The organism is Desulfocicer niacini (assembly GCF_054657595.1).
Genome location: NZ_BAAHYK010000033.1, coordinates 1 through 57,671, shown reverse-complemented (window position 1 = coordinate 57,671; position 57,671 = coordinate 1). Strand labels below are relative to the sequence as shown.

The following is a 57,671-nucleotide window of genomic DNA, read 5'->3' as shown; positions in this document are numbered from 1 at the left end:
TTGGCGGGTGTTGATGTGATCATGCTGGACAATATGGATATTCCCACCATGACCCGGGCTGTGGAGTTGATCAATGGCCGGGTTGAAACAGAGGCCTCTGGAAACATGGACCTTTCTCGCATGGAGGCAGTCTCCGGCACCGGTGTGGATTATATTTCCGTGGGTGCCTTGACCCATTCTGTAACCGTGTTTGATTTTTCTATTAAAAAGATGTCTGCCTGATACGCGATGCGCCGGTCTTGTTTCGCCCGATTTTGTTGGGCTGGGGGCAGTTGTTGGGGTGGGGTCATGAACCAGATATGTATTGGCAGGTAAACGTAAGGATGCGAAGATAAAAAAATGAACGATGATGCAGCAACGATAAAACACCGACTGGGAAGCAGTGTGGTCATTCCGGCCCATCATTATGAGCTGGATGAAATTGTGGAATTGGCTGATTTTCTGGGCGATTCATATAAGCTGGCCGTGGATTGTTCCCGGACCCAGGCGGAATATATTGTTTTTGGTGGGGTGAGTTTCATGGCCGAGGGGGCCGCCCTTTTGGCAGGTTCCGACCAGAAGGTACTGATACCAGATCCCCAGGCCGGATGCCCCATGGCCCAGATGATTACAGGAGAGCGGGCCAAAGCCGTGCATGAGACGCTTGCTGCCTGTTGTGATCGCCAGGTCATTCCCATTGTATATATGAATTCCCATGCAGACATGAAGGCCTTCTGCGGTGCCCATGACGGCACGGTATGCACAAGTTCCAATGCCTCAAAAATTGTTAAACGCTTTCTGGACGAAGATAAAGCCGTGTTTTTCTCTCCGGATTTCAATTTGGGCATTAACACGGCCAATGATCTTGGCATTCCCCGCCGCGAAGTTGTAACCGTGCGAAGGGATGGTACCCTTGAAGGAGCGAACCCCTCATCGGCAAGGCTGTTTCTGTGGGATGGTTTCTGTCATGTCCATAAAACCTTTACCCTGGACGATATCAACGGTTTGCGCTCAAGCCACCCCGATATCCAGATTATTGTACATCCCGAGTGTGAAGAAGAGGTGGTCACGGCTTCGGATTATGCCGGTTCCACTGCCATGATTTATAACACCGTAAGAGACGCCGCCCCCGGAACCACCTGGGGGATCGGCACGGAGTACCGTTTTGTGGCACGTATGGCGGTCACTTTTTCCGATAAGACCATCATTCCCTTAAGGGAGTCCATCTGCCATGACATGAGCCGGATCACCCTGGAAAAACTTACAGCATCTCTTAAATCCATTGAGAGCTTTACCAGGGGAGAAGGCCCTTTGATTCACCCGGTCACCGTTTCTGAGAAACTGAAAAAGGATGCCAGAACGGCACTGCAGCGAATGATCGATATTGTTGAGGAAGCCTGATGGAGCATGTTTATGATGCTGTTGTGGTGGGTACGGGGATAGCCGGACTTTCAGCAGCCATAATGCTTAAAGAGCATGGACACGACGTGGTGGTACTGAGCAAGGCGGACAAGGCCAAAGATACGGCAACCAATCTTGCCCAGGGTGGCATTATTGCCTGGCATGAAACCGATACCTCCAGATTGCTGGAAGCCGATATCCTCCGGGCCGGATGTGGATATAATCAACGATCGGCAGCCCATCTCATTGCGGAAAAAGGCCCTGAACTGGTGTTTGATTTTCTCATTGACAAGGTGGGCATCGAATTTTCAAAAACAGAAGCGGGAAAGCTCGATTACACCGAAGAGGCGGCCCACTCCCGGCGACGTATTCTTCATTTTTCAGATCACACCGGAGAAGAGATTCAACGGGCACTCATTGCCTATGCCGAAAAAATCGGTTTGACCATTTTAACTGGGTATATGGCCATTGATCTGATCACCAATAATCACCATTCCCGGGATACACAGGAATTGTACCGACCCTGTGAGGTGATGGGGGTCTATGTGCTCAACAGTGAAGAAGACCGGGTGGAGACTTTTTTTGCCCATAAAACAGTGCTGGCCACGGGGGGGGTGGGCAATGTTTACCAGCATACCACCAATCCCATGTCCGCCACAGGCGATGGGCTGAGCATGGCCTACCGGGCCGGTGCAGACATTATCAATGCTGAATTCATGCAGTTTCATCCCACTTCGCTGTATCACCGGGACATCAAACGTTTTCTCATCTCAGAATCCCTCCGGGGAGAGGGTGCCCAGATTGTGGATCACCAGGGAAAACGGTTCATGGAGAGTTATTCGGACCTGGGGGATCTTGCGCCCCGTGATGTGGTGGCCCGGGCCATCTACGAGGAAATGGCCCGAGCGGGAAAGGAGTTTATGCTTCTGGACATTGCCTCCCACTATAAAGGCGACGTGCCCATTCCCGAAAGGTTCTCCAAAATTTATAACACCTGCCTCAAGGGGGGCATAGATATCACAAAAGAACCCATACCCGTGGTGCCGGCGGCCCACTATTTTTGCGGGGGTATCAAAGTGGACCGCTTTGGTAAATCAACCCTTTCCCATCTTTATGCCATCGGCGAAACCAGCTGCACCGGCGTGCACGGGGCCAATCGCCTGGCATCCACCTCCCTTCTGGAGGGCCTGCAGTGGGCAAGGCAGGCGGCAGATCATATTCACCAGACATTTACTGAAATTGATGTAAGACGGCTTGCTCAAATTCCGGCATGGCAATCTCCCTGCCAGGTGGAAGATTTTGATCCGCTTCTTTTTCACCAGGACTGGAAGGTGATCCAGCTGACCATGTGGAATTATGCCGGGATTGTAAGGAGCAGACGGGGGTTGGAACGGGCCCGGTCGGATTTGAACTACCACGCCCATCGTATCATAAAATTTTACCGATCAGCGCGGTTGAACCGTCAGATCATAGAGTTGAGAAACGGCGTGGAAACTGCTTTTATTATTGTCAAGGCTGCCATGCGTAATAAACAATCCATTGGCTGTCATTATGTTACCGGCCTTTAATTTTAAATAAATTTTCCTCCTCTGAGCAATATCAGGCGTGCTTGGGACAATGCTCAATCTTTACCTTATTTCATCGGGGGGCCTTCTTTAGCCATGGCCAGCATACCGGCTCCGTTGCCCAGGTCAAGGCCGTTTCCCTGGCAAATTCCGGTAACGGCAATTGTATTTTTTGCAATCACCGGATAGATGGGGCTGAACAGTGTTTTGGCAATTTGGTCCATTATCAGGGCGAATAATAATATCTCTTTACTGTCCTGCCCCCACTTCACGTAAAATCGACCAGAGAAACTTGAACATTGATTCTTACATGTGCAGGGTGATGCCTGCCAAAACGTTCAGGCCGGGTTCAGCCCCGTTGGTTTCATAATAGTCCTCATCCAGAAGATTTCTGGCATGGATAAAGAGTTCGGAATCAACGATGCCGACTTTCTTTAATTTTTGCGTTAATTTGGCATTGATCAGAAAATAGTTGGGAAGTTTTTCCCACTCATAATCGTCGTTTTCCCAATACTGTCGGGCGTTGTAGGTGGCCTGGAGATCCGCCTTGAGCCCGAAGGGGAAACGGTATCCCAATGAGAGATTGACCCGATGTCGGGGACGGCCTTCAAGCTCCCGGTCATCGTTGGATTCGTCTTCGGTGGACATAAAGGTATAGTTCAGGCTGGTGTCCAGATCGGGGGTAAGCTTCAGATCAAAATTGGCCTCAACACCATAGATGGTTGATTTGTTGATATTTACATACACCTTCTCACCATCAACTTTGATGGTGTCGATGAGATCGTCGATATCATTGTGAAAAAAGGCCAGCTTGCCAGCCGCTTTTGGGGAGAATCTGTGGTCAACCCCCAATTCGTAGGCCACGGTCTTTTCTGAATTCAGGTCTGGGTTGCCTCCGACAAGGGTACTGTAAAGTTCTTTTAAACTGGGGAACCGGGTTTTTCGACCCAGAGATCCATGGAGACTTGTGCGCTCCGTCATCTCAAAGACAACCCCGATCTGGGGATTGATGGTGTCCGTCTTGCCCGGCTCGGGCTGATCAGATGTTTCGGTGGGTTCAAACACATCGTAGCTTACGCCCACCACCAAAGAAAGTCGGTCAAAGGGATTAATCTCATCCTCCACAGCAAGGGTGTAGGTATGGGCGGTGTACTCCTCCTCCGGTTCCCACCCCACTGGGGAGATACCTTTGAGCACATTGAAGCAGTCATCACTTAAATAGTTGCCCTCTTTATGGATATCCTTCATAAAGTTCAAACCCAGTCGAAGCTCGTTGTTTGGTGCCAATTTCATTGATGTCTGTATCTCTCCGCCAATGGAGGCATCATCATAATAGCTTTTTTCAAACCATTTTTTCCCACCCGTGGTATGATTCGCATCCCAGCTGACATCGGTGATTCCGTCATCATGCTTGACGTAAAACAGCCTTGATTTAACCTTGATGGCATCGGAGAACCGATGCTCTCCCGTCAGATTCACTTGCCATTGCTTCCATTTATTGTATGCCCAGTAACGGTTGTAAAAGGTGGGAATCCCCCGCTCATTGTCCACATAATCAAAGGAGAGATAAAGGCTTGAATCTGTGCCGGGATCATACCCCACTTTCATGTCCAAGCTTTTTTTGCGATAATCACTCAAATCTCTTTTGCCCCCGTCTTCATTGAAGGGGGTGCCAAGTCCCACATTGGGATCGTCGGGATCAAAATCACTGGAGAACCTGAACCCGTTGGATTTCTGATACCCCCCTGCTAACCAATAATTCAAATTACCGGAACTGCCGCCATGGCTCAGGGAATAATTGGCTGTATCATAGTCTCCAAAGGAGGAGGTGAATGTTGTCCGGGGGGTTTTACTCCCTTTTTTCGTAATAATATTGATTACGCCTCCCATGGTATTGGATCCATAAAGAACTGAGCTTGCCCCCTTGGTGATGGTGATCTTGGATATGGCATTTGCGGGCAGCATGGACAGATCCACGGTTCCGAAATAGTTTTCCCTTGCAGGAACACCGTCGATGAGAATCTTTACCTGGCGCTGCTCAAACCCTCTTATACTTACATGGACATCTCCTTTGCCACCACTTTGAACAAAGACACCCGGGAGAAATTCAAGTGCCTGGCCAACGGTTGTTGCGCCTTTGGCTACAATCTCTTCCATGGAGACTTCGGTTACTGTGGTGGCAAGGTTAACGGTCGTTTTTTCGCCTGTGACCACTACTTCACCCAGACTAAAAACCTGGGAGTTTTCTGATTGGGTGTCTGCAGCAAAGGCCACTGTTGTGGTTAAGTATAAGACCAGCAAGTAGCTTATTTTACAAAACAATTTCTTTCCTTTCATCTTTTTCTCCTGTCCTGAATTAATGTTTATTTTTGGGAAGATGTTAATGGTGGTAGGTGTTTTAAAATACGTTCCGCCTCAACCGGTGTGAGCGCATAGTGGTAAAATTTGGCATAGTAATCCTGTAATTCTTGGCTCACATCTAAATCCCTGAATTTTTGGGGATGGAAAAGTTTGGCCAGAAACAAAATACACAAAAAGGATTCACTGCTGAAGTGGCTCCAGTAGAATTGACCTTCCGGGCTCATGAACACCTGTTTTCCCTGTACTGCTTTGAGTTTTTGCCAATGGGGATTTGCCAGGACCGGATCAATGGAGGGCAGGGTGCTTACCACAATAATATCCGGATTCCACAGCAGCATCTGTTCTGTGCTTACGGAAACAAAATAAGAGGGATCGTCATGGGTCAGCATGGTGCCGCCGGCAGCCGTAACCAGCCAATAAGCTGTGGAGTTAAGGGTCTGGGTTCCAGCAGGCCCGTTAACCTGTCCGCAAAAATAAAAAACCCTGGGACGATTTGCATGGGGAATCTTTGAGGTGACGGCGATGACCTTTTGAATCTTCTCATCCACATAGGCGCAGTACTCTTCGGTCAGACTTCTTGCAGGACCGCCAAGTATCTCACCGTAAAACCGAATTTGTCCGTAATAATCCTGGATAAAGTTTTCAAGTGTTAATTGCCGCTGTCCGCCGTCGTATGGAACCACCACGGGGAGTCCGGTTGCCTCCAGATGCTCAATCTGTTTTGCAAAGGGATGATAGATGACAAGATCTGTTTTAAGTCGGAGCAACTCCTCAACATCCGGTGAAACAAAATTTCCCATCACGGGTATGTTCTTTAAATCCGGATTCAGTTGATAATTCCAGGGAAGAATCACATTGGCGACGATGGAGATACGGTTGGCCCCGCCAAAGGCAAAGATTTTTTCATAACTTGGGCCGAAAATGCAGGCTATTTTTTGGGGATTCTGGGGGATGCTCACCGTTCTTCCTGCCCTATCAATGATGCTGCGTGTGGGTTGTTTGGATTCAGATGCTTTTGGGCCCTGGGGGAGTATTCCCATAAAAAAGGACAGGATCAGAAAAAGGACAAAGGGGTTTTGTTGGTTTTTAAATTGGGTCATTTGTCTTTTTCTCCGGGTTTTTGATTCATGGCAGATTTTTTATAACCTGAATGGCAGATTTTCTCGCCACAACAAAAAATGAATCAGTAATAATTTAAGAGTGTTGTGTGGATTTTTATATGAAAGATTAGAGATGCTGGCCGTTTCAATCGCTCCAGACATTTCCTTTGTTGTGGATTAAAAGATAGCCAAAGCAGGGGGCACCGATGATGGCCGTAAGGATTCCCACGGGGATCTCTCCTCCGGGCAGGGTTCTTGCGATGGTATCCATGAAGAGCATGAAGACCCCTCCCAGAAGGGCTGAAAAGGGCACAAGCACTTGGTGGTCAGCCCCCACAATCATCCTTGCCATATGGGGGATCACCAGTCCCACCCATCCGATGCTGCCGCAGGGGGCGGTGGCTGCAGAGACCATCAAGGTTGCCAACAGGATGAAGCCAGCTCGCCTGCCGGATACGTCTATTCCCAGAGAAAGGGCTTCCTCTTCTCCCAGAGCCATGGGGTTGAGACTCCAGCTGGAAAAAAGACATGCCAGAAGTCCCAGGAAAATAAGGCCCCCGCCCATGAGTGCATCCCTCCAGGAGATATCGTTAAAACTGCCCATGGTCCAGAAGACAATGGCGGGAAGCTGGCCAAAGGGATCTGCCTTGCATTTTATATAGGAGAGTCCTGCCACAAAAAGGGAGGATACAATGACGCCGGCCAGTACCAAGGTGGTCACTGAGCGGTCACCGCGTTTTCCGATCTGATAGGTAATCCCCACGGCGATAAGACCCCAGACAAAGGCCGATGCCTCAAGCACCATGACAGACCCTCCCCAAAAAAGCATGGCCAGGGCCGCACCAAAATTAGCTCCTGAGGTGACCCCCAGGATGGCCGGAGAGACCAGGGGATTTTTAAACAGGCCCTGGAAAATGACGCCTGCAACGGACAGAGCAGCTCCTGTCATTACGGTCATGAGAACCCGGGGCAGCCGAACGGACCAGAGCACCATGATAGGTTGTGTCAGCGCCGTGTTGCTATTTTCTTCCCCGATCAGAGAGAGGCATATTCTGCCAAGCGTTGGAAAATCAATGGGGTATCTTCCAATGCACAAGGCGGTTAAACTGCTCCCCCCCAGCATAAAGGCTACCAGAAAAAACAGAATTCTATTTTTTGATATTGTTTTTTGCATGCATCGTCTGGATCAGTGCAGAATTGATCGAGCTCCTTGGGGGATGAAAGCGTATTTCCCGTGGCAATTATCAGCTATGGTAACATTTATACCGTACATGGATTCAAGGGCATCTGCTTTAAACACATTTGCCGCCATTCCCTTACGATGCACCTGGCCCTGTTTGAGCATCACCATTTGGCTGCAATAGCGTGAAGCCAGGTTCGGATCATGGAGGGTAATGATGGCAGTGAGCTTTTTGGCCTTGGCGATGGTGTGGATGGTTTCCATGATGATGTGCTGGTTCTTAAAATCCAGATGGGCGGTTGGTTCATCCAACAACAGAACGGATGGGGACTGAAAAAGAGCCCTGGCAATCAGGACGATTTGTTTTTCCCCTCCGCTTAATGCATTAAATGAACGATATCCCAGGTGAGCAGCTCCCAGTTCGTCCAGTATGGCTTCAGCCTTCTGGTAATCCCCTGGAGAGGGCCTTCCTAACAGCCCCAATCTGGCTGCCTGCGCCATGACTACCATTTGAATGGCTGTGAAAGAGAAGGCTGCTGCAGCATGCTGGGGAACCACTGCCATGAGATTGGCAATGACCTTCCGGGAAAGGAGAGCGATGTTTCTGCCAGCAAGCATCACCTGACCTCTTTGGGGAGATAATATACCGTTCATGCACTTGAACAAGGTGGTCTTACCCGATGCATTGGGACCGAGGAGACCGCAGATGGTTCCTGCCTGCACAGAAAAATTAATATTCTGTAGTATTGGTCTGGTATCATAGGTGAAACTGAGGTTGCGGATTCCAATTATATTCATCGTTTTTGTCCTTTGCCATTTAGTTGATATTTTAACCGAATTTACCTCAGCCTGTAGTTTGAATATATCATTTGACGTCTATAAACGTCGTTAATAGAGATGTGCTCTACTATATGTATGTTTGTATTGTCAATAGTTGTTTTTAAAATACATTTTTTAAAACTTTGGCTCTGCTTATAATTTCATCTGGCCTGGACAGTTCATGGGTGGGATGCCCTGGAGATTGAAACCGGTACCACTATCGGACAAAACCCGAAAATCCATAGATTATACATTGCCAATGCATGGGTATAAGTGGTAATTTTTAAGGGCATAAATTGATGGGACCACGGAACTTAAGCTGACATGCCACGTGCACAAGGAGACGAACATGCACCAGAAAAGCAGAATTCTTCCAGAATCGTTAATCATGGGATACACCCCGGAGCAGATGCCCTTTAATGACACTTCAGAACTATCCCCACTGGATCAGGTGATTGGTCAGCGACGGGCCGTGGAAGCCATAGCCTTTGGCCTGAACATGAAGGGGTGTGAGTACAATATTTTTGTAACCGGTCTTGAAGGAACTGGAAAAACAACCATTCTCCAGCGCATTTTAAATGATCATGCCGCACAGTTTACCACCCCGCCGGACCTTTGCATGGTCAATAATTTTGAGGACCCCTATTGCCCCATTGTAATGGAAATACCGCCGGGCACGGCCCTGCAGTTCCGAAGAGACATGAAGCGGTTTATCCAAGTGCTGAGGGTGAAAATACCGTTTCTTTTTGAAAGCGATGCCTTTCAGGAGAAACAAGGAGTGATTGAGCAGGAGCATCTTAAGGCCCAGGACCAGGTATTTGAAAAAGTGGATGCCCTTGCCACCTCTTTATCCCTTGACATTGTCAAAATTGAAAATGGGTATGAGATCGTACCTGTGGAAGAGGGGAAACGGATTTCAGATGAAACCTATGAAGGATTTGATCCGGAAAAAATAAAACAGATAGAAGAAAACACCCGTCAGGTGAGCATGGCTTTGAATGAGGCACTCCATGAGGTCAGCAAAAACAACGAGCAGATAAAACTCTCCGTTAAAAAAATAATATCAGAGGAACTGGAACGTCTCATCTCAGAACAAATTGACCCGATTCGGAATCATTTCAAGGAATGCAAGGAGGTTTTGACCTATCTTGAAAAGGTCAAGGAAGATATTATAGAACATATTGCCATGTTTCCGGGCATCAAAAATTCTGGAACTGATCCTGAAACCGGCTCTAACTTCAAGGAAATGGCCGAAGCCATTGTTAAAAAATACGAAGTGAATGTGCTGGTGGATCGCAGGCGCGAAAAAGGGGCACCCGTGGTATTTGAGTCCCACCCCACGTTTAAAAACCTGTTTGGCTCCATTGAAAAAAAACCGGTTATGGGGTCCATTGTCGCGGATTTTACCATGGTTCAGGCCGGATCTGTCCTGCACGCCAACGGGGGATACCTGGTTATCCAGATTGAGCCCTTGCTGACATCCCCCTATATCTGGGAAACTCTGAAAACAACCCTCCGAAATAGTTCATTGAGGATTGAAGATGGCCCGGAACAATCAGCCCAAGGTATGCCGTCACTGAAACCCGAGCCCGTTAAAATTGATCTCAAGGTGATCCTGGTGGGTGGTTATGCCCCCTTCCAGCTGCTCCAGAGTGCCGACTCACGGTTTAACAAGATTTTCAAGGTACGAGCGGATTTTGATCACGAAGCCTGGTGTACGGATGAGACAATTCTGCTCTATGCCCGGTTCATCGCTGGGGCCTGCCGGAAGAATAATTTAAATCCGTTTACCCGGGACGGGGTGTGGGCAGCCATTGAGTATGCCAAACGCCTCGTGGCGGACCGACGCAAACTGTCCCTTCGGTTCGGTATGATTCTTGGCATGTTGAAAGAAGCTGATTACTGGGCCAGGAAGGACAAGGCGGAAAACATATCTGCAGAGCATGTTCACAAGGCCGTTTCCCAGCATCGTTTCCGCTACAACCTCTATGAAGATAAAATGCTGGAACAGTTTGATGATCAATCCGTTTTGATGGATGTGGTGGGCAAGGAGATCGGACAGGTTAATGCTCTGGCCGTTTATGACATGGGAGACATTGCCTTTGGTAGACCCACCAGGATCACGGCGGAATCTTACATGGGCACCCCCGGTATCATCAATGTGGAGCGAGAGGCCAGCCTTTCCGGTGAGACACATGACAAGGGCATGATGATTGTTTCCGGCTATCTGGGACGCATGTTTGCCAGAAAATATCCCTTGAGTGTGAGTATATCCATCACCTTTGAACAAAGCTATGACGGCATTGACGGCGACAGCGCGTCTTCTACGGAATTGTATGCTGTGTTGTCAAGCCTGTCCGGTATTCCCATCCGCCAGGACATTGCCGTCACAGGGTCGGTGAACCAGAAGGGCGAGATTCAGGCCATCGGCGGGGTCAATGAAAAAATTGAAGGGTTCTTCGATGTCTGTTCAAAAAAGGGCAGGCAGGATACCCAGGGGGTCATGATTCCGGCGGCCAATGTTAATAATCTGGTGTTAAGACAGGATGTGCTCCGGGCCATAAAGGAAGAGCGGTTTCACATTTACAAGATCAGCCGTATTGAAGAGGGCATAGAGCTGCTCACCGGTATGCCGGCAGGACTGGCAGACAAGTATTGCCAATATCCAAAAGATACGGTGTTTGGAAAGGTTCAGGAACGCCTTGAAGCCTATCATCAGCTTTCATTATCCTATGGCAGCGTTTGATGATCAGAAAAAGGGGTTTGGTCACAAAGTGGGCACCAGTAACAGTTGGCGGGCCAATGGGGTCAGACTTGTGAGCAGGCCCTAACCTGGACAAGTCAGAATCCAAAAAAAATCTGATTCTCTTGCCCAAACAACAGGAAAATCAGAGATAAGAATCTAAAAAAAACTGACACAGTCATACCCAATTGTTCACGGGCATTATGCCTTTTGCCCGTGCCGACAATGTTTGAAACCTCTGCATGATATCCCTTACATTTTCTGTCTTTGTCATTTTTTTTTACACTTTGTAAAAAGAGGATTGGTCATCACTTGCTCCACTCGTCATTGTTGGCTAAGCAATTGTGCCTTTTGCCCCCCATACGCCATCTGTGAATCCCTTATTTCCCCTGACTCTGATCATCTGGCATCCGTTTTGCTTAATGAATGGTAAATTAAACTGTAAATATTCAGCTTGCTCATGTAAAAGTTTGTTTGCTGTAAACTTGAACATCGAGTGTAAAGCATATCAGATCCATTCTATATCCATTTGAAAGGACGGAACATGGCAAACAGTTTGTACATAACCCCCACAGAAACTCGATGTGGAAAATCCCTGATCGTGCTTGGTATCATGCAGCTTCTGTTAAAAGACATTCGTAAGGTTGGCTTTTTTCGACCCATCATTAATCCCCCTGTCAGCAATGGTAAAGACTACGACATAGATCTTGTGTTGTCCTATTTTTATCTCGGGCTTCGCTATGAAGAGACCTATGCCTATACCATGGAAGAGGCAAAAAAAATGATCAACGCCGGACGACAGTCGGAAATGATGGAGACGATATTAAATAAGTACAAGCAACTTGAAGAAAAATCCCGGTTTGTGCTGTGCGAGGGGACGGATTTTGCAGCTGGCAATGAAGCCTTTGAATTTGACATCAACGCAGATATCATGGCCGACCTTGGCACCCCTGCCATCGTAATTTCCAATGGGTATCAAAAATCCATGGAAGAGGTGATCAGCTCCAACCAGTTGTCCATTGAGAGCCTTCAAGCAAAAGGGGTGGACGTGCTGAGCCTTGTTGTGAACCGGGTGGACCCCAATTGTTTGACATCTTTAAAGGAAGGTTTCAAAAGCGTTTCCCATTTGTCTGACTGCCTTGTTTATGCCATTCCGGAACTCGATACCCTGAGCCGACCAAGCATGTGGGATGTACAGAAATATTTTGATGCAGAAATTCTTTATGGCAAAGAGGCCATGGACAACCAGATTTCAGATTACGTCATTGCCGCAATGCTGGCCCCCAACTTTCTTAACCATATTAAGAAGGACAGTCTGGTGGTAAGTTCCGGTGATCGTTCCAGCATTGTTTTGACAAGCCTTGCCTCCAGATATTCTTCCTCCTATCCCGATATTTCCGGTATTATGATCACCGGAGGGATACCCATGCCTGATACCATCGTACGCTTGATAGATGGATGGAAAGGCGTTCCCATGCCCATTATTCAGACCCGGGGTACCAGTTATTGTACGGCCATGGCGCTTAATCATCTCTATGGAAGGATCTCTCCGGAAGACCCCAGAAAGATTGCCCTGGCTCTGGGAACTTTTGAGGCCCATGTGGATGCGGAGGCTTTGAGACATAAGCTGTCTGCCAGAAAATCCATCCGGATTACTCCCCAGATGTTTGAATACAGTCTCATTGAAAAGGCAAAGAAGAAGCGACAGCACATCGTGTTGCCGGAGGGTATTGGAGAGAGAATTCTGCGAGCTGCTGATATTCTTCTGCGACGTTCATTCTGCGATATCACTTTGCTTGGAAAAGAGGATGCCGTACATCAAAAAATCAAGGATCTGGGGTTGAACCTTTCCAGGGCCAACATTGTGCAGCCGGATAAAAGCGTCTTTCTGGAAGACTATGTCAATACATTCTACGAGTTGAGAAAGGCAAAGGGGGTAACCCTGGACATGGCAAGGGATACGATGGTGGACCCCACCTATTTTGGTACCATGATGGTCCATAAGGGACATGCCGACGGCATGGTGTCCGGATCCATGAATACCACGGCTCACACCATTCTGCCTGGGTTTCAAATTATCAAAACCTGCCCCGGCATTTCCATTGTATCGTCGGTGTTTCTCATGTGCCTAAAAGATCGGGTGCTGGTGTTCGGCGATTGTGCCATAAATCCAAACCCAACAGCCGAACAGCTGGCTGAAATAGCCGTTATTTCTGCAAAAACAGCAGCCGTGTTCGGCATTGAGCCCAGGGTTGCCATGCTCTCTTATTCCACCGGTTCTTCGGGGACCGGCGTGGATGTGGACAAGGTGCTCAAGGCCACCCGCATCGCCAGGGAGATGGAGCCTTCATTGCTGCTTGAAGGCCCCCTGCAGTACGATGCTGCCATTGATCCCGAAGTGGCAAAAACAAAGTTACCCGATTCCAATGTGGCGGGCAGGGCCACGGTGTTGATTTTTCCGGATCTGAATGCGGGAAATAACACATATAAAGCGGTTCAGCGGACCTCGGAAAAGGTGGTGGCCATCGGACCCATACTCCAGGGTTTGAACAAACCCATTAATGATCTCAGCCGGGGATGTACCATCCCGGATATTGTCAACACCGTTGCCATAACCGCCATACAGGCCCAGGCAGATAAAAGACTTTAATAGCCGCAACCGACAATTTTATCCCCATGTTTTTTTACAAAGGTATTTTTTTCCTTCCCTTTCCACTGGTACTGAACCCATAGCCCATCGGAGGTGGCTTTAATCAGTTCATCATAAATTACTTTGTATTCCGGGGTACTCAAATCCTTAATGGCATCCTTGCTGGGATGTACCAGCAGTTTGCCATCCGTTTGCATCACAAATATGTACAGCCCTTCAGGTGCTTTTGCTTTGCATGCCGTATCATTGTAGATCCCTGCAAGCACCACCGAAGAAACTGCTTTTTCGATTTCCTGTTTATCTGCTGCAAAACAGGAAGTAGCCAGGCAAAATCCAACAAGCAATACAAAAGAGAGCAAAATTGATCTTTTCATTTAAATCTCCTTAAATAATGTGGTGTTTGGTATGGTGTTGAACAGGATAGTTCAGCACCTGTTATGGAATCCGACACTTGTCAACATGACATTTGTTCATCTGCGCAGGGAGAAGGCGGTTGTACATCAGGGTGATGCCAGGCGACAACGCTGGAGACCGAAAGTAGAGTTACGTTAATGAAGCACTCCATCGGGAAAATGGGATGTGCTCGCATTTGTGTGAAAAATTTCGTTCACAATTTGAAGTGATTGAATATTATAAATATTGAATATATTGTCAATACCGGATTGATATTAAAATATCAAGGATTTTTTCAGGCGGGTTCATTTCATCGGCCGATTTATGCAGAGGATCCATCTTTTGGGGTGGGGGATGGATCAAGCCGTCGTTTTCGCAGGGCTTGATCAGGTTTTGGTTGCATCATCGCCCATCTGGAGAAAGGACAGATGGGGATGCAGATGGCCCTGGTAGTTTTTATTTCCCGGGTCTGACAAACAGCCAGAGCCAGAGCACAATGGCACAGGCAATGGCACCCATCCCAAACAGAGACACACCGAAAATCTGGGGAGATGCCTTAAAACTCAAAAGAAGGGCAGAGGCGATGATAAGGGAAGAAATAATCGTGGATACCGAGCGTTTATGGCTCTCCCGGGAATAAGCCCCCAGGATTTTTTCCAGTTTCTGGATGTCAAACCCCAGGACAAATTTGCCTTTTCTTGCCTGACGGATGATGGCGATGCTGTCCCGGGGAATTTCCTGGAGCAACTGAAGCGATTCAACGGAAAGACTGGAAAGGTCTTCGGTGATACGCGACAGGGACATCCGTTCCATCTTTTTCTTTTTGATAAAGGGCGCCGCATACCCCACCATATCAAAATCCGGATCAAGTTTCTGGGCAACCCCTTCAACAGCAGCAAAGGACTTCATCATCAAAAACGTATCTGGATAGAGCCGGAGCTTGTGTCTGGCGGTAATCTTTAAAAGATCCTGCAGCAACCGCCCCATATTGATATGTTTTAATGCCTTGGTCAGATACTGAGCGATGAATGTGGATATATCCCGTTCCAGAAAACGCATGTCCGGTTCATCATCATATTCGGTGAGTTCCAGCAGGTAGTGGCAGGTTGCCGATGGTTTTTCCGTAACAACACTTGCAATCAGGTCAATAAAGACTTCCCGGGCCCGGCGGTCCATGAACCCCATCATCCCGAAATCAACAGGTCCCAGCACATTGTCGGGCAGCACAAAGAGATTGCCCGGGTGAAGATCGGCATGGAAAAAACCGTATTCAAACACCTGCTTAAGGATTAAGTCTGCCCCCCGCCGGGTCAGTATTTTTCGATCCATGCCATGTTCATCAAGGATGTCTATTTCTGAAATTTTGATTCCCTGGATATATTCCATGGTCAACACGGTATCCGTGGTTTTATCCAGATAGACCTTGGGAATATGGATGGTAGAGTCAAATATAAACTGCCGGGCCACTCTTTCCATATTGGATGCTTCCAGGGTGTAAGTCATCTCTTTATCAAGGGTTTCGGCAAATTCCTCAACGATTTTTACAGGGCGGAAAAAAGACAGATCTTCAATATGACGTTCCATCAAGGTGGCCAGATGGTTCATTATTTCCAGATCCACCGTGATGTTTTTTCTGATATCCGGGCGCTGGATTTTTACGGCAACCCGTTCACCGGTTTTTAATTTTGCCAGATGGACCTGGCCGATGGATGCAGAGGCGATGGGCTCTTTTTCCATGGAAATAAAGGGATTGTTTTTATCTCCAAAGGCTTTGATCACTGTTTTTTCAACATCTGAAAAGGGAAATTCCGGTACATTGTCCTGGAGTTTTTCAAGTTCAAAAATATACTCCATGGGAATCAGGTCGGGGCGGGTGGAAAGAATCTGCCCGAATTTAATAAATGTGGGGCCAAGCTCTTCAAAGAGAAGCCTTGTACGCTGGGGCGGAGTCAAAGGTTCAAGTTGGGGCGGTTTATCCCTTGAAATCATTTTCAGACCAATCTCAAGATACTGGTCAATGTTCAGGGCTTCAATAATATGGCCGAATCCATACTTGAACAGAATGGTTAATATCTGACGGTAACGGGTGATGTTTCGGTATGTTCTGCCTACAACATCAAAATCTCTCAGGGTCAGCATAAAAGATAAGGTTTCCCATGAGAAAATAGAATTTCGTTGGATTTATTTTTCCCCAGGCTGTGATACGTATTCTGCCGCATTGGGATTGACGCTCCCATGGCATCCATATAACCAGCCCGACCACACCTTTTTAATGATCTTTTCAAACAGCGGATAGACAGGTTCCTGGTTTTTTTTTTAATAAGGCAAATCAAGATAGTTAGCTCCGTCAATAATAAAATTAATCAGCTGACTTTATTCCGGCAAAAACGCTACTTTTTTCAACTCCTCCACCCGGTACACTGTTTTTTTGTGTGTGAGGATTAAATTGACTATAGCGTATATTTTTAAGTGGGGCAAGGCAGTCCTGTGCGCATTCCTATTTTCTCGGTTCGACTATTAATCAGAGAGGGGGGAGGCTTTCTTTATGCTTGACATCTATGACGCATTGCATCATATTAGTAGTTATGACACAATGCGTTATTTGGAATTTATTTTATTTTAAATATAATTTTATGGGAGATGGGAAAAATGACCATAGAAAAAACAGCAGAAGCAACTAAAGGCGAATCCAGATTTTACATTGCGAAAACCATGAATAAAGCAAGGGCAGACATTGAGAAAAAACTAAAAATGTACAACGAAAAGTATGTGAAAAAACAACTTGAAAAAGGCCGTGAGTTTATCGCGGAGCTTAAAGCAGACCCTGTTAAGAGAATTGATGACCTCATTGATGACAGCAGAGAAGTCATTAAAAAAGTAAAATTTCATGGCTTGGAAACCATAGATAAAAAAATGGATGTCGCAAAAAAAGATGTTCTTCAAAAGATTGAAAAAATTAATCAAGAAACCCGGACGATATATAAAGGGATTGGACACGATGCAAAGTTGATCATTGAGGACATGGTGATCCTGGGTAAAGAGAAACTGAACAAAATGCCCCTGAAAAAAAACATTGAAAAGAAAATTTTTGATGGTATCGATGCCATTCCGGCAAAACTCAACCTTCCATCAAAAGAAGAAATAGAGCGTCTGATTACGGAAATTGAAGATGTAGATAAGAAAATAAGTGCACTTAACAAACAAGATGTGAATGCGTAAGCGGGCTTTCTCAACATGGGGCATACGTCCTTGTTGGAAGGACTCACTACGCTTGACTTCCAACCAAAAGGTTGCAACAGACACGCTTCGCCTGCTGATGAACTTTTGGTTTGCCTTTAAAAACAATGGAAAAATCAGGAGAAGACAATGTTAAATATAAAAAAATACTCAAATGGGAGATTTTTTGACACTGCCGCAAAAGAATACATTAAACCGGAAAAGCTGGCAGAATTGATTAAAAAGGGTGAAAAAATTCAAGTCACCCTGACCAAAACAGGGAAAGATATTACAGACGTCGTTATTGGACAGTTTTTAAAAAAAGAAGAACAGAAAAAAGACAGCTCCTTTCGGGCCACTGATAAACTGGTAAAATGGCTGGGGGAAGTCATTGATACAAAAATTGAGCAGGTTATGGACGTTGTGAAATTACCCACCAGGGAACAGGTTGCCAACCTGGATAAAAATATCAAAGAACTAAATAAAAAAATTGATGCATTGACGTTATCCCGGGACAAGGTCACAACTGCAAAATCTCCAGCTCCAGAAAAATCCTCGGATGCCCCCAAGAGCAAGGCTTCCAAACCCTGAGCCCTTTTACCTGCAAATTATATTCATGATGATGCCGGGAAAATGGGAACGCCCACAAACCATACCCCTTGGGAGAATGACATGCACCGTATCAAAAAATATGCAAATAGAAAGCTGTATGACACCACTGATAAAAAATATATTTCCAGAGTACGCCTTTCAGAACTCATCCGGCAAGACAAGGACATCATCATTATTGATAATGAAACCGGAGAAGATATTACAGCTTCAATTGTGTCAAGTCTCATTGCCACAACAAGGGGGAAAGCTGGTGCTACTGTCTCATCGGGTGTTTTGATCCAGCTGTTCAAAAAAGGCGGGAACGCCTTGACAGATTATGCGAAAAAATATGTCTCCTTCTGGCAGCGATCATTTACCATGGCTGAAGATGAAATCGATGACATGGTCAAGAAACTTGTAAAAAGTCAAGAAATCTCAACATCTGAGGGAACCCGCTTGAAAAAAGAGATCATAGGGTTTACGACCTCTTTGAAAGGCTGGATTTCAGATACCATTGATAGGCGATTGAAGGAACTTCTGTCCGCAACAAATCTTGCGACAAAAGATCATATTTATGAATTAAACGCGCGTATCCATATCCTGGAAAAAAAGCTGGAAAAATTTGAGGATTTTTATGTAAACGAAAAAGAGAGGATAAATAAAGGATAAGGGGCACTCTTTTTCAAGGTCAGAATATTATAACTCAACTCTCGGTCTTCAGGTTTGGGTTTGTTCACAAGCTGATCCTTACTGTGATTAAGTGTCGAACCTGGAAAATGGGAATACACATATTCATGGCTACAAGTTGTAGATTTTACCCTGGGGTTAAAATGATATTGACAAAGGGATGGATCAATTTTACACAGGGGGTATCAATTTCAGGAACAGGGCCTGATCATGGTGCCTGCCCTTTGAACCGGATCAATATTAAATATGCTCAATGCCAGCACGCAACGTTAAGGTTGTATGCTGGAAGGAGCCTTAAAATTTTGAGGTAATGCCATTAAACGGATAAACACAGTTAAAGAGATGATGGAGTATGCCGATGAGGTGCGCCTTGACCGGCGGACAATTGCCCTTGTGCCCACAATGGGCTTTCTTCACAGGGGGCATCTGACATTGATGGAAGAGGCGAAAAAACATGCCGATGATGTTGTGGTGAGTATTTTTGTAAATCCCGCCCAGTTCGGTCCCAACGAAGACCTTGCCACCTATCCAAGATCAATGGAAAAAGATCTTGAACAATGCCGGGAAAAAGGGGTAGCAGCTGTCTTTACCCCGGAGGTTTCAGAGATATATCCCCAGGGCTTCCAGACTTATGTGGCGCTGAAAAAACTTCCCCTGCACCTTTGCGGACTATCCCGCCCGGTTTTTTTCAGGGGAATTACAACAGTGGTTTCCAAGCTGTTCAACATTGTAAAACCCCATATTGCCGTGTTCGGGCAGAAGGATTTTCAGCAGCTGACCATCATAAGGCAGATGGTCAAGGATTTAAGCTTTGACATTGATATTGTGGGTGTTCCCATTGTCCGGGAACCAGATGGCCTTGCCATGAGTTCCCGGAACAAGTATCTCAGCGTGGATCAGCGTTGCGATGCCCTTCTGCTGTATCAGGCCCTTGGCCAGGCACAGAAGATGATAGGGGCAGGTGAAACAGATGCCGCTAAGGTAGTGAGCCGTGCCAGGGAAATACTCTCATCCTGCCCGGATATCACCATTGATTATGTTTCCATATGTGATACGCTTACCTTGGATGAGGTTGATTCCATTAGGGAGCCAGTGCTCATGGCCATAGCCGTGATGCTTGGCAAAACAAGGCTTATTGATAATATGGTGATTTCTTCGGAATCTTAAATATTTGGCCTTGTACTGTGATTCGATGTTCAAGTTTTTTGCCGATTTTGCGAGACCGGGTCAGGCTTGTGTTATTGGCGTTATCGACATCTTAAGGTTTATGGAAATCGCCTGAAGCGGCTGGTTATAATTATATTCTGCCACGTTGTCGTCGATGAGGGGGGGCTGCCTTCCCGGATCAAAATGGCCCGTTCCAGGTTGAAGATACGCTCCCCATAGTTGTTCAGGGTTTTTTCATCCATTTTAATGCTGGTAACTGCGGAGAAGGTACGGCTTTCCAGGGGGGGATCTCCCACATGGTCAGGGGTGTTCCAGAAGAACATGACAGGCCAGCAGGAGTCACATGGCAAAAGGCAGTCTTTGGTGTAGGTTCTGTCCATGATATTGCCCGCTGCATGGGCATTTCCCTCATGGATCATCTTGAGGTCAAGCGTGTTTAACAAAGCTCTGTCAGCCATATTATTGGATTTTAAGTTAGCAGTTGAGGATTCTATCTGCCCATGTTAACTTGCTCCAGTCAGCTTAAATGAAGATTTATAACTGCGATGTGGAGGGAACTTGCCTTGAACAAGCTTGTGAAACATGAACTGACATCCTTTGAGGACCTTGCCATTGGCCAGAAAGCTTCACTAAAAAAAACAATAACCGAGGCGGATCTGGATCATTTTATCGCCATCACCGGTGATGTAAATCCTCTGCATGTTGATGACGAATTTGCCAGGCAGACTTTTTTTGGCCAGCGCATTGCCCACGGCATGCTCTCCGCTGCATTGTTTTCCACCATGGTGGGGATGCATTTACCCGGAACCGGGGCCATCTATAAATCACAGACCCTGGAATTTCTGGCTCCGGTTTTCATTGGGGATACCCTGTGTGTATGGTTTGAAATAACAGACATCAATGCAGCAGTCGGAGAAATCGGCATTAACAGCTGGATCGAAAATCAGGATGGTAAAACGGTGATTCAGGGGCGGACCACGGCGTCTCTTTTACGGGGTTTTAGATACCGTGATGGAATATAGCAATGAACTGTAAGAAAAAAAATATATTGATCTCTGTCTGCTGCTTGATTGTTTTTGTTTCCGGATGTGCAGGGATACAGCCAAATGATTTGCCGGCACCAACCCAACTTCCCGGCATCAACCGAAGTATGAACCGACCAGGATTCTGGATCAGCCATCATTCCCACCCAGATAAGATCCTGATGGACTTCAAAGACATTGATGCTTTTAACCGGCATGTGGAAAAAGAACTTGGATTCATTCGCAATGTTTTGGAAATTGAACCTGTATATGATGGTAAATCCCTTGCCCGTTCCATGGAAAAACGCATTGTTAAACAGACGCTTAAGCACCTGTACTTAAAAAACGGCAGACCGGCGGACACGCTTTTTTACCGTGACATGAGCCGGCAAATGAATATAAAGAACATACCCGATGATATGGTGGTGCGGTACGGCGTTGTCACAGCTTACACAGACCAGCGGATTTTGCCCACCGCTCAGGGCATGTATTCTGCTCCCCGGGATCTGGAATTTGACCAACTTCAGAACAGCGGGCTTGATCTTGGTACTGCTGTTGCCGTTTTACATGACAGTGCCGATGGCCAATGGCAATATGTGTTATCTGCCTTGAGTGCCGGTTGGGTGAAAACCAATATGGTGGCAATTTGTTCCCGGAACCGTCTTCGGGCCTTTGAAGCCCCGGATTCTTTTGTGGTGGTCACCGGGGCCAAGGCAGATATTTACCTTGATTCCCGGTTAACAAAATACCATGATCATGTCCGCATGGGAACTCGCCTTGGCATGGCAGGTTTTACCGGGGATGTGGTTCAGGTGAACCTTCCCGTTAGAGATGACCATGGCAGACTTCAGATACACAAGGGATATATCCATGCAAAAAAGGTGTTAAACGGATATTTGCCCTATACTCCCAGAAACATTATCACCCAGGCCTTTGAGTGTTTGAATGCACCCTATGGCTGGGGTGGCATGTACGGAGAGCAGGATTGCTCACGATTTGTAAATTCTGTTTTTGCCACGGTGGGAATTCGGCTTCCCAGAAATTCATCGGCCCAGGCAAAGGTGGGGATAACTCTTGGAGCCTTTGATGCACATGCAGACTTTCTTGAAAAACGTCAAATTATCCATGATAAGGCTGAAGTGGGGTCAACTCTGATGTATCTCAATGGCCACATCATGCTTTATCTGGGGGAAGTAGGGGGGCAGTTTTATGTGATTCATTCTTTGTGGGGGTATGGGGGCTCTGGCAAAAAGGCCCATCAGGTCCGGGTGGTCAACGGGGTCAGGGTAAGTGCCCTGGCACTGGGGTCAGGTTCCGCCAGGGGCTCTCTTATGGATCGATTAAAAACCATCCCCTCCATTGTTGCGCCTTAAACTTGATGGTCCTGACTCTATAGGAGAGATATTATGACGCTTTTGAGTTTCATCGGACTTGCAACCGCAATGTTCGTCTTAGCCATAACCCCTGGTCCGGGGGTTTTTGCCACAGTTTCCAAGGCCCTTGCCCATGGGTTCAGAAAAGCTGTTCCCGTGATTCTGGGAATTGTTACCGGAGATTTGATTTTCCTTTTATTTGCCATTTACGGGCTTTCCGCAATCGCTGAAATTTTTGGAACGCTGTTCTCAATGATCAAATATCTGGGCGGCGCTTATCTGGTGTGGCTGGGAATTAAATTGTGGCGTTCAGCACCGGACAATCTTGATGTGACAATCCAGCCATCACCATCCGGTAAATACAATTTCCTTGCCGGTCTTTCCATCACGCTTGGGAATCCCAAGGTGATTTTGTTTTATCTTGGTTTTCTTCCCACCTTTGTGGCCTTGGAAACCCTTACCATAGTTGATGTCGTGCTGATTGCACTGGTGGTCTCATCCATACTGGGTACGGTCATGCTCTTTTACGCATTCAGTGCATCCCGGGCACGGCGATTGTTTCAAAGCAGGAGTGCACGGTCAAACATGAACAAAACCGCTGGAACCGTCATGATCGGCACCGGTTTTGTATTACTTTCCAGTACCTGATGGTATCAAGACAGCATTTTTTTGCCAACGCATTTCCAGTTTAACATTTTCCCTGAACATGCTAACATCGGGCCATGCTAAAATTCTTGGACAAAATTCCATATTCGGTGCTGATCATTTTTACAATCATGATGCTGGCGGCTCCGCTAAGGCCGATGCCCCATGTGTTTGAAAAAATTATCATGCTGGCAAATGGAACCCTCAGCAGGCCCATTGATATTTTTGATTTATTATTTCACATATTCCCATTGAGTCTGCTGGTTCTCAAATTCATAAAAAGACCCCGATGATCACCAGAGTCGGGGTGCCGTCAAAAAAAAACCTGAGTCTTCAGCTCAGGGGGGCTACTTAAAATCAGGTCAATGTGTTTTAAATATCAGTTCAGTTGCCGAAAGCGTTCTGACGAAATTTTATCCTGCCACATCAATGCCAAGGTCGCACCCCAGATGTTCATCGGGATTGCTGCACTCAAAGTTCAGATGACGGGTATCTACATGACCTTCTTTTTTTTCGCTTTCAGACTCGATATAATTTTTTTGTGTCTTTCAGGACATGGCCGATAAGGTAAATATTCTGCACTGTCCGAATACGTACATCAAGCCGAATATTTACGGATAAAACATCAAGGAATGGACTTAAGCATGCACAGAACAATAAATAAAAATTATCCCTGCCAATATGAACAGCACTTTGTGCTTAAAAACGGGATAAGGTTATTTATCCGACCTGTCCTAACCACAGACGGTGATCTGCTTGTGGATCTTTTCAACAGAATGTCGGCCCGATCCATCTATCTGCGCTTTCTCAGACGTCTTGATGCCCTTCCCGAAGACCTGATCCGTCGCTTTACTCAGGTGGATTATCATGGCGAATTTGCCCTTGTGGCCATGGTTCAAAAAGAGGAAGAGGAGATTGTCGTAGGGGTGGCACGGTATGGCCAGAATCCCCATGAAGATGCTACAGACCTTGCCGTTGCCGTCTGCGACGGCTGGCAGCACTTTGGGCTTGGCAAGATATTATTGTTGAAGATAATTGAAATCGCCGGGGAAAATGGTATTTTAAGATTTACCGGTATGATGGATGCCCAGAACAGCGTTATCCGTCACATGCTTTCTGAACTTGGATATGATGTGGTCTATGTTTTGAGGAACGGTTTCTTTCAGGCGGATATTGTTGTTTGAATAGTCGCTTTTTTGGGGGCCTGGTCAAAAGCACAATAACACAAGCCTGAAACCATTGACCCGCCAACTGTGCCGGGTAGCCTACGTTGTGACCAAGTCCGAAAAACCCGTTCAAAAGGAGGAAAGTCAATGAAAGATCAATTCAGAAAACAAGCTGAAAAAAGAAGTATTGATCTATCCTGCCAGCCTGTCATCCAGGCTGGTCTGAAACAGGGCATAGAAACCGCCTGGGAGCGCCTGGAAAAGCAGCAGCCCCAGTGCGGATTCGGTCAGCTTGGCATCTGCTGCACCAACTGCGAAATGGGACCCTGTCGCATTGATCCCTTTGGCAATGATCCCCAGAAGGGGGTGTGCGGTGCCACGGCAGATACCATTGTGGTCAGAAACCTCATCCGCATGCTGGCCACCGGGGCCGCAGCCCATTCCGACCATGGCCGGGAGGTGGTGGAGGTGCTTCATGATGCAGCTACGGGCAGGGCCGATGCCTATCCCATAAAGGATGTTGAAAAATTAAAGATCCTGGCCGAAGAGTACGGCATTGACACGGACGGCGCCGCCCCAAACACCCTGGCAGAATCCCTTGCCTTGAAGATCCTTGAAGAGTTCGGCACCATCAAGGGAAAACTTCAGTTCTTTGAACGACTGCCGGAAAAGAGAAAATCCCTGTTAAAAAATCTGGGCATTGTCCCAAGGAGCGTGGACAGAGAGATTGTGGAGACCATGCACCGGGTGCATATGGGTGTGGACAATGATTACATTAATCTGTTGACCCATGGGCTGAGAACGGCCCTGTCAGACGGCTGGGGCGGATCCATGATGGCCACTGAAACCTCGGATGTGCTGTTTGGAACCCCTGCTCCCCTGACCTCCCACGTGAATCTTGCCGTTTTGAAGCCCGATCAGGTGAATATCATCCTCCATGGTCACAACCCCGTTTTGTCTGAAATGATCGTCAATGCCGTCATGGACAAGGATGCCGTGGCCAAGGCAAAGGCAGTGGGGGCCACCGGCATCAACCTTGCCGGTATGTGTTGCACAGGCAACGAACTCTTAATGCGCCGGGGAATTCCCATTGCCGGTAACATGCTCAACCAGGAGCTTGCCATCATGACCGGTGCGGTGGAGGCCATGGTGGTGGATTATCAGTGCATTTTTCCGGCCATAACTGATGTGGCCGGTTGTTTCCATACCCGGGTGATCAGTACCGCTGCCAAGGCAAAGTTTCCCGGTGCCGTTCATATGGAGTTTGAGCCCCACAGCGCACGGGAAACCGCCGCTGCCATCGTGGACCAGGCCATTGAGAATTTTCCCAATCGGAAAAAAGATCGCCTGTGCATCCCCGACCATCCGGCAGACTGGACAGCAGGCTTTTCCGTGGAGGCATTGCTCAAAGCCCTTGGGGGAACGATGGAACCCCTCCTGGATGCCATAAAATCGGGTCAGATCCGCGGGGCCGTCGGCATTGTGGGCTGTAACAATCCCAAGGTAAAGCATGATTTTGCCCATGTGCGCATCATGGAACGCTTGATTGCACAAAATGTTCTGGTGGTGGGCACGGGCTGTGCCATGATCGCCGCCGGAAAGGCAGGGCTCATGATGCCGGCATCCGCAGAAAAAGCGGGGGACAGCCTGAAGGCTGTGTGCCAGGCCCTTGGCATTCCACCGGTCCTGCACATGGGTTCCTGTGTGGATTGCAGCCGGATACTGGTGCTGGTGGCGGCCCTTGCCAGGGCTTTGGATGTAGATATCAGTGATCTGCCCGTGGTTGGCAGTGCACCTGAATGGTATTCGGAAAAAGCCGTGTCCATCGGGTCCTATTTTGTGGCCTCAGGGGTGACGGTGCACCTGGGACTTCCCCCGAGAATCCTGGGCAGCAAGGCCGTTACGTCATTGTTGACTGAAGGGCTGGAATCCGTTGTCAAGGCAAGCTTTTTTGTGGAGACAGATCCAGACAAGGCTGCGGATGCGATGATAGAAAAGATTGATCAGAAACGAAAAGCACTTGGCATATAATTTTTTTCCAGGGAGGACTTGATGAGATACAGAATTGCAAGTTATCGGGAAAAAAATAAAAGAGAAAAGAACCTCACCTGTTTCAGGGGGTACCCATGAAACAATATGTCATTATTGGTGCCAGTGCGGCAGGGATTGCTGCAGCTGAATCCATACGCCGTCATGATAAAACGGCAAAAATTGTAATGGTTTCCGACGAAATGGAAAAACCCTATTTCCGGGTGACGCTCTCCTTTGTTCTTGCCGGAACCATTGGTGGCGATAAACTTTGTCTGGCATCGGATCGGTATTTAACTGAGCTTGGGATTCGCTTTATCTCCGGCAGAAAAGCCCTTGGCATTGATGCGGCAAAAAATCAGGTGCATCTTGATGATGCCACCCGTGTGGATTATGACGCCCTGTTGCTGGCCACGGGCTCCAGGCCCCGGACAATTGATATTCCCGGACTTGATAAAAAAGGGATTTATTATTTCAGAACCCGAAAAGATATGGAAGGGGTGAAGGCCATTGCAGGAAAAGCAACCAGGGCCGTTGTCATTGGGGGCGGACTTGTGGGCATAAAGGTGTCTGATGCCCTGTGTAATCTTGGCATAAAGGTTCGCATGATGGTGACTTCAGATAAAGTGCTGTCCCAGACGGCGGACCCGGAAACCGCGGACATTGTGTTAAATATTTTGAAGTCCCGGGGTCTCACCGTGGAAAACGGTGTGTCTCCCCTTGCATTCCAGGGCCGAGGAGAATTCGTTGAACGGGTACTCACGGATGCCGGGGAGCGCATTGCCTGTGACCTGGTGGTCATCGGTAAGGGTGTAGTTCCCAATGTCGGGCTTGCCGGGGATTTTCCCGTTGGTGGGGAAGGGGCCGCCCATGCCGATGGTATTGAAATCGACAGATACCTTGCCACTTCGGTTCCCAATATATTTGCGGCAGGGGATGTGGCCAAAAGCCTGGACATTGCCACTGGGATATCAGAAATACACGCCATATGGCCTGTGGCGGTGGAGCAGGGCAGAACTGCGGGATGCAACATGTGCGGTATCAAGACCCCCTATGGCGGTGCCCTGAATCGCAATGCCTTTCACATGGGGACAAGTTATGTCATCACCGGCGGGCTCTTCAATCCCGGAGCCGATGATGCCTGCACCATCCATGTGTATCGTCACCCGGAGAAAAATATCCATCGCCGCCTGGTGACTCGAGACGGCCGTATTGTGGGCATGGCATTTGTCAACGATACCCCTGCCGCCGGAAGGGTTCTTGCCATGATCCAGCGAAAACAGAAGTTGTCTGCACTACCGGTTGATATCCTGTCCCCGGGATTTGATTTTAATCGGTTGGTTTGACTCAGACGAGAAAGGAGAGAACATGAAATCAGTTGTCCTTGATCCGGAAAAATGTGTGGGATGTAAACACTGCTATCTTGCCTGTGCGCTGGTGCATTCCCAGAGTGATGATATTTTCGGTGCCATAAATGAAATCCCTGTGCCAAGGGCACGGATATTTGTGGACATCGCCCATGATCAAAAGGCCTTTGCCAATCGCTGCAGGCACTGTGATCCCTCTCCCTGCCTTTCTGCTTGCCCCTCCGGGGCCATATTCAGGGATGAAGACACGGATTCCGTTTTGATTGATCAGGAAAAATGCATCAACTGCGCCATGTGCGCCATGGCCTGTCCCTTTGGAGTTATCCGGTTTTATCCCCAGGAGCAGATGCCCTTTCACAGGGTGGTGGCCGTAAAATGTGATAATTGTGTACAGCGCATCCGGGAGGAGCAGATCCCGGCCTGTGCGGAAGCCTGTAAAACCGGTGCCCTTGTTTATGGAGAAATCAATGATGTGCTGCGGGAAAGGCATTTGGTGGCCATCCGTCAGGAAAAACTGCCAGCGGGAATACAGACCTGGAGGGCCATGAATCTTCATTGAGCCTGAACTGAAGATTGGTTTTACGAGAACGGGCGCAGTCATAAGTACCTACTCGTCAGTCATAAGTTCCCCAATGTGCCAGCGCATAATGTGTTTCTTTAAAATTAAAACCAACACATGTGGTATGAAAAATGAGAACTTATGACTCGTGAGGTATTTATAAAATACGTCTGATCCCGTTGCCACCACTTAAGTTCGAAAGTAATTATATTTTTTTTAATAAAGTGTTATTTAAGGTGCCGAAGTTGTGCTCAACTTCTAAAGGGTTTCTTGTTGACAATAATCCAGTAAAATCATATCTTATCATAATATGTATTTAAATAGATATTTTCGGTTCCTTTTCTGATCTTGATATAACCATCCAACTTTTTGAATTTAATAAAATTATCCCACTCAACTGAGTCAACTGATTCCCTTATAGCGCGAACGTTGTAATAAGAATGTTTATCAAAAGAAAGAAGATTATGTAGTTGTATTGTATAATATTGAAAGCCAGTAACATTTAAAAAGGAGGAATATGATGAAAAAAACAAGTAGAATTCCTGTAGTACTCATTGCTTGCTTTGTGGCTATCGGAATCAGTGGCTGTGCATCTCAAACTGATCATGTAAAATCCCTTCAGGATCAATTAACGGCAAAGGACAAAACCATTTCAAGTCTGAATACTGATTTGCAAAGCACAGAAGAAACCCTTGCTCAGTATAAAACAAAATTGTCTGCAACAGAGAAAACCGCTGAAGAAAAACAATTTGAATTGGAAGAGCAAAAGATGGAAATGGAGAAAGCCAAATTGCTGAACACAGCGCCACTCCTTCCTCCCAATCCTAAGGTGGGTGAGTGTTATGCAAGGGTGTTTATGCCCCCCCAATATAAAACAATTAAAAAAACTATATTAAAAAAACAAGCTTCAGAACGTGTCGAAATTTTACCCGCTTCATATGGTTATGAAGATAAGGAGATCCTTGTCAAGGAAGCCTCTGAAACCATTCAGGTGGTACCGGCTCAGTATGGTTGGGAGACTGAAACCGTAATGGTCAAGGAAGCCTCCTATAAAATGGTTGATGTCCCAGCTCAATATGAATGGACAACGGAAAAGGTTTTGTTGAAACCGGCACATTCCGTATGGAAAAGAGGTCAGGGGCTGGTGGAAAAGGTTGACAATACAACCGGTGAGATCATGTGCCTGGTGGCTGTTCCTGCCACTTATAAAACCGTTAAGAAAAAAATTCTCAAATCAGAAGCAACTTCCAGAAAAATTCAAATTCCAGCCCAGTATAAAACCGTTAAAAGGAAAGTTCTGATTTCTCCTGCTGTCGTTAAAAAAATAACGATTCCTGCAGAGTACAAAACTGTTAAGGTTAAGAAGATGATTACGCCGCCAAAGGAAAAACGCATTGCAATTCCTGCTGAGTACGAAACCATTACCCTTACAGAACAAGTCAGCGATGGAAAACTGGTGTGGCGCAGGGTTTTATGCGAAACCAATATGGGAAAAGACATTATTGTACGGCTCCAGAGAGCCTTGAAAGAAAATGGTCATGATCCTGTCTTTATCGACGGTGTCATCGGATGGCGAACCATGAAGGCCTTGAAAGCTTATCAGACTGAAAAAGGTCTGGCTGTGGGCAAGGTTACCTACAAGACCCTTGAGAGCCTTGGACTTGTGCACCTACCATAGTTTTTTTGTTTTGGATAAGAACTTCATGGATAAAAGGCCTTTCAGGTCTTTTATCCATGGGTTGATAGATTGTTTTGCGCTCTGATGGCAGTACCTCACTTCCAGCGCTCCTTTTGGCCAATATGTGTTAATTATATATTAAGCGTTGCCATATGGTTAACACTGTGATTAATGATTTATTTGATCCCTGTAAATCACATTTCCATACAATTCTTGATTTCAGGGTTAAGAAAAAAGACAATACCTTCTTGAATCCTCCCCTAGATTAAATCCCCTTCTTTTTTTTATTCTTCGTTGAACGTTGGCATCAACCTTGCTGTGTTATGTTATAACAGCGCCCCATAATGCTAAATGGAAATGAACAGATGGTGATCATATTGCTTGGCGAAATCGGTATGTAGTGATCACTCCCCGAATAAATATATCTGGAGGAAGATAACGTGGCATCTGAAACACTATTCTCAAGCGTAAAAGAAGAGGCAAGAAAAAACTATATTGCCATATTTGAGCAGGACTGGCCTGCCTGGCTTGCTGGTATATTCATTGCAATTCTGGCCCTTCTTATCTTTTTGTGGGATACCCCTTGGGGAATTGCAGGTGGATACCGGAATTGGGGAGACTGGTTTCTGTACACCATTGGCGTTAACAGTAAAAAACCTTTTTTCCCCTGGCTGCATCCCATGTCCATGTCAAACTTCGGAATTTTCGCAGGTGCTCTTATGTCGGCCCTGATGAGCCGTCAGTTTAAAATAAGGAAGGCCCCGCCCCTGGAGTACGCCAAAGGCATCATCGGCGGTATCCTCATGGGTTTTGGTGCCGCGTTTGCCGGGGGATGTAATGTAGGCGGCTTTTACACGGCAACCGGTATGCTTTCCATGGGGGGAATTGCCATGATGGTGGGCCTGGGTATCGGTGCCTGGATTGGATTGAAATACCTTCTGTGGGAGATGGAAAATCTTTCCATTAAACCCCTGGTGCAGAAAACAAAGGGTGGTACATTTCTGGGCGTAAATTGGGATATTGTGCAGCCTTATATTGGCGGAACACTTTTTCTTGCCATCGTTGTCGCTTTTTATTTTTATTCCGCCATTGATAAAACCATCCTTGGCGGCATTCTTTTCTTCGGATTTCTCATCGGGCTTGTTATGCATCGCTCCCGTTTCTGTTTTGTGCGGGCATTCCGGTGTCCTTTTATGACTGGGGAATCTGATATGGTCAAGGTTGTGGCAATGAGTCTCATTATTTATGGCATGGGAAGTGCCATCATTAAATGGGCGTGGATCAAGGAACCCATGATGGGGGTGTATCATCCCTTTGTGCTGGGAAGTCTGGGTGGAGGAGTCGTTTTCGGCATCGGCATGATTCTGGCCGGGGGCTGTGCCAGCTCCACCCTGTGGCGTATTGGTGAAGGGCACCTTAAGCTTGTTATGACGCTTTTGGGATTTTCCCTTTCAAATGCCCTGACCCACAAATTTATCACGGCATATAACCTGTCTGAAAAAATGGGGAAAGGGGTTTTTATGCCCGATATTTTCTCCTGGGAGTTGACCATTCCCCTGTTCATTGTTTTTTTTGTGTGTTGGGCTTTTCTGGCCATCTGGAACGAAGAAACTGAAAAATTTGTCATTTTTTAAATAACAGCATTTTTTTAAATTTAACACAGATAATAAGGAGAGAAATCATGGATCTTACAACAATTGAAGCCACACAGGTATTGGACACATGCGGATTGAGCTGCCCCATGCCGTTGCTAAAGACAAAGAAAACACTCAAGGCAATGAAGGCCGGTGAAATCCTTGAAATTTGGGGAAATGATCCCGGTTCTAAATATGATCTTCCCGATTGGGGAAACAAAGGTGGCAATGAATTTCTGGGAATGACGGATGTGGATGGTGGGGTTACCAGATATTTTATAAAAAAGGGGTAGGGGGATGACAGATAAAATTGCGGTATTGATAAAAGACAAGGCCCAGCAATACGAGGGCCTCAGAACAAGCCTGGGGTTACTTCTGGAAATGGCGGAAGTGCAGATGTTTGTTTTAAACCATGAAATTGAAAATATGGACGAAGCCTATTCCGAAAATATGGAATTCATTGACGAAATGGAAGGCGAACGCTATTCCAATAACAAAGAAAATGTTGAAAAATATGGATTTAAATTTGCCACGCTTCCAGAGATCGGAGAGATGTTGAAGCAGGCGACACTGGTCGTTCCATTTTAGCTTGGTTGCCATATCGCCTAGGGCTGTGGCCCATCGGGCGAAACAAAATCAGGTGTCTATTCTACTTGAGGAGAACAGCTGTATGAAAATTTTGCACATATTCAGATCCCGGCCCGATGAGACTGTCAATGCCCTCATGGCACCGTTTTCAGATCAGGAGGAGAAGAAAACAGTCCTCTACGAATCGGACGTGGACTGGGACGAACTGGTGGATGATATCTTTGAATCGGACAAGGTTATTTCCTGGTGGTAGGCCATCGAAGATAAGGAGAAAAAAATGGATAAAGATCTTGCAGCGGCCATGATGCTTCAAAGGTGCAGCTGTTACGATAAGGCGCTTGAGGCAGCAAAAAAAGTTCTGGAAAAGGGCAGTCCTGACTCGGAAGATTCATACCTTGCAAGAGAGATCATCAAGTCCCTTGGAGAGGCCTTTCTCAAACAACGGTTTATGGAAAAAGCCCTGGAATGCTACCAGGCTTTGACGGATGGAAGTCAGGCCCTTAATGAATGCCCTGACACCTCAGATGCGGATGCATTTTCAGACATGGGCCCCAACAGTGTGGAGATCAAAACAGTGGTCAGCGAGGATGTGCTGGAACTTTTCAAGACCATTCAGCAAAGCCAATGCACCAGCGCATCCACCGAAGAATCCTTGCTCAGAGAGGCGGTGTACCATCTGATATTAAAATATGCGTCCAACGAGGGTGTTCGAACCATGCTTTTTAACAAGCTTGAAAAAGTAATCAGAAAAGATTAATAGGGTGAAAATATGGCGCAATCATTGGGAATACTTGTCACTTCAGACAAACATATGGACTATGTTATTAATTTAACGGCAGCGGCACATAAAAAAGAAAAAGCGGTGCAGATTTTTTTCACCGGAGGTGCCGTAAAATTGAGTTTAACCCCAGATTTTAACAAACTTGTGGGTAAGGCAAAACTTGCGATCTGTGATGTGAGTTTCCGGGCACAGGGATTTCATGGCAGAGAAGATGAGGTGCCGGGTGTGGGGTTCAAAGATTTTGCCACCCAGGCCAGAAATGCGGAAATGTCCGCGGAATGTGACCGCTACATTGTTTTATAAACCACATATGGGTGGTGCTTTGCGTGTTGGTCATTAGGGGTTGATCTCAACTACCATCCCGAGGGGGGGGGAATGTGATCAGCCCTCTTTTATTTTGACCTGGGTGTTTTTATGATATATCTTGTTTTTATATTAAAAAACTCTTTGGCAGGTTTGGATGCACCATGGATGTGGGTTCTCAATACAGTTTAATTCCCTATGATTCCCTAAATGCTGTGGTTCCCGCAGCTGAAAGAAAATTGCAGCAGACCCATGCGGAGATAGCTCCTCCAAGCCCGGAATATCAGCTTTCTAAAAAGCATCCAAGGGTATATATTTCTGAGAATTCTGATTTTTCTCCTTCACGCATCTATACGTCCGGCAGCAGGCTGTCAGCCATTGAATACTCAAAAATAGGCGCATTGATTGATGTTTATGCCTGAGCTACAAATTTTGGCTGATCTTATGAGCAAGCCTCACCATTGACAGGGCGCATTTCCATTGACATGTCTGCAAACACGGGTGTTGGGCGACTCTTATTTTGACAAAAAAGGTGATCTGACATAGCATACCTTAATTTATAAAAACTGCAGTGGATACAGGGCGGATGTAATGCTGGACAAAGAATTAAACATGAATACGGTGCTGTCACCGGCCTATTGTGAAATCTGGGATAACTCTCTTCTTGGGGTGATGGTCCTGGATAAAAACGGCATATTTCGTTATATGAACCGCCTTTTTATTCTCACCGATGATTTTCAGGATGAGGATGTTCTGGGTAAACCCATGGTGGATTTTTATCCCCTGGAGCGTGACTGCCACATGTCCATCATGTCCATGGAGACTGGAAAACCCATTTTAAAAAAGACAGTTGTCTACTACACCCACAAGAAAAAACTGGTTAATTCGCTTTGCTCCACCTTTCCCCTTTTGTCCCGGGGCCGGGTGGAAGGGGTCATTCATTTTTCCCTGAATCTTCAGGTTAGTCAGCGTCTCATGGAACGGCATGGAAATGCGGATGCAAAAATAATATCCCGGGAAGTCCCCCGGGAAAAAAAATCCTATCATTTTAGCTCCATTATTGGGGAAGATGCGCAACTAAAACACGCCATCGACTATGCAAAATCGGCCAGTAACACGGATTTTTCTGTTTTAATCTGGGCGGAAAGCGGCTGTGGTAAAGAACTGTTTGCCCAGTCCATCCACAATGCATCGGACAGAAAAGACCATCCCTTTGTGCCCATTAATTGTGCCGCAATCCCGGACAACCTTTTGGAGACCACACTGTTTGGAACCTCCAGAGGGGCCTTTACCGGGGCCATGGAACGGGCAGGTCTTCTTGAAGAAGCCCAGGGAGGAACCCTTTTACTTGATGAATTAAATTCCATGTCCCTGGAGCTTCAGGCCAAACTGCTCCGGGTTATTCAGGAAAAAAAGATACGCAGGGTGGGGGCATTAAAAGAAATTCCCGTGGATGTCAGATTCATTTCCACCTGCAATATTTCCCCGGCCCGTGCCCTGGAAGAAAATAAAATCCGGGCAGATCTGTTTTATCGCCTGGGAGTGGTGGTGCTGGAAATTCCACCCTTGAATAATCGTCGTGACGATATCCCGTTGCTGTGCCAGCATTTTTTGAGCCAATGGGTGGCCCGATCTCCGGATAAATCCATTCGGATATCCGATGCCGTGCTTGATATTTTTTTTAAATACCCCTGGCCTGGTAATGTCAGGGAATTGGAACATACCTTGAATGCCTGTTTTACCCTGCTCCGTGGCAGTAGCACTATTTATGAGTATCATTTGTCGCCTTACTTCATTGATAATTATCACCGATTGACCAGTGACAGTGCAGGAGAAAACGCAAATGGTCTGATGGGGAATGGGGTTGTTTCTTCTGTGGGATCAACGGCGGGGGTGCAGCAAACTTTTCCCGCGCCCCTAGCCTGCATTGAAGACAACGGGAAAATATGTCTTTCCTCGGCTTTGAAAAGTATTGAAACCATATACATTGAAAAATCTCTTAAACGGGCCGGGTACAATATTTCAAAAGCTGGCAGGTTTCTTAATCTTTCTCCCCAGGCTCTACGATACAGAATTAAAAAGCTTGGTATTCATGTTGCAATTGAATAAACTTGAACATCGAATTTAACAACCCTCCCCAATAAAGTTCTTTTTCCACTCTTTCCCTCCTGGTGAAAAATAAATATATATTTGAAAATTTTTTTAAATTGCAAAATATTATTTCAAACTCAAATTTTCCATTTTTCAAAGATTCCATCAATGCATTTGCCTGAAGTTGATAAATTAAACATTTGATATAATTAAGTTATTTGACTTTTCTGCCCAGTTGCAATAGAGATTGATATCCTGTGGCACATGCTTTGCTAATTGTATATTCAGTTTAGATGCACAAGTCCTGTTACAACAAATTACCTTTGTCCGGTTCCCGGCAGTGGTTTTATTTTCATATATTTGCAGTATCACGAAGTTGAATACTAAATTTTAAGGAGTCATGAAGATGGGAATTGAAAATAAAACAGCTTCATACATGAATAGAATAAATAAACTCCGTGACCGGGTTGTCAATGCGACCCCCACCATGGATATTGAAAATGCACTGATTCTCACCGAAAGTTTTAAAAAAACAGAAGCCCTTCCCCGGGAAATGCGAAAAGCCCAGGCCTTTAAAGACGTATGCACGAAGAAAACCATAACCATATGGGACAATGAGCTTATTGTGGGGTGTTCCGGCAAGATGGCAAGGGGCGGAGTCCTCTGCGCCGACGTCTGCTGGTCTGTCCTTGACAAGGAGCTGGAAACCATCAGCAATCGTCCCTACGATCCTTTTTACATCTCCGATGAAGATAAAAAATTATTCAAAGATGTGATTAAACCCTATTGGCTGGGACGCTCCAATTTTGAAAAATGGGAGGCCCAGGCCCCCAAAGACATCGTTGATCTCAAAGAAAATGCCGTTATCTACATTGACCGGAAAGCAGTGCGGGGACCAGGTGAACTGACTCCTGCCTATGACGAACTGCTGAGAGAAGGCATGGATGGCATCATTGCCTATATTGAACAGAAAAAATCCGAGTATGATCTGTCCAAACCCAATCATTATCCCAGGATTGCCTACCTCAACGCCATGATCACAGCGGCAGAGGGTATGAAAATACTGGGAGAGCGATACAGAGAAGAGGCCCTTCGCCTGGCAGCTGAGGAAACCGATGAGACCCGTCGTGGTGAGCTTGAAAAAATCGCCGAGGTGTTTTCCCAGATTCCGGCCAGGCCTGCCCGTAATTTTCATGAGGCCATTCAGTTTGTGTATCTGTATCACTCCAGCATTTTTATGGAGCAGAATGCTGCAAGCTATAACCTGGGGCGCATAGATCAATATCTCTATCCCTATTACAAAGCCGACCTTGAAGCCGGACGTATTAGCCCGGAACACGCCCAGGAGCTGTTTGACTGCACCTGGGTGAAACTTGCGGAACCTTGCCTGTTCCAAGATGGCGTAACTGCAGAATATGCCAATGGATACACAATGTTCCAGAATGTGTGCGCTGGTGGTATTGACCAGTTCGGCCAGGATGCCGTCAATGATCTGTCCTACATGGTTATCCAGGCATCCATGGATACCATGCTTTACCAGCCATCTTTGTCTGTGCGGTACAATCTGGCCAAGAATCCTGATTCTTTCCTCAGGAAATGCGCGGACTGTATCAACACCGGCAATGGATTTCCCGCCTTTCACAATGATGAGGTGGGTATAAGGATGATGCAGAACAAAGGTGTGCCTCTGCATGAAGCCTATGACTGGAACCCCTGCGGATGTGTGGAGACCAACCTGAGCGGTCGTATCCGGGGCTATGTCAGTGCCGATGTGAACCTTGGCAGTATTGTGGAATTTGTCATGAACCGCGGAATTCATAGAAAAAGCGGCAAGATGCTGGGCATTGATACCGGAGATCCAAGGCAGTTTTCCACCCATCGTGAATTTGCAGATGCCGTTAAAAATCAGATTGATTACATCATTAAAAAGGTGGTGGAGGCCAATAATGTTCTGGATGAAATCTGGGATGATCGACCGGTGCCTTTTATATCCTTGACATTCAGAAACTGCATTGATACGGCCACGGATTATACCCATGGCGGCACCAAATACAAGTGCGGAAACGGTATTATTTACGATGGTATTGCTGATTTCATCAACAGCATCGCCGCTGTGAAAGAACTGGTATTTGATAAAAAATCCGTGACCATGGGCCAGCTCATTGAGGCATTGGATGCTGATTTTGAAGGGTTTGATGAGATCCGGGAAAAATGTCTCAATGCCGAAAAATATGGCAATGACCTGGATAATCCGGATCGTGTGGCCGCAGAAATGATGACCCACATCGCCGTTAATACCAATAAGCAGGACAGTAAATACGGTAAACTCATGTCCGGTGTGCTGCCTGTTACGGCCCATGTCCCCCTGGGAAAGGTGGTGGGAGCCCTGCCGTCGGGAAGAAAAGCATGGACCACCCTGACAGACGGTTTAAGCCCCACCGGCGGTACCGATGTCAATGGGGCAAGTGCGGTGCTTAAATCCGTCGCCAAAATTCCCCATGACCTTTTTTCTTCGGGTACTCTTTTAAACATGAAGCTTTCCAACGAATTGATGAAGGAGGAAAGGGGCCCGGTTCATCTCATGTCCCTTTTAAAAAGTGCCTGCTCTCTTGGGGTTTTTCATGCCCAGTTCAACGTGGTGGATAGAGAAGTCCTTCTGAAGGCCCAGAAATACCCCGAAGATCACAAGGATCTCTTGATCCGGGTGGCGGGTTACACGGCCTATTTTGTGGAATTGTGCCCGGAGGTACAAGATGAAATCATCCATCGAACGGTCCAGGAGGAGTTTACGCCTGCCAGGGCCGGGGGATGCTGCTAAACACTGAGTTGTTGACCCATAGAACGGTCATGTTTTGTCGGACACAATAAATATAGGGTCGTAGACGCGGAGCTAAATGGTATTATACCGCCGCCCCCCGACGGGCAATGGTCCCGGACCGGAACTGTAGACAGCTCAATTGTCCGGTTCCTATTGCCCATCGGGGGGCGGCTCTGCTGAGGTAGACTTGAAGGCTACCTTTTCATATCAAAAAACATACATGGCAGTTATCAATTGCCACAACGAAGATAGAAAAAACCGTTGCTGGCAAAACCCAGTACCCAGTACCTGATACCCAGTACCCGGCATCTGGCTTTTTCATAAAAAATACCTCCGGGTGAAAAGGAGAAAACCGCCATGACCCCTGGCAGAATATTGAGAATCGAAAAATTGTCCATTTTTGACGGGGACGGCCTTCGAACGGTGATTTTCCTCAAAGGATGTCCATTACGGTGCCGGTGGTGTTCCACCCCGGAGTCCCAGAAAAACACCACGGATTTTGGTATCCATAAAAATAAATGCACCCATTGTTTTACCTGTGTAAATATCTGTCCAGAAGGGGCCGTTTCTTATAATAAAACAACCGATGTTTTTACCACAGACATGTCACGTTGTACCGATTGCAGGCAATGTGTTGAAGGCTGTCCGGCCAATGCCCGCATTGCCTATGGATACAACGCCACCGAGGATGAAATGTTAAGGGAATTGGGTAAAGACTCGGTTTTTTATTACCACTCCGGTGGCGGTGTCACCGTCAGCGGGGGGGAACCCCTTATGCAGAAGGATTTTCTGGCATCCCTTCTGGAGGGCTGTGTCATGCAGGGTATAAACACAGCCATTGAAACAAGCGGCCATGTCCCCTGGGATAACATTGAAAAGGTGCTTCCCTGGGTGGATACCCTGTTTTACGATTTAAAGCACCTTGATACCAATGTTCATAAGCAGATAACCGGGATGGGCAATGGGTTGATTCTGGAAAATTTGAAAAAAATTGATGAAACCCCCCGCTCCTTTCCCCTTATTGTTCGTATGCCGGTGATTCCCTCCCTCAATGATGAAGATTCCAACATTAAAGCCCTGGGGCTGTTCTGCCGGGGGCTTAAAAAAATAAAGGAAATTCAGCTGCTGCCCTACCATCGTCTGGGCATTGAAACCTATCGTCGTCTATCTCTTGCCTATGCCTTGGAAGGTATTCCCAGTCCCGATGAGGGCGAGATGGGAAGGAAAAAGAAATTGCTCACAGATATGGGCCTGACCGTGAAAATTGGCGGATAACCCCTGATTTGAAGGCGATGAAAAAGCCAGGGCCGCAGCTCTTCTGGATGAAGTGGGATTTGATATGCCAAAGCAGACCCTTGCTGGTAATTTAAATACCATCTAGCTCAAATACATGGCGCTTGCCAGGGCCCGCGGCCCCGGCCCTTATTGGCTGCCAGCAAATTTTATCCCAGGGATATGGAACAATTAAAGGCCGTTGTGGCAGATCTGAAAGCTGCAATTCCCCTGGCCGAAAGGTTGAACATCCGTCTGGCTGGGCAAAAGGAAGGAATTATATAGACCTTACTATGAAAAGACTCATCCTATTTGTTTTGAGTATGTGCCTCATCATTGTATGAGTTTCACCTGCTGAAGCTAAATAAAACCATTGCTCCTATTCTGTTTTATTTGAAGAAATCGTTAACGTTGTTGAAGAGCATTTTTATAATCCTGACCAGATAGCCAAGGCTTTTCCTGCAATTAAAGCCGACTATCGTATAAAGCCGACTATCGTATAAAGCTAAAAAATGTATCTTCTCAAAAGACGTTTTCCAGTTTGGTGAATACCATGCTTGGTGAGTTGAATGCTTCTCACACATATTATTTAACACCAGATGATTATGAATAGTATCAGCTATGTGCATTATTTTCAAAAATTCCAGAGATCGGCAAATTATTTGATGGAAAAGAAGTGTTGTTTTAATCCAAGAAATCGAGAAACGCCTGTACATTGCCTCTGTCTTTAAAAATTGGCGAAAGTATTGTAAAAATAAAAAAAGTTTTAAAAATAAAAATTTTTTTATAAGGATTTTTGTAACTTCGTTGAAGTTGATAAAAATCCTTATACTTTAGTCGGTTATGCTCTATATGAAGCGAATTTACGTGTCCCGGCATATTAATTGCTACTAAAAGTTTGAAAAAAAGTGTGCGAATACGGGGCATTGCCCAAACACTTACATTACCAACCCGAATATTTACATAAATAGTAAAGTATGAGGAATGAAACATGGGACTTATCTTCAACAATGAAACCTGCTCGGGCTGCAAGGCCTGTGAGCTTGTGTGTACCCTGCAGAACATGAAGGAGATCAATCCTTCCAGGGCAATGTTACATGTCTATGGAAAGTTTCCGGACCCAGGCAAGTATTTTGTGGATATTTGTGATCAATGTGGTGCCTGTGCCGAGGCTTGTCCCCAGGGTGCCATTGAGCTTAAAGGGCAGACCTATCGAATAAACAAAGAGAAATGTGATCGGTGTATGGCTTGTGTTCCTGCCTGTCCGGTTAACCTGGTGAAGGTTGACGGCGATGGTTATCCATATAAATGCATCAATTGCAAACAGTGCGTCACTGTCTGTCCACGGGATGCGTTAACATTTGCATAGCTATCAAAAAATAATTAAAAAGCAGTTGCTGTTAACACCCAGCACTTGCTTTTTCATATAACCCACATGTCCTAACGGACACAACGAAGATAGGGTCGTAGACGCGGAACCAAATGGTATTATGCCGCCCCCCGAGGGGTAATGGTCCCGGCCCGGAACTGTAGACAGCTCGATTGGCCGGTTCCTATTACCCCTCGGGGGGGCTCTGCTGAAGTAAATTTGAAGGCGACCTTTTCATATAAAAAGTCTGGAGAGAAACATGCTGTACGGATATGCAGGCAATACCCTGAGAATTGATTTAAGTGCCGGGAAAATAGAAAAAGAGCCCCTTAATAAAGAGTGGGTGGATGACTTCATCGGCGGACGTGGATTTACATCAAAAATTTTATACGATGAAAATCCCCCCAATGTGGATCCCTTTGATGCTGAAAATCGGTTTATCATCGCCATGGGACCCTTGAGCGGACTGTTTTTACCGGCAAGTGGCAAAACCCATTTTTGTACCAAGTCCCCGGCCACCGGAGGATATGGTGACAGCAACATGGGGGGCCACTTCGGAGTCAACATGAAGTACGCCGGTTATGATGTGACCATCATCAAGGGTAAAGCCAAGGATCCTTCATATATATTCATCGACAATGACACTGTGGAGATTCGACCCGCTAGACAATACTGAGGCAGGAGGTCAACGGAAGTAGAAGCTGCCATGAAAGGAGACCTGGGAGAAGATTTTCAGATTTTGACCATTCTGCAGGTGCTGTCGTAAGCTTTGCCCTGGAATGTTATGAAAAGGGTTTTATCTCCAAAGAACAGATGGGCATGGATGTGAAATGGGGAGATCTGGATTCCATTGTTTACATTCTTAATATCATTTCCAAACGACAGGGTATTGGCGATACCCTGGCCCTGGGCGTTCGGGGAGCTGCCGAGATTATTGGGCATGACAGCAGTAAGTTTGCCATCCATGTAAAGGGATTGGAATGGACCGGATATGAATCGCGTAACGCGCCGGGCATGATGCTGGGTTACATGACCTCCGACATTGGTGCACACCATGGACGGTGCTGGGTGCTGGGCTCTGATGTGGCAACCGCCGTGGGGGGAGACAAGAATGCCACGGTGCATGACCTTATCTCCGGTGATTCTAATTTTGACACCATTCCCAAGGCGGATCATAAAAATGTGGTGCCGCTGGTATTAAAGTCTCAGCACTTGCGGCCTGCCTTTGATATTCTTGGTACCTGTCGGCTCCAGTACATGGAGATAGGTCTTGAAACCCAGTATTATGAAGAGCTTTACTACTATGCCACGGGTAAAAAGATGGATTTTGACAAGGATCTGCTGCTTCTTTCTGAAAAAATCTGGCACTTAAACCGCATGTTTAATAAAAGAGAAATTCAGGATTTTGGTCGCAAGTATGACTATCCCCCGGCACGGTTTTACGGGAAAAAGATCCCCAATGGACCCAACAAGGGGCATGTGATGGATTTGGAAGTGATAGAGGAAATGCTCGATACCTATTATGAGGCCAGGGGCTGGGACAAAAATGGTATTCCCACCCGTGAAACCCTGGAAAAACATCGCCTGAACGTATCATAATCAGATTCTCACAGGCTGTTACTCCATGTATGTTATAACATGGCCGGAATTTTTTAATGACCAGGCCTCCCCTTTTATTACTTTTGATTTTTTTTTGCATATAATATATATAAATTAGCGAGTTCATGAATACATCAGTCATGAACTCTTTAAATGATGATACTCAATGATCAAGCTTTTTTTGATCCCAATTTGCCTGAAAATCAGATTCATCGGATTCCACGATGATACCTGGGGAAAATGAGGATGCTTCCAACTTGATCATCAAGTGGTAACTGTGAAATGGAGAATATAAAAAAGTAATGAAATTTAATGCATTGCAGATAAATTCGGCACCTGATGTTCTGGTTAAAGAAATAATTTCTCAGATTGAATCCGGTAAGCTGACCACCGGTGAATGCCTTCCTTCACAGCGTGAGCTTGCAAAAATGTTTAATGTGGGTTTGGGATCGGTCAGAGAAGCCATAAAAATGCTGACGGTTTTGGGATATATAAACGTCATCCGGGGAAAAGGAAGTTATATCACCGAGCCTGTGGATAAAAACCCGGTAGACGGACCGATCCCGGAAAAAATATGGGAGGCCATGTCACTTGCAGATATTATTGCTGCCAGGGTAATCGTGGAGCCTGGAGCAGCCAAGATAGCTGCCAGCCAGCCCCGTGAAGAAACAATAAGAGTCTTTAAACAACTTGCAACTGATATGGAGAATTCTTATAGGGATAAGGATGTTTTTTTTGAACTTGACTTCAGGTTTCATATTGCTGTTGCTGAAGCCAGTAATAATTCGGCCCTTATTGAAATCACAAAGCTTTTGGTGGAAAAATCCCACAGCCACATTGATTTTATGAGTGACTATTTGAGAATCGCCGATCCTTTAATCCTTCATAAAGCTGTGGAAAGCGCAAGGTGTGTTATGGCCTGTATTCTGGACGGTGATGCAGACGCGTCAGAAGAGGCCATGCGTAACCACATAAATATAGTAGATATGGAACTGGATAAAGAGCTTTCCCGCAAAAAAATAACTTGATCCTACCCAAGATGGTGGGCATCCCTTCATTGTGATTATCCTATTTTTTAATGATGGCTTGAATTTCAGACCTTCATTGGGTCTGACGTACCATTCTATAGATTGCCAGCGCATTCATGGCTGGAAAACTGCAGGCAGACTTGATTTGCGATGCTCCGGTTTTCTAACCCATGGTTTTATTTCCGGGAGAGTTGCTTTTGTTTTTTTTCGCGTTTAAGGCTTCTGGCCACAACATCGTCCACCCCCCCCCTCAACTGTGGTGGGTGGACGATGTTGTGGCCAAGCCTTTTTTGAAGTATGCCGAATCCTGGTGTGTTTCAAATTGACATTTTTGAAATAATAAGTTAAGGAGTTAAGGAGTTAAGAACTCTGGCCTTGCAGATTCTATTAAAAATAGGAGGATACCGCATGTCTTTATTTAACGTTTTTGTTTCAAAAACCATTATGTATGTTCCCTCACCTATTGTTAGATTTTTTGCCAAAGATTACGTGGCCGGAAAATCAATTAATGATGCCATTCGGGTAAGTCGTGAACTGAGCAGTAAAGGTGTTGAAACAACTCTGGATATTCTTGGTGAGTATATTACGCTAAAAGAACAGGCCATTCCTTTTAAAGAAGAGTGTCTCAAGATTCTCGAAACCATTAAAAGGGAAAAACTAGATGCAAACCTGTCCGTAAAACCCACTCAGATGGGGCTTTTGCTTGATACTGAGTTTGCCTATGAGAATATGCGCGAAATTGTTTCCAAAGCGGTGGAGTTGGATATATTTATCCGAATAGACATGGAAAATACCCCCAGTCTTGAACCCACCCTGGATTTTTACCGGCGTTTGCGAAATGAGTTTCCCGATCATGTTGGTGTTGCCATTCAGGCGTATATGCGTCGTTCCCATGACGATATTGAGGCCTTGAGCGATGCACCCATGAATTTTCGTCTGGTAAAAGGCATCTTCATTGTCAATCGGCAGGAGGCCTGGAAAGATCCGGAACTGGTCAGCAGAAATTACGTGGAACTGCTTGATCAGATGCTTAGCCATGGCGCTTATGTCGGTATTGCAACCCACGATGAACGTTTGTATTTTGAAGCCCTGAAGCTGATACGAAAATATGGTCTTAAAAGAGACCAATACGAATTTCAGATGCTGCTGGGCGTTGATTCGGAATTGCGTGATCTCATCGTCAGCCAGGGGCATCGCCTCCGGGTTTACCTGCCCTATGGGGAAGAATGGTTGGGCTATTCCCGGAGAAGGCTTTTGGAAAATCCCAATATTGCCAGGGCGGCGCTGGGACAGATACTTCGTGGGAAAGGGGGGAAATAACAGGTTAACAGGGATCTCGAATGAGGGATACTGAATGAATACTGGATGATTTGGTAATACCGCCGGGCTTGGCCACTGTATCGGCCATCCTGGAGTGGGCTCATCCCATTGGCTCGCCGATTATGAAGGCTGGCAGATGTTATGACCAAGGTATTACTATCTTATTGTTTAATTATTTTTTGGCAAGGGAATTTTAGGCTTAATCATTTTGGGGAGTCAGATTTCTTTAATTGATTTACCGTTCATATACCAGGCACGTATCGTTTTTTTATATTGTCATTATATTAAACGGTGGATTAGAAACCGCTGAGTCTCTCATTAAATAAATCGAATCGTTAAGGAGCATCAGAATGGAAGAAAACAAAGGCGGAATTGACAAAACAATAACCATTGGATCGGTGATTGTCTGTTCCATATTCATTGTGACAACACTGATTTCAGCAGACATGGTAAAAGAGGTGTTTGATAAAATTTTTAAATTTTTTATCAGCAATTTCGGATGGGCCTATCTGTTGACTGTGGCAGGCTTTGTAGCCTTTTGTTTTACCATAGCTTTGACCAAGTTCGGTGATATCCGTCTTGGAAAGGATGATGAGCCTGCGGAATTCACCCGCCCTGCATGGTTTTCCATGTTGTTTGCTGCTGGTATGGGTATTGGACTGGTTTTCTGGGGAGTTGCAGAGCCCATGTTTCATTATTCAACCCCTCCCTTTGCCGAGCCAAAATCTCCCCAGGCGGCGGCAGATGCCATGCGCATCGCCTTTTTTCACTGGGGACTTCATCCCTGGGCAGGATATGCTGTGGTGGCCCTTGTACTTGCCTATTTTCAGTTTAGAAAAGGAAAACCATGCCTGTTGAGCTGGACCCTTGAGCCCCTCATCGGCAAAGAGCGGGTACAGGGCGCTCTTGGTAAAACCATTGATGCGCTGGCCGTGGTGGTAACCCTTTTCGGTGTGGCCAACTCCCTGGGACTGGGTGCTTTGCAGGTCTGTACAGGCTTAAATAAGCTTTATGGAATTCCCAACACCACCACCGTTGCCATCATTATTATTATCGTGGTGACTGTCCTTTATATATTTTCCGCCGTGACAGGGGTTGATAAAGGCATTAAAACTTTAAGCAGCATTAATATGGTTATGGCCTTTGGTCTTATGGTACTGGTTTTGTTTTGCGGTCCCACCATTTTTATTCTGGAAGCGTTGATTGAGGGCCTGGGAGATTATTTCCAGAATATTATCAAGTTTAGCTTTTTCCTGGATACCACCAATGTTGTGGAAAACCATGCGGGTTACGACTGGTTGGGCAGTTGGACCCTTTTTTACTGGGCATGGTGGTTGGTGTGGGCTCCTTTTGTGGGTGCCTTTATTGCTCGGATTTCCAAGGGGCGCACCATTCGTGAATTTGTATTTGGAGCATTGCTTGCCCCAACGTTGCTGTGCGCCATCTGGTTCAGTATTCTTGGCGGTACAGCCCTGAATTTGGAAATGACCATGGCAGACAGCCCCGGCATTGCCGCAGCCGCCCTTGCTGATCCCACCTCCGCTATTTTCAAGCTTTATGATTATCTTCCCATGAGCTCTATTCTTTCTCTGGTCACCATGATCATAGTATGTATCTTTTTTATCACCTCTGCAGATTCTGCCACCTATGTCATTGGTGTAATGAGTTCCGGTGGAAATATTAATCCTAAAAATTCGCTTAAGGTGGGTTGGGGAATCCTTTGCAGTACCATTGCTGCCATGCTGCTTTTAACGGGTGGATTAAAGGCGGTTCAGACGGTTTCGTTTATTTTCTCAATGCCGTTTATGATTTTGATGCTTTTTATGATCTGGTCCTTTTTGCGCTCCATAACCCAGGAATTCAAGCAATAGGAATTAAACATTAACAGCTCCCGTCTCCTTTTCTGGGGGCAGGGGGGCCCGATTCCTTTCTTGGCTTGCGCCCCTTAACCAATCACAAGTTTCAATCTTCACATAAGACGTCTTTTTTATGTTTTCGTTCCTCACCTTGAGGAATAGTGTGTGTCACACTTGTGGTATTTCATCTGGTTTGTTTTTTTAGAAAAGAACGCGGCGCATGTCTGCCTGGTGCCTGACCGAAAACCTGCAAATTGTTCACCAGCGCCGTAAGCGGTGCAAATGGGGGTTTTCGGTCGGCCATTATCTATTTGGCCAATTATTTTTTACGCTGTTCAAGCCATTTTTGATAGGCCTCGTTGTCCTTTCGCTTGAATTCAAGAATGGCTTTCCCCACCCCACAGGATTGAAGGCTTGCAGCGTCCGTAGCCATATCACGCCGAAAACATCCCCAGTTGCCCTGGATGCAGGGAGGGCCGGGATTGTCGCATGAAGGGCTTGCTTTCTCGGTGGGATCCGGATGGTAGCGGCATCCGGATCCCAGGATCGAATGACGGTTGCACAGGCAGTTTAATACGTTGATATTTCCGCTTCGCTTTAGCAATACTTCAATGGCCCGTGCCGATTTTTTGGATAATTCTTTGATCTTGGGTGTGCTATTAGGGGGCAGGGGTTTGGGCAAGGCGCCACAGGCTTTTGCATTTTCGGCCATCATCTTTTTATAAGACGCAGGATCGGTCAAAGCCATACAAACCAGTTGGTCCTGCAGCTTCTGATTTTCTATTTTCCCCATCTGGCATGCACTGTCTTTGCCCTTCCAGCCAGCCATCTGTTGAAGTACCTGCGCTCTTAAATCGAGATAACTTCTAAAGGCAAGGGCATTGCGGGCACAATATATGGACGAATAGGTCTGTTTTCCGGAAAGTGCGCCTGAAACTTTGCCATAGGCATGGCCAGAGGTTTCTTTGATTCTGTCAAAAATACTTTTGTCTTTTATCTGGACGTCATATGACTTATCTTTACACTTGCTGCTGTACCAGGCGTTTTTCATTTCCTCGTAGAATTTATCTTGCCTCTTGTCTTTTTTTTCCTGCTGGTACCATTTTTCCAGGTGGCCCATGATGGCTTTGTCAATTTCTTTTGCATCTAAATGAATGGGCTTGCCCTTTGAGGCTAGAAACCGGTTCGCTCTGGTTAAAAATTGTTTGTACCCTTTTGGATTGGCTTCAATCCGGCTACGCAGGGAGGTTCTTAAATAATTGGCCCCTTCGCTGGCTGTAATATCATTCACCTGGGAGATGGTTCCGCCTTCATCTCTCAAGCTTCTATATTTATCCATAAAATCCTTGGTCTCATCGTTGATCAGAGTCCCTCTCAAGACGTTCAGGGTTTCATAGTACGCTTTTACCGCAGACCAGCCCGGAATTTTGTTTACCATAGAGATGGTAATCGTTTTCATGGTGTTGATGGCGGCGGCCCGGGCCATTTCAATGGCTTTGGCATCTGCATTCGGGACGCTGAGCTCTCCGGCAAGGTCGGCAAATTTTGCGGTCGTCTTATGCAAGGCTTCGAGATCATTGTCATCCAGGAGAACCACCATCCGGGTATACTCTTTTTTCCAGGCAGTTTGTTCCTCCGTAGTCATTTTAAGAGGATTATAGCCTTTAAGTTTATGTTCGATGGCTTTTTTACCCAGCCTGGACAAAATTTTTGGGTCCTGACAAGCTTTGAGCATGGCTTCTGTGGAATCCCAGAGAGCCCCTTTGACACCGGCCTCCCAACCATTCTTGTCTACATTGATTTTAAGTTTCATGGCCTTGTCGTAATAGGCTTTGGTTTTGTCATAATACTCTTTTGCCTGGGCAATGTGTTTCTGGCCCAGGATCAGGTCTTGCCCCATTTTTGTGGCCAATTCGCCCACCACACTTTTTAAGTCCACCCCATCGCCAAAATTAATGTTTACCTTGCGCATGTTCTCAAGGGCCAGATCGACATCGTCCTCGCAGTACCTTTTTTCTTTGCCTTTAGCAGAAACTGAGCAAGGAGAAAGCATATCAAGAATATATTGAAAAATCATAGTGTGTTTTACTGAATCATTCTTGCCTTCAAGCTGTTTCAAAAGCTCAGGCGATACTGAAATAGGTCTCAGATGAGGCACTTCAAGATTTTGTTCATATTGATCCTGATGGACCTGTTCAATGGCTTTTATCCCTTCATCATAATCGGGCAGGGATTCAAGAAATGCATCTGCCGCATCATTTTCTTCCTGTTCAAGTTTTGCCATATCCGGGACTTTTAATGTTATTGTACGGCGCAGGACCAGACGGCCATTCTTGGCACTGTCGAACATGCAAAGCTGATAATTGCCCGGTGTTTCCGGCATGAGAACAGAAAAAGTTCCTGTGTCTTTGCCACGAAGTTCAACCCGTTCGATGGCCGATTCTTTTGCTGTGACTGAGTCTGTATTTTCCAAATCAATGGTTTCCGGCAGGATACCGATCCATGCACTGGGGTCATAGGCAATGGAAGCAGTGAAACGGCCGTTTGTGTGCATACCGGCATACAGATCCTTGTTTTGTGCAAAATAGGCCTGGAGATCAACTGCCGGCTGATGAGATGCCTGATATTCTCTGTCAAGGCGGACATTGATGGTGCGGATGACAGCAGAGTTCGGAAGGTCTGAAAAACCTTCTTTACCCGTGCCCTCCCAGAAACAGATCCGATACTCACCCGGTCTGTTCGGTGCGGTAAAAGTGGTCTGAATGACCCTTTCTAAATTATCTTTAATAACTTCCGGTCCATGGACAAATCCGATATTTCCCTGGTCATCTTTTCCAGTCAGGGCCCAGACGAGCGTATTTTTCCAGGTTGAGGAGGGAAAAAATTCCATGGTTGTAAGTCCATTCGGGGTGATGTCCAAATCAGTCACGCGAATATCTGCATCAGGATTGAGTACCGGGGGAGCGGTCAGTCGGATGGGGGTTGTTGCCTGAAATCCGTCGATAAAAAGCTGATAATTTGCGGGCTCAACATCCACGGAAAGGATTGCCTGAAAAACATTTTCTTTGATTTTTTTGAAATTCGTTTTGGCCAGGGAGCCTGGCTGGTTATAGATGGTATTAATATTTTCTGGATACAGATATACTTTTCCAAATTCCCGGGAAAATCCAGGCTCAGGCTCTACAGTTGCTGTAAGTACAAGCTTCCCTTTGGAATAGGCAGTCTCAGGCGGGGTTATTTTTGTATGATATACATCATCGACAACAAATTCCATCTGAGTGATCAGCTTGGGTGGACCGGCCTTGGTCCATTGAAGGGTATCATAGGCATACAGCACGTAACTGCCGGGTTCCGCCGGAGCCTTCAGGGTCACAATATCCTTGTGAAAATCCAGCGCCTTGATTTCCAGAGCCTGCTGGATGGCCGAGGCAATTGATTCCGGTGCCGATCCTTTGGGTAGAATAACAAGGCACGCGGTCACGGGTTCAGGAATTGAATAATTGATCAGGATATCCTGCTGTGGTACAAAATTAGAGGCAAACAGATTAAACTCGGCAAAGTCTGCATCTTCGAGCCGGGCTTTTTGTCCAAAGGCGGCAACCGCCTCAGGGCTGATGGAAGGGACATCCGTTTCAAAATCCGGCAGGGGCATATCCGCTTTTTCATGAAACGTCACGCTTGTCTGGGCCATGGGTTCTTCATTGCCCTTGAGATAAAAAAGAATCTGATAGGTACCAGCCGCTTCAGGGGCTGTAACACTGACAGGAGAATCCATATACTGCTGGTAAAGATTTTTTTTCAAGACCTCTTTGCCGTCTTTTGTGAACCGGACAAACCCGTACTCTGGAATCCCTGCAGGTGGCGGAAATGTTTTAAAATTAAACGGCATTGTCGTCTGGTATGGTCCATCTGCCACCTGGATAAGGGCGCCAGGTTGTCTCTTTGGGACAACGGTCAACGGGAGAGCCGCTCTTAATTGACTTGCATTATAGACTGCAAGAAAGTATTGCCCAGGGGTTAAAGGCGCGGTGATATCAAACCAGCCTTTGCCATCTTCATACTTGGTTCTATCCAAGCTGGTTTCGTACTTTTTGTTTCTGACATATCCGGCTTTATATCTTGTTATCTGCAGATACTCTCTTTTCAAAATATAGGCATTCAGACGATCTGCATCAGCACCCATATGAATGCCTGCCCGGATATTTGCCCCCGGCAGAAAGGATGCCTCAGGTAACACCAGTTTTACTGTATCTTTGCCCTGGATATGCACCATAGCCAGCTTTTGAGCCAACACCTCTGATTTAAAAGCACGCCAGTGGGGATAATACAGAATATCGTAACTGCCTCCGGTTTTGGGGAGGTTCACCTTCAGGTTGGATTTTCCGGAAAATTTTTTGCTTTCCGAAAGGGCATGGTTTAATCCGTGCCGGATATCCTGAGGCACAAACCATGAAGGGACCACAATACAATAAGGATCCGGATTTTTGGCCGGATTAATTCTAAAACCGCTGCCAGCAATTTCAATCCGCTGTTTTTTATCAAAGGCCAGGGATGGACCAGATCTGCTAAATCCTTTTACCAGCCGCACAGGCTGAGGATCACCAACCATGAGGTCAACTTTGAGCAAAATCTGCTGGTCCTTGCTGTCCTCGCTGAAGATTCGCAACTGATATTCCCCGGCCTCTTTTATCCGATAGGTTATTGGGGTAAATTCTGCTTTCTGTTTTATATACCAGTATGTAATATGTTTTTTTGAGTCGTCAGGAGCCTCTTTTTTAAACAGACCCACCCAGGGGCGTTTCCCTTTTACACCGGCAAGCCATTCCGGCTGGTTGTGGACAACGGTACTGAATTCGCCTCCCGGTGCGATAACTGTCCCGCCCAGGCCAGAAGAGCCCTGAGTCTCTACCTTGAGTTTGCCCGCCCACTCAACCGGTTTTTGGATGGTAATATTTTTTTGGGTTAAAAAAAGACAATTGCTGTCATAAACACCCAGTGTATAGTCACCGGGTACATCGGGCAATTGAATCAAAAGATTATTATCCAGTGCAGGCGCTGGGAACAAAACCGGTAAGGTCTTCTGGCGTTTTTTCTCTTTTTCATCTGAAGAGGGATTAAGGGGGGTCAGGCAGAGCCATACACCGCTTTTTTTTTCCAGGGTGACCCGGCATTCAAGCTTTTGACCAGGGTAGTAGACGGTTTGATAAAAGCCCAGTGCATCCTCATTGACAAGGGTCAGGGCACCGGCCAGGGGCGTGTCCTGTTTTTTTTTTAGGGATGCAATTTTCTTTTTGATCAGTTGATGCCGTGCATTGTCTGCTGGTGGATACTTTTCCCAGATAAGATCAAGGTATTGATACACCCGTCTAGCTTCGGAGAAAATACCGACTGCCTCAAACTGCTGTCCTGCATCCTGCAATTTTTCCTGCAAGACAATTGAATATTCGGGCTGGGTTCTAACCGATTGTTTCAACTCCTCACGGTATTGTTGAATATCTGCATGGGCCAAAGATGTGCCGCAGCAAAGCAATAATATAAAATAAGTAAACAAAATGCTGATACTTTTTGGGGAGATGATCATCAACATACCTTTCCTCATTATTGTATTCAAAGTTTCCGCTTATCAGGAGAAAAGCCTTGAAACTCAATTCAGCCAATGATCCTGATCTGAATGTCATTTCGAAAGAAGGTCTTGCCCCCTATCTTTTCTCTTGGATTATTAATCAGTACGTCGAGTTGGAATCAGTGAGCTGATACAGAACGACTGTGAGAACGATACCAATAAGAAACGGAATCCAGATGAGTCTGTTCCCCAACGGGGGCGAAGTTTTTCCTCCGCGCTTGGGACATAAGGGCATAAACAGTCTGATTCAAACGGCAAAAGCAAAAGCCAGAAGGTATCGTTCGTCTCGAAACTACATCACCATGATCTACCTCATAGCAGGTAAGCTGGATTATACGCTACCCACATGAAACAGCGTGGAGTCATAATTTTGAAGCCTTTGGCAAGAAGGGATAATTTCAATCATTATTTTCTTTTTGCATAATGGAAGCATATTCTTCCGGGTAATTTTTTTTCATACATTCAGGACAAATTGTATGACTGAAATCCACACCTGAGTGCTTATGAATATAGGCTTCTATTTGCTCATAATACCCTTCGTCATTTCGAATGTTTTTGCAAAAAGAACAAATTGGCAATATGCCTCTTAATGTTTTGATCTCCTGCAAGGACTGCTCCAGTTTCCGGTTGGCCAGATTCAGTTTGCGGCGATCCTCCAGAAACAGTTCGACAGCCCGGGCCATCTGGCTGATTTCATCCTCCCCATGGACCGGAATCCGGATTGGTTCGATGCTCGTATCGTTTCGACGCAGGTGAAAACTGACTTGGTTCAAACGCGATAGGATATGCCGTCCCAGGAACAGGCGGGAGATTAGCCAGGCCATCACTAAGCAGATGGCCAAGAGAATAAAAACCCGATACTGACTTTTGTCCGCAGTTGCCGCCAGATGTTGCACTGATGTCCGGTAATCGTTGCTGCTGCGAGCCTCCAGGGTAGCGGTGATCGATACCAATGTCATGGCCTGATGCTCCAGCCCATTCTTGAAATGTTTCAACGCTTCAAGATGTGTGGTGGCCAAACCTTTCTGAAGTTCCGTTTGCCGCAGACCAACCACGGTATGGACAATGTTACGAAAATTTTGCTCAGCCTGGTATAACGTCAGCACCGAAACATCGACGTTGGCAGCTCCCAAACTTCCTGCCAGATAATTGAGTACGTCCAGCTTTGCCACAACACCAGCATAGTGTTCATTCATCATCTCCGGGGTGGAGGTGAAAATAAGATTGTTCATTCCAATTTCGATCAGCATGGCGGTCTCGGCCAACTTACTTGCATTTTCCATCTGCATTAGCCGTTCATCAGCCAATTCCCGGGTGATTTCCGCAGTTCGACGCAGGGACTGGACAGAGAATAGGCTGCCCGCGGCTATCAACACTGCCAATGCAGTAAGAATCAGCCTGAATTGATGATGCAGTGAGCGTGGCAGCCAAGCGGGATGATGTTTGCTGTTCATCTGGATCATTTAACCCTCCAGATTTGGCGGTAGATATCACGATAACCGTTGTCGGGATCGAAACGAAGCTGCGGGCCGCCATCGTAGGCGATATTGTCCGGAGTCACCAGATGCACCGGGATAACATGCCCGTCAAGGGGGCGGTGGTTCAGAAGGCGGTTCAATTCATCTACAAGCTGCCAACCTTGCAGGTTAAGAGGTTCGGCAACCGTTGCGGTCTGGAAGAGACCGGACTGGATTCTCAGGAAGGCGGCCACGCTGCCATCACCGGCGGAAAGCAGTTTGAGATCGCGGGTTAATCGACCAGCCTTAATCAGTTCCGGTACCGCGTAGTCGAAATAAATGTCGTTGATCGCCAGCGCATGAGTCCAGCGCTTACCGAAGCGGGCCAGCAGTTCTCGGGTGACGCCGGGCATTATTTCAGCGCTTTTCGAGATGGCCACATCGCAGACTTCCAATAAAACACAGTGTTGGCATGCCCGGATAACCTCGGCCATGGCTGTGGATTTGGCAAGAGCAATCCGAAAATTCGAGTCCGTGAAAATGACCACCCCCGAGCGTTTGTTAGGGTCGGCAACAGCCGCCATGGAGGTGACGCGAGCGACCTCCAAGGGGTCGGTCGATACGTTGACGGCAACCGGGGTATCCGACATTGGCCCCGCCACCGGACCCACATGCCATCCGGTAATAGGAATCTTGAGCCGGGTGAAGAGCTTGAGATGAGCGGCCATTGCTTTGACGTCGGCGCCTATCAGGACAACACCGTCCGGATGTGCTGCGAGGGCATCGGCCGCCGCTTCCTTTCGACCCTGCGGTGTACCGCGAGCGTCGAATATTTTAATCTGCCAACGCAACTCCCGGGCAGCTTCGCTAACCCCCTGTGCCACCCCGAGAATACCTCCGTTGCGCAGATCCTCGGCAATGAGGGCAACGATTTTTTTTGTCACGCCCGCAGGTCCCGTACTCGGACCTGTCCAGGCCGGAGACGGCGCGCTGGCTGTGGCGAAAAGCCGTTGCATGGCCTCCTGGGTGACGTCGTTTGGCTGAGACATGTCGGCAACAGCGGGCGACAGATATAGGCAGAGCACGCAGAACGCGAACAGGCATGCCCATGTCTTGATACGTCCCTTATTGTCTTCCGGTGCCGTCCCGCCCATAAGGGCATCGTCATGACGCCAGGCGGACAGGTCATGCTGTAAGGGTGAGTGTCCGATGTTTGCCCTGATGGATATGATTTTCTTCCTCCTATGCTGAGCCGCATCGCAGACTTGGTCGTAGTGCCGCTTGCAATAACTATCCGTTCGGTATTGTACGACTCTCAAGTTTATTGCGTCTCTTCTTCAGTTTCGTCATATTCAATTATAGTAGGCGGGAAGGAATATTAAAGCATAGAGTTGTTCGAGCTGCTATTTCCACTATGTGGTTAGCATTTATCCTTTAGCTTCCATTTGATTTAAGCCTTCCGCCACTCATTTTAAATTATCCCGGATAAGTCTATAAGTGTTGACCTACCTTAAAGGGTTGAAATAAGCGATTATTATCTCCAAACAATATTTAAATTAATTTGAGTAAGGAGATAATAATATGAGCATTGTAGAGAAAAAATGTCAGAATGAACAGCAAAAATTATCTGATGAAGCCGCCGAAGTACTGAGCAATTTTTTTCGGTGTTTGATCAGGTCCGGGTAAGAAGGTCAACAATATTTTGTTCCTCGACCATCTCCATTAATAAAACCTGGGGCTTGTCCACCAGCATGTTCGTTGTTAGGATTTATTTTAAGGAAGGGGCAAATTTAGATTTGCCCCTCTTGCCTTTTTCATCCTCGATCTACTTCTATTTCTACATCAATATCAATATCCCTTCATTTCCCCTTTCTGGAAAGGTTTGCGCGGATTCTTGCCAAGAATGCATTTCATGATGGCATTCATGGTACCGGCATCATTGTCAAAGCCGCCATGAGAGGTGCTTTTCGACACCCCTTTTTTACCATTGGAATAGATTATGTCCAGTGCTGAACTGGGTGGAAGTTCTTTGGAATACAACTGCATACCCAGAATAGGCTTGTCCAATTGGCGCTCAAGAGCTCGGGATACCAGGCACAACAACGATTTACGGTAAACATAAACCACATTATCATCCTTTTCCAGCTGTTCCGTCAGATTGTAGATTGTCATCTTTGGCAGCCTGACCGAATTTTCTTTCACGGCCCCCACTCTCTTTGTATAGTGATCGTCATAAAAATCCAGTGTGCATGCTGGTGCCATTAAACTACAGGATGCCACCAGATCCGGCTTATCAAAAGTATCTAGTGCATCCAGGAGATGACCAATAAGAATTGCACCGGTGCTGTGACCGGCCAGATGAATTTTAATCCCTGTACCTTCAAGAGCCTCTGCAAAGGCTTTCATTACAAACAGGCCGTCACTGTCTGTACCATCCTCATTGATCACAAAGGGCCGTCGGGCATCATTTTTCATTTCTTCCCATAGGGGAAGAACTGGTTTCCGCACCAAATCTTCGATGACCTTATCACTGACATCACTGATATCTTCCTTTAGACTCTCAAGCCACCCCTGCATACGCGGATTATCATGGGCACGACAGACAGCATCCTTGAATTCCTCGACCAGCCCGGTATCATACATGATATGAAACGGATATATACCATTTCTTTTGAATCCTTTTTTCAGGGCGACCACCCGCCGTGCCGAGTCGGCGGGACTGTTCAATCCACCATGGACATAGATCAACAAATGTTGATACTTCTTGGTAGCCACCGTCTCCCGAATATTGTTCGCAGTTTTCAAGACATCCTCGGCCGAACTCCAGTACGCCCCCCGGCGTTTGAATCTTCCGTCGTCAAAATGAACAAAATGACCTGCGATTTCTAAACGTTTCGGGACCAAGAATCCAAACTCCGCATTCCGGCTTTCAAAAGATCTGGCCGTGAGCCCAAAAATCTGGGGTGTTGGGACAGCGAGCTGGACTACCCACCCGTCTGTGATGGATTCGAGCCAGTCCTCGTAAAGCCATAAGGCAAACCCCTTTGTTCCCCAATCCTCTCCCCAGGAGTTCTGAACAATGAATCCACGGCGATTGTAACCCACAATGGCAAAGGCATGGCCGCCGGGATTATTGGTTCGTATGGGTGTGATTACGGCCAGAGACCTTTTGCCAATTTTGGGTTCAAACCACCCCTTGTGAACCGTTGCTGAAACATAAATTGCGCCAGTTTCGTTCAGGGCGGCATGATAATCATTGATCTCGGGCCTGAGCCGATAATAAGCCCCCAGGGTAATAGATCGAGCCGATTTGGCACGCTCAATGGTAAGATCTCCCGGATCCACCTGATCATAGGGCCAGACATCCTCTCCGCATACCCCCATATTTTTCCACCCACGGATCGTTCCTCTGCAACTTGACCCGTCATAGTCCTCCCCTGGCCACTCATCGTGTTTTTTAGCCATTTCGTATAGCATTCTGGGACTGGCCTGGAAGGGTTTCCCACTCCGTTTTGTTTGAAGTAAATTAATGACTGCAGCAAGACCGAAACCGGTACAGGCACCTTCCATACCCTGATCCAGGATAATAGCGCCATCACGGTTATCCAGTTCAGGTTTCAACTGTATCAATGCCGGTTCATACATGCGGTCCCGGATATCCGGGGTATCCTTACGCGCGTTGAGAATGCGCCGACTTCCAGCAGCTTTTTCAGCTTTACAAAACGTTTTTGACATAAAGCCTCCTTTGCCTGAACAGGCGGGGAATTTCAGTGATGTGTCCGCGCAAATTAACGCCTTTTAAATTCCTGGGACAACACTGGTTTTCTTACTGTCTGTGACATTAAAGTAATAACATGAGAGCTTTGGAGAAATCGTACAACATCAGAAGTGATACCCAACTGAGTAGCCGAGAAGGATGAAGAATTAAATGAAGTTCGAAATCAAGTTCAATTACATATGGAAGACAGATTAAAAGTATAACCCATAACAAGCATATTGTTGTACGCAAAATACAAATTTGTCAAGAAAATACATTTTAAAATATAGTATTTTGGGTAGTCACGTGGGAGGCAAAGAGTTGCCTGAGATACCGCCGAAGCCTAAAGGCAAGCGTGGCAAGATGGCCAAGTCAGATGCTCACAACCTTTGGGAAAGGCTTAAGAAATATGAAGCGGCCGTTCTGTTATTTGCCAAGGACCCGTATGTTCCATTTACCAATAATCGTGCTGAGCGTGATCTTCG

46 protein-coding genes (1 of these 46 running past the window's edge) are annotated in these 57,671 nt (G+C 46.4%); 34 read left to right on the top strand and 12 right to left on the bottom strand.

The features are described from left to right. From nadC to nadB, 3 genes are all read left to right on the top strand, one after another. A protein-coding gene (gene nadC / locus ACYQ2M_RS17185; protein ID WP_459917599.1) for a carboxylating nicotinate-nucleotide diphosphorylase crosses the window boundary here: on the top strand, nt 1-222 show its end. 600 nt of this gene lie to the left of the window's left edge; the window shows 222 of its 822 coding nt (coding positions 601-822); its start codon lies off the left edge, out of view; it ends in the stop codon at nt 220-222. Between the two features lie 117 nt (nt 223-339). Continuing rightward, nucleotides 340-1,380 (top strand): quinolinate synthase NadA, encoded by a 1,041-nt coding sequence (gene nadA / locus ACYQ2M_RS17180; RefSeq protein WP_459917598.1) that lies wholly within the window; start codon nt 340-342, stop codon nt 1,378-1,380. Continuing rightward, nucleotides 1,380-2,948, top strand: a complete 1,569-nt coding sequence (gene nadB / locus ACYQ2M_RS17175) for an L-aspartate oxidase (protein ID WP_459917597.1) — start codon at nt 1,380-1,382, stop codon at nt 2,946-2,948. Before nadA ends, nadB begins: the two co-directional genes overlap by 1 nt. A gap of 65 nt (nt 2,949-3,013) precedes the next feature. Here the strand turns inward: nadB and ACYQ2M_RS17170 are convergent, their stop codons facing one another. The 5 genes from ACYQ2M_RS17170 to ACYQ2M_RS17150 all read right to left on the bottom strand — a co-directional run bounded on the left by ACYQ2M_RS17170 (nt 3,014) and on the right by ACYQ2M_RS17150 (nt 8,384). Then, a complete protein-coding gene (locus tag ACYQ2M_RS17170) occupies nt 3,014-3,169 on the bottom strand; it encodes a hypothetical protein (RefSeq protein WP_459917596.1) in 156 nt (51 codons plus the stop codon). An 82-nt stretch (nt 3,170-3,251) separates the two neighbouring features. Then, a complete protein-coding gene (locus ACYQ2M_RS17165) occupies nt 3,252-5,282 on the bottom strand; it encodes a TonB-dependent receptor plug domain-containing protein (RefSeq protein WP_459917595.1) in 2,031 nt (676 codons plus the stop codon). Nucleotides 5,283-5,308: 26 nt separating this feature from the next. Continuing rightward, complete coding sequence (locus ACYQ2M_RS17160) at nt 5,309-6,406, bottom strand: ABC transporter substrate-binding protein (protein WP_459917594.1); 1,098 nt, start codon at nt 6,404-6,406, stop codon at nt 5,309-5,311. Between the two features lie 145 nt (nt 6,407-6,551). Beyond that, on the bottom strand, nt 6,552-7,580 hold the full coding sequence (locus ACYQ2M_RS17155; protein WP_459917593.1) for a FecCD family ABC transporter permease: 1,029 nt from the start codon (nt 7,578-7,580) through the stop codon (nt 6,552-6,554). 12 nt (nt 7,581-7,592) lie between these two features. Further along, on the bottom strand, nt 7,593-8,384 hold the full coding sequence (locus ACYQ2M_RS17150; RefSeq protein WP_459917592.1) for an ABC transporter ATP-binding protein: 792 nt from the start codon (nt 8,382-8,384) through the stop codon (nt 7,593-7,595). Nucleotides 8,385-8,754: 370 nt separating this feature from the next. On the opposite strand from ACYQ2M_RS17150, the gene ACYQ2M_RS17145 reads away from it, so the two are divergent. Together ACYQ2M_RS17145 and pta are read left to right on the top strand one after the other, a co-directional pair. Continuing rightward, nucleotides 8,755-11,151: a Lon protease family protein gene (locus ACYQ2M_RS17145; protein ID WP_459917591.1), complete on the top strand. Its 2,397-nt coding sequence runs from the start codon at nt 8,755-8,757 to the stop codon at nt 11,149-11,151. A gap of 541 nt (nt 11,152-11,692) precedes the next feature. Next, on the top strand, nt 11,693-13,798 hold the full coding sequence (gene pta, locus ACYQ2M_RS17140; RefSeq protein WP_459917590.1) for a phosphate acetyltransferase: 2,106 nt from the start codon (nt 11,693-11,695) through the stop codon (nt 13,796-13,798). Here the strand turns inward: pta and ACYQ2M_RS17135 are convergent. Both ACYQ2M_RS17135 and ACYQ2M_RS17130 read right to left on the bottom strand, forming a co-directional pair. Further along, nucleotides 13,795-14,172, bottom strand: coding sequence for a cache domain-containing protein (locus ACYQ2M_RS17135; RefSeq protein WP_459917589.1), 378 nt, complete (start codon nt 14,170-14,172; stop codon nt 13,795-13,797). The two genes, pta and ACYQ2M_RS17135, sit on opposite strands and share 4 nt — an antisense overlap. Before the next feature lie 475 nt (nt 14,173-14,647). Continuing rightward, complete coding sequence (locus ACYQ2M_RS17130; RefSeq protein WP_459917588.1) at nt 14,648-16,330, bottom strand: ABC1 kinase family protein; 1,683 nt, start codon at nt 16,328-16,330, stop codon at nt 14,648-14,650. 510 nt (nt 16,331-16,840) lie between these two features. Here ACYQ2M_RS17130 and ACYQ2M_RS17125 point away from each other — a divergent pair. The 4 genes from ACYQ2M_RS17125 to panC all read left to right on the top strand — a co-directional run bounded on the left by ACYQ2M_RS17125 (nt 16,841) and on the right by panC (nt 19,852). Then, the gene (locus ACYQ2M_RS17125; protein WP_459917587.1) at nt 16,841-17,410 is read left to right on the top strand and encodes a hypothetical protein; all 570 of its coding nucleotides are present in this window, start codon (nt 16,841-16,843) and stop codon (nt 17,408-17,410) included. Between the two features lie 147 nt (nt 17,411-17,557). Next, nucleotides 17,558-17,998 (top strand): polyhydroxyalkanoate synthesis regulator DNA-binding domain-containing protein, encoded by a 441-nt coding sequence (locus ACYQ2M_RS17120; RefSeq protein ID WP_459917586.1) that lies wholly within the window; start codon nt 17,558-17,560, stop codon nt 17,996-17,998. Between the two features lie 81 nt (nt 17,999-18,079). Beyond that, nucleotides 18,080-18,667 (top strand): polyhydroxyalkanoate synthesis regulator DNA-binding domain-containing protein, encoded by a 588-nt coding sequence (locus ACYQ2M_RS17115; protein ID WP_459917585.1) that lies wholly within the window; start codon nt 18,080-18,082, stop codon nt 18,665-18,667. 333 nt (nt 18,668-19,000) lie between these two features. Beyond that, nucleotides 19,001-19,852, top strand: a complete 852-nt coding sequence (panC, locus tag ACYQ2M_RS17110) for a pantoate--beta-alanine ligase (RefSeq protein WP_459917616.1) — start codon at nt 19,001-19,003, stop codon at nt 19,850-19,852. A 98-nt stretch (nt 19,853-19,950) separates the two neighbouring features. Here the strand turns inward: panC and ACYQ2M_RS17105 are convergent, their stop codons facing one another. After that, nucleotides 19,951-20,295, bottom strand: coding sequence for an aldehyde ferredoxin oxidoreductase C-terminal domain-containing protein (locus tag ACYQ2M_RS17105; RefSeq protein ID WP_459917584.1), 345 nt, complete (start codon nt 20,293-20,295; stop codon nt 19,951-19,953). Nucleotides 20,296-20,415: 120 nt separating this feature from the next. Here ACYQ2M_RS17105 and ACYQ2M_RS17100 point away from each other — a divergent pair, with 120 nt between their 5' ends. From ACYQ2M_RS17100 to ACYQ2M_RS16985, 24 genes are all read left to right on the top strand, one after another. Then, nucleotides 20,416-20,874, top strand: coding sequence for a MaoC family dehydratase (locus ACYQ2M_RS17100; RefSeq protein ID WP_459917583.1), 459 nt, complete (start codon nt 20,416-20,418; stop codon nt 20,872-20,874). 2 nt (nt 20,875-20,876) lie between these two features. Beyond that, nucleotides 20,877-22,247 (top strand): SH3 domain-containing protein, encoded by a 1,371-nt coding sequence (locus tag ACYQ2M_RS17095; protein ID WP_459917582.1) that lies wholly within the window; start codon nt 20,877-20,879, stop codon nt 22,245-22,247. A 33-nt stretch (nt 22,248-22,280) separates the two neighbouring features. Beyond that, a complete protein-coding gene (locus ACYQ2M_RS17090) occupies nt 22,281-22,895 on the top strand; it encodes a LysE family translocator (RefSeq protein ID WP_459917581.1) in 615 nt (204 codons plus the stop codon). Between the two features lie 641 nt (nt 22,896-23,536). Then, a complete protein-coding gene (locus ACYQ2M_RS17085; protein ID WP_459917580.1) occupies nt 23,537-24,076 on the top strand; it encodes a GNAT family N-acetyltransferase in 540 nt (179 codons plus the stop codon). A 129-nt stretch (nt 24,077-24,205) separates the two neighbouring features. Beyond that, a complete protein-coding gene (gene cooS / locus ACYQ2M_RS17080; RefSeq protein ID WP_459917579.1) occupies nt 24,206-26,089 on the top strand; it encodes an anaerobic carbon-monoxide dehydrogenase catalytic subunit in 1,884 nt (627 codons plus the stop codon). Nucleotides 26,090-26,184: 95 nt separating this feature from the next. Then, nucleotides 26,185-27,432 (top strand): NAD(P)/FAD-dependent oxidoreductase, encoded by a 1,248-nt coding sequence (locus tag ACYQ2M_RS17075; RefSeq protein ID WP_459917578.1) that lies wholly within the window; start codon nt 26,185-26,187, stop codon nt 27,430-27,432. Nucleotides 27,433-27,454: 22 nt separating this feature from the next. Further along, entirely contained in the window at nt 27,455-28,012 is a 558-nt protein-coding gene (locus tag ACYQ2M_RS17070) for a 4Fe-4S dicluster domain-containing protein (RefSeq protein ID WP_459917577.1), read from the top strand. A gap of 517 nt (nt 28,013-28,529) precedes the next feature. Next, nucleotides 28,530-29,690 (top strand): peptidoglycan-binding domain-containing protein, encoded by a 1,161-nt coding sequence (locus tag ACYQ2M_RS17065; protein ID WP_459917576.1) that lies wholly within the window; start codon nt 28,530-28,532, stop codon nt 29,688-29,690. Between the two features lie 440 nt (nt 29,691-30,130). Next, nucleotides 30,131-31,324 (top strand): YeeE/YedE thiosulfate transporter family protein, encoded by a 1,194-nt coding sequence (locus ACYQ2M_RS17060; protein WP_459917575.1) that lies wholly within the window; start codon nt 30,131-30,133, stop codon nt 31,322-31,324. Nucleotides 31,325-31,371: 47 nt separating this feature from the next. Beyond that, the gene (locus tag ACYQ2M_RS17055; RefSeq protein WP_459917574.1) at nt 31,372-31,617 is read left to right on the top strand and encodes a sulfurtransferase TusA family protein; all 246 of its coding nucleotides are present in this window, start codon (nt 31,372-31,374) and stop codon (nt 31,615-31,617) included. A gap of 4 nt (nt 31,618-31,621) precedes the next feature. Then, on the top strand, nt 31,622-31,912 hold the full coding sequence (locus ACYQ2M_RS17050; RefSeq protein WP_459917573.1) for a hypothetical protein: 291 nt from the start codon (nt 31,622-31,624) through the stop codon (nt 31,910-31,912). An 82-nt stretch (nt 31,913-31,994) separates the two neighbouring features. Beyond that, nucleotides 31,995-32,165: a hypothetical protein gene (locus ACYQ2M_RS17045; protein ID WP_459917572.1), complete on the top strand. Its 171-nt coding sequence runs from the start codon at nt 31,995-31,997 to the stop codon at nt 32,163-32,165. 24 nt (nt 32,166-32,189) lie between these two features. After that, nucleotides 32,190-32,669, top strand: coding sequence for a hypothetical protein (locus tag ACYQ2M_RS17040; protein WP_459917571.1), 480 nt, complete (start codon nt 32,190-32,192; stop codon nt 32,667-32,669). A 12-nt stretch (nt 32,670-32,681) separates the two neighbouring features. After that, complete coding sequence (locus ACYQ2M_RS17035; protein ID WP_459917570.1) at nt 32,682-32,996, top strand: hypothetical protein; 315 nt, start codon at nt 32,682-32,684, stop codon at nt 32,994-32,996. A gap of 164 nt (nt 32,997-33,160) precedes the next feature. Continuing rightward, nucleotides 33,161-33,418 carry a hypothetical protein gene (locus ACYQ2M_RS17030; protein ID WP_459917569.1) on the top strand — a complete coding sequence of 86 codons (258 nt, stop codon included), beginning with the start codon at nt 33,161-33,163 and terminating at the stop codon, nt 33,416-33,418. A gap of 169 nt (nt 33,419-33,587) precedes the next feature. Continuing rightward, complete coding sequence (locus tag ACYQ2M_RS17025; protein WP_459917568.1) at nt 33,588-35,105, top strand: sigma-54 interaction domain-containing protein; 1,518 nt, start codon at nt 33,588-33,590, stop codon at nt 35,103-35,105. A 388-nt stretch (nt 35,106-35,493) separates the two neighbouring features. Next, nucleotides 35,494-37,905 (top strand): glycyl radical protein, encoded by a 2,412-nt coding sequence (locus ACYQ2M_RS17020; RefSeq protein ID WP_459917567.1) that lies wholly within the window; start codon nt 35,494-35,496, stop codon nt 37,903-37,905. Between the two features lie 357 nt (nt 37,906-38,262). Next, the gene (locus ACYQ2M_RS17015; protein WP_459917566.1) at nt 38,263-39,180 is read left to right on the top strand and encodes a glycyl-radical enzyme activating protein; all 918 of its coding nucleotides are present in this window, start codon (nt 38,263-38,265) and stop codon (nt 39,178-39,180) included. Between the two features lie 988 nt (nt 39,181-40,168). Then, nucleotides 40,169-40,546 (top strand): 4Fe-4S binding protein, encoded by a 378-nt coding sequence (locus ACYQ2M_RS17010; RefSeq protein ID WP_459917565.1) that lies wholly within the window; start codon nt 40,169-40,171, stop codon nt 40,544-40,546. A gap of 259 nt (nt 40,547-40,805) precedes the next feature. Continuing rightward, nucleotides 40,806-41,222, top strand: coding sequence for an aldehyde ferredoxin oxidoreductase N-terminal domain-containing protein (locus tag ACYQ2M_RS17005; protein WP_459917564.1), 417 nt, complete (start codon nt 40,806-40,808; stop codon nt 41,220-41,222). Continuing rightward, nucleotides 41,216-42,145, top strand: coding sequence for an aldehyde ferredoxin oxidoreductase C-terminal domain-containing protein (locus ACYQ2M_RS17000; protein WP_459917615.1), 930 nt, complete (start codon nt 41,216-41,218; stop codon nt 42,143-42,145). The genes ACYQ2M_RS17005 and ACYQ2M_RS17000 overlap by 7 nt, the downstream gene beginning before the upstream one ends. A 302-nt stretch (nt 42,146-42,447) precedes the next feature. Beyond that, a complete protein-coding gene (locus ACYQ2M_RS16995; protein WP_459917563.1) occupies nt 42,448-43,173 on the top strand; it encodes a FadR/GntR family transcriptional regulator in 726 nt (241 codons plus the stop codon). Nucleotides 43,174-43,581: 408 nt separating this feature from the next. Beyond that, nucleotides 43,582-44,493, top strand: coding sequence for a proline dehydrogenase family protein (locus ACYQ2M_RS16990; protein ID WP_459917562.1), 912 nt, complete (start codon nt 43,582-43,584; stop codon nt 44,491-44,493). Nucleotides 44,494-44,843: 350 nt separating this feature from the next. Next, nucleotides 44,844-46,364 (top strand): glycine betaine uptake BCCT transporter, encoded by a 1,521-nt coding sequence (locus tag ACYQ2M_RS16985; RefSeq protein ID WP_459917561.1) that lies wholly within the window; start codon nt 44,844-44,846, stop codon nt 46,362-46,364. A gap of 304 nt (nt 46,365-46,668) precedes the next feature. Here the strand turns inward: ACYQ2M_RS16985 and ACYQ2M_RS16980 are convergent, their stop codons facing one another. The 4 genes from ACYQ2M_RS16980 to ACYQ2M_RS16965 all read right to left on the bottom strand — a co-directional run bounded on the left by ACYQ2M_RS16980 (nt 46,669) and on the right by ACYQ2M_RS16965 (nt 57,164). After that, nucleotides 46,669-51,936, bottom strand: a complete 5,268-nt coding sequence (locus ACYQ2M_RS16980) for a hypothetical protein (RefSeq protein ID WP_459917560.1) — start codon at nt 51,934-51,936, stop codon at nt 46,669-46,671. A 434-nt stretch (nt 51,937-52,370) separates the two neighbouring features. Further along, nucleotides 52,371-53,435: a hypothetical protein gene (locus tag ACYQ2M_RS16975; RefSeq protein ID WP_459917559.1), complete on the bottom strand. Its 1,065-nt coding sequence runs from the start codon at nt 53,433-53,435 to the stop codon at nt 52,371-52,373. Next, nucleotides 53,432-54,583, bottom strand: coding sequence for a substrate-binding domain-containing protein (locus ACYQ2M_RS16970; RefSeq protein WP_459917558.1), 1,152 nt, complete (start codon nt 54,581-54,583; stop codon nt 53,432-53,434). Before ACYQ2M_RS16970 ends, ACYQ2M_RS16975 begins: the two co-directional genes overlap by 4 nt. Nucleotides 54,584-55,277: 694 nt before the next feature. After that, nucleotides 55,278-57,164, bottom strand: coding sequence for a C1 family peptidase (locus tag ACYQ2M_RS16965; protein ID WP_459917557.1), 1,887 nt, complete (start codon nt 57,162-57,164; stop codon nt 55,278-55,280). A 385-nt stretch (nt 57,165-57,549) separates the two neighbouring features. Between ACYQ2M_RS16965 and ACYQ2M_RS25630 the strand changes: the two genes are divergently transcribed. After that, nucleotides 57,550-57,671 (top strand): IS66 family transposase (locus tag ACYQ2M_RS25630; RefSeq protein WP_487247204.1); only part of this gene is annotated, 122 nt, incomplete at its 3' end.

Coding starts and splice junctions, on each gene's coding strand:
- ACYQ2M_RS17135 (WP_459917589.1), bottom strand. CDS start 14,172: ATGAAAAGATCAATTTTGCTCTCTTTTGTATTGCTTGTTGGATTTTGC.
- ACYQ2M_RS17115 (WP_459917585.1), top strand. CDS start 18,080: ATGCACCGTATCAAAAAATATGCAAATAGAAAGCTGTATGACACCACT.
- ACYQ2M_RS17015 (WP_459917566.1), top strand. CDS start 38,263: ATGACCCCTGGCAGAATATTGAGAATCGAAAAATTGTCCATTTTTGAC.
- ACYQ2M_RS17160 (WP_459917594.1), bottom strand. CDS start 6,406: ATGACCCAATTTAAAAACCAACAAAACCCCTTTGTCCTTTTTCTGATC.
- ACYQ2M_RS17120 (WP_459917586.1), top strand. CDS start 17,558: ATGTTAAATATAAAAAAATACTCAAATGGGAGATTTTTTGACACTGCC.
- ACYQ2M_RS17075 (WP_459917578.1), top strand. CDS start 26,185: ATGAAACAATATGTCATTATTGGTGCCAGTGCGGCAGGGATTGCTGCA.
- ACYQ2M_RS17165 (WP_459917595.1), bottom strand. CDS start 5,282: ATGAAAGGAAAGAAATTGTTTTGTAAAATAAGCTACTTGCTGGTCTTA.
- ACYQ2M_RS17170 (WP_459917596.1), bottom strand. CDS start 3,169: ATGGACCAAATTGCCAAAACACTGTTCAGCCCCATCTATCCGGTGATT.
- ACYQ2M_RS16970 (WP_459917558.1), bottom strand. CDS start 54,583: ATGGGCGGGACGGCACCGGAAGACAATAAGGGACGTATCAAGACATGG.
- ACYQ2M_RS17125 (WP_459917587.1), top strand. CDS start 16,841: ATGACCATAGAAAAAACAGCAGAAGCAACTAAAGGCGAATCCAGATTT.
- ACYQ2M_RS17020 (WP_459917567.1), top strand. CDS start 35,494: ATGGGAATTGAAAATAAAACAGCTTCATACATGAATAGAATAAATAAA.
- ACYQ2M_RS17145 (WP_459917591.1), top strand. CDS start 8,755: ATGCACCAGAAAAGCAGAATTCTTCCAGAATCGTTAATCATGGGATAC.
- ACYQ2M_RS16975 (WP_459917559.1), bottom strand. CDS start 53,435: ATGATCCAGATGAACAGCAAACATCATCCCGCTTGGCTGCCACGCTCA.
- ACYQ2M_RS17005 (WP_459917564.1), top strand. CDS start 40,806: ATGCTGTACGGATATGCAGGCAATACCCTGAGAATTGATTTAAGTGCC.
- ACYQ2M_RS17090 (WP_459917581.1), top strand. CDS start 22,281: ATGACGCTTTTGAGTTTCATCGGACTTGCAACCGCAATGTTCGTCTTA.
- ACYQ2M_RS17035 (WP_459917570.1), top strand. CDS start 32,682: ATGGCGCAATCATTGGGAATACTTGTCACTTCAGACAAACATATGGAC.
- cooS (WP_459917579.1), top strand. CDS start 24,206: ATGAAAGATCAATTCAGAAAACAAGCTGAAAAAAGAAGTATTGATCTA.
- ACYQ2M_RS17010 (WP_459917565.1), top strand. CDS start 40,169: ATGGGACTTATCTTCAACAATGAAACCTGCTCGGGCTGCAAGGCCTGT.
- ACYQ2M_RS17085 (WP_459917580.1), top strand. CDS start 23,537: ATGCACAGAACAATAAATAAAAATTATCCCTGCCAATATGAACAGCAC.
- ACYQ2M_RS17025 (WP_459917568.1), top strand. CDS start 33,588: ATGCTGGACAAAGAATTAAACATGAATACGGTGCTGTCACCGGCCTAT.
- ACYQ2M_RS17150 (WP_459917592.1), bottom strand. CDS start 8,384: ATGAATATAATTGGAATCCGCAACCTCAGTTTCACCTATGATACCAGA.
- ACYQ2M_RS16995 (WP_459917563.1), top strand. CDS start 42,448: ATGAAATTTAATGCATTGCAGATAAATTCGGCACCTGATGTTCTGGTT.
- ACYQ2M_RS17055 (WP_459917574.1), top strand. CDS start 31,372: ATGGATCTTACAACAATTGAAGCCACACAGGTATTGGACACATGCGGA.
- ACYQ2M_RS16985 (WP_459917561.1), top strand. CDS start 44,844: ATGGAAGAAAACAAAGGCGGAATTGACAAAACAATAACCATTGGATCG.
- nadB (WP_459917597.1), top strand. CDS start 1,380: ATGGAGCATGTTTATGATGCTGTTGTGGTGGGTACGGGGATAGCCGGA.
- ACYQ2M_RS17070 (WP_459917577.1), top strand. CDS start 27,455: ATGAAATCAGTTGTCCTTGATCCGGAAAAATGTGTGGGATGTAAACAC.
- nadA (WP_459917598.1), top strand. CDS start 340: ATGAACGATGATGCAGCAACGATAAAACACCGACTGGGAAGCAGTGTG.
- ACYQ2M_RS17045 (WP_459917572.1), top strand. CDS start 31,995: ATGAAAATTTTGCACATATTCAGATCCCGGCCCGATGAGACTGTCAAT.
- ACYQ2M_RS17050 (WP_459917573.1), top strand. CDS start 31,622: ATGACAGATAAAATTGCGGTATTGATAAAAGACAAGGCCCAGCAATAC.
- ACYQ2M_RS16965 (WP_459917557.1), bottom strand. CDS start 57,164: ATGTCAAAAACGTTTTGTAAAGCTGAAAAAGCTGCTGGAAGTCGGCGC.
- ACYQ2M_RS17065 (WP_459917576.1), top strand. CDS start 28,530: ATGATGAAAAAAACAAGTAGAATTCCTGTAGTACTCATTGCTTGCTTT.
- ACYQ2M_RS16980 (WP_459917560.1), bottom strand. CDS start 51,936: ATGTTGATGATCATCTCCCCAAAAAGTATCAGCATTTTGTTTACTTAT.
- ACYQ2M_RS17040 (WP_459917571.1), top strand. CDS start 32,190: ATGGATAAAGATCTTGCAGCGGCCATGATGCTTCAAAGGTGCAGCTGT.
- ACYQ2M_RS17030 (WP_459917569.1), top strand. CDS start 33,161: ATGGATGTGGGTTCTCAATACAGTTTAATTCCCTATGATTCCCTAAAT.
- ACYQ2M_RS17130 (WP_459917588.1), bottom strand. CDS start 16,330: ATGCTGACCCTGAGAGATTTTGATGTTGTAGGCAGAACATACCGAAAC.
- ACYQ2M_RS17155 (WP_459917593.1), bottom strand. CDS start 7,580: ATGCAAAAAACAATATCAAAAAATAGAATTCTGTTTTTTCTGGTAGCC.
- ACYQ2M_RS17095 (WP_459917582.1), top strand. CDS start 20,877: ATGAACTGTAAGAAAAAAAATATATTGATCTCTGTCTGCTGCTTGATT.
- ACYQ2M_RS16990 (WP_459917562.1), top strand. CDS start 43,582: ATGTCTTTATTTAACGTTTTTGTTTCAAAAACCATTATGTATGTTCCC.
- pta (WP_459917590.1), top strand. CDS start 11,693: ATGGCAAACAGTTTGTACATAACCCCCACAGAAACTCGATGTGGAAAA.